At 43.9% G+C, this 57,671-nt stretch carries 43 protein-coding genes and 1 pseudogene (1 of these 44 running past the window's edge); 30 read left to right on the top strand and 14 right to left on the bottom strand.

All coding sequences use genetic code 11. The features are described 5' to 3' along the window. From QZ135_RS04335 to QZ135_RS04290, 10 genes are all read right to left on the bottom strand, one after another. Positions 1-1,928: the 5' portion of a TonB-dependent receptor gene (locus QZ135_RS04335; RefSeq protein ID WP_294606211.1), read on the bottom strand. Its footprint begins 1,291 nt before the window's first position; 1,928 of the gene's 3,219 nt are visible here — the first part of the coding sequence; it begins with the start codon at positions 1,926-1,928; the stop codon falls past the left edge of the window. 389 nt (positions 1,929-2,317) lie between these two features. Further along, positions 2,318-3,322: a metallophosphoesterase family protein gene (locus QZ135_RS04330; protein WP_294606209.1), complete on the bottom strand. Its 1,005-nt coding sequence runs from the start codon at positions 3,320-3,322 to the stop codon at positions 2,318-2,320. A 2-nt stretch (positions 3,323-3,324) separates the two neighbouring features. After that, positions 3,325-4,446 carry a formylglycine-generating enzyme family protein gene (locus tag QZ135_RS04325; protein ID WP_294606207.1) on the bottom strand — a complete coding sequence of 374 codons (1,122 nt, stop codon included), beginning with the start codon at positions 4,444-4,446 and terminating at the stop codon, positions 3,325-3,327. 19 nt (positions 4,447-4,465) lie between these two features. Next, positions 4,466-5,449: a nuclear transport factor 2 family protein gene (locus tag QZ135_RS04320; RefSeq protein ID WP_294606206.1), complete on the bottom strand. Its 984-nt coding sequence runs from the start codon at positions 5,447-5,449 to the stop codon at positions 4,466-4,468. Positions 5,450-5,508: 59 nt separating this feature from the next. After that, positions 5,509-6,258, bottom strand: a complete 750-nt coding sequence (locus tag QZ135_RS04315) for a hypothetical protein (protein WP_294606204.1) — start codon at positions 6,256-6,258, stop codon at positions 5,509-5,511. Positions 6,259-6,262: 4 nt separating this feature from the next. Then, on the bottom strand, positions 6,263-7,390 hold the full coding sequence (locus tag QZ135_RS04310) for a hypothetical protein (RefSeq protein WP_294606202.1): 1,128 nt from the start codon (positions 7,388-7,390) through the stop codon (positions 6,263-6,265). A 15-nt stretch (positions 7,391-7,405) separates the two neighbouring features. Next, entirely contained in the window at positions 7,406-8,266 is an 861-nt protein-coding gene (locus QZ135_RS04305; protein ID WP_294606201.1) for an Ig-like domain-containing protein, read from the bottom strand. 16 nt (positions 8,267-8,282) lie between these two features. Further along, positions 8,283-11,357: a tubulin-like doman-containing protein gene (locus QZ135_RS04300; RefSeq protein ID WP_294606199.1), complete on the bottom strand. Its 3,075-nt coding sequence runs from the start codon at positions 11,355-11,357 to the stop codon at positions 8,283-8,285. 28 nt (positions 11,358-11,385) lie between these two features. After that, the gene (locus tag QZ135_RS04295; protein ID WP_294606198.1) at positions 11,386-11,937 is read right to left on the bottom strand and encodes a hypothetical protein; all 552 of its coding nucleotides are present in this window, start codon (positions 11,935-11,937) and stop codon (positions 11,386-11,388) included. 198 nt (positions 11,938-12,135) lie between these two features. Next, a complete protein-coding gene (locus QZ135_RS04290; protein ID WP_308757955.1) occupies positions 12,136-14,361 on the bottom strand; it encodes a DUF5686 family protein in 2,226 nt (741 codons plus the stop codon). 445 nt (positions 14,362-14,806) lie between these two features. Here QZ135_RS04290 and QZ135_RS04285 point away from each other — a divergent pair, with 445 nt between their 5' ends. The 3 genes from QZ135_RS04285 (at position 14,807) to QZ135_RS04275 (ending at position 20,498) form a co-directional block, all read left to right on the top strand. Then, positions 14,807-16,996: a glutamine synthetase III gene (locus QZ135_RS04285; protein ID WP_294606196.1), complete on the top strand. Its 2,190-nt coding sequence runs from the start codon at positions 14,807-14,809 to the stop codon at positions 16,994-16,996. A gap of 267 nt (positions 16,997-17,263) precedes the next feature. Further along, a complete protein-coding gene (locus QZ135_RS04280; protein WP_044137529.1) occupies positions 17,264-17,965 on the top strand; it encodes a Crp/Fnr family transcriptional regulator in 702 nt (233 codons plus the stop codon). Between the two features lie 88 nt (positions 17,966-18,053). Continuing rightward, positions 18,054-20,498 (top strand): glycoside hydrolase family 20 protein, encoded by a 2,445-nt coding sequence (locus QZ135_RS04275; protein ID WP_294606193.1) that lies wholly within the window; start codon positions 18,054-18,056, stop codon positions 20,496-20,498. A gap of 63 nt (positions 20,499-20,561) precedes the next feature. Here the strand turns inward: QZ135_RS04275 and trxB are convergent, their stop codons facing one another. The 4 genes from trxB to QZ135_RS04255 all read right to left on the bottom strand — a co-directional run bounded on the left by trxB (position 20,562) and on the right by QZ135_RS04255 (position 26,611). Further along, on the bottom strand, positions 20,562-21,509 hold the full coding sequence (gene trxB / locus QZ135_RS04270) for a thioredoxin-disulfide reductase (RefSeq protein WP_294606192.1): 948 nt from the start codon (positions 21,507-21,509) through the stop codon (positions 20,562-20,564). Between the two features lie 66 nt (positions 21,510-21,575). Then, positions 21,576-22,220, bottom strand: coding sequence for a LolA-like putative outer membrane lipoprotein chaperone (locus QZ135_RS04265; RefSeq protein WP_294606190.1), 645 nt, complete (start codon positions 22,218-22,220; stop codon positions 21,576-21,578). A 14-nt stretch (positions 22,221-22,234) separates the two neighbouring features. Then, positions 22,235-24,730 carry a DNA translocase FtsK gene (locus QZ135_RS04260; RefSeq protein ID WP_294606188.1) on the bottom strand — a complete coding sequence of 832 codons (2,496 nt, stop codon included), beginning with the start codon at positions 24,728-24,730 and terminating at the stop codon, positions 22,235-22,237. A gap of 132 nt (positions 24,731-24,862) precedes the next feature. After that, positions 24,863-26,611 (bottom strand): glycoside hydrolase domain-containing protein, encoded by a 1,749-nt coding sequence (locus QZ135_RS04255; RefSeq protein ID WP_294606187.1) that lies wholly within the window; start codon positions 26,609-26,611, stop codon positions 24,863-24,865. 492 nt (positions 26,612-27,103) lie between these two features. Between QZ135_RS04255 and QZ135_RS04250 the strand changes: the two genes are divergently transcribed. From QZ135_RS04250 to QZ135_RS04120, 27 genes and pseudogenes are all read left to right on the top strand, one after another. Beyond that, complete coding sequence (locus QZ135_RS04250; protein WP_294606185.1) at positions 27,104-29,071, top strand: helix-turn-helix domain-containing protein; 1,968 nt, start codon at positions 27,104-27,106, stop codon at positions 29,069-29,071. A gap of 332 nt (positions 29,072-29,403) precedes the next feature. Then, positions 29,404-30,687 carry a DUF3575 domain-containing protein gene (locus QZ135_RS04245; RefSeq protein ID WP_294606184.1) on the top strand — a complete coding sequence of 428 codons (1,284 nt, stop codon included), beginning with the start codon at positions 29,404-29,406 and terminating at the stop codon, positions 30,685-30,687. A gap of 16 nt (positions 30,688-30,703) precedes the next feature. Beyond that, positions 30,704-31,660, top strand: coding sequence for a FimB/Mfa2 family fimbrial subunit (locus tag QZ135_RS04240; protein ID WP_294606182.1), 957 nt, complete (start codon positions 30,704-30,706; stop codon positions 31,658-31,660). A gap of 44 nt (positions 31,661-31,704) precedes the next feature. After that, positions 31,705-32,646, top strand: a complete 942-nt coding sequence (locus QZ135_RS04235) for a fimbrillin family protein (protein ID WP_294606180.1) — start codon at positions 31,705-31,707, stop codon at positions 32,644-32,646. A 12-nt stretch (positions 32,647-32,658) separates the two neighbouring features. Next, positions 32,659-33,600, top strand: a complete 942-nt coding sequence (locus QZ135_RS04230) for a fimbrillin family protein (RefSeq protein WP_294606179.1) — start codon at positions 32,659-32,661, stop codon at positions 33,598-33,600. A 45-nt stretch (positions 33,601-33,645) separates the two neighbouring features. Then, the gene (locus QZ135_RS04225) at positions 33,646-34,626 is read left to right on the top strand and encodes a fimbrillin family protein (protein ID WP_294606177.1); all 981 of its coding nucleotides are present in this window, start codon (positions 33,646-33,648) and stop codon (positions 34,624-34,626) included. Between the two features lie 223 nt (positions 34,627-34,849). After that, positions 34,850-35,311, top strand: a complete 462-nt coding sequence (locus tag QZ135_RS04220) for an HU family DNA-binding protein (RefSeq protein ID WP_294606175.1) — start codon at positions 34,850-34,852, stop codon at positions 35,309-35,311. Between the two features lie 79 nt (positions 35,312-35,390). Further along, complete coding sequence (locus QZ135_RS04215) at positions 35,391-37,826, top strand: hypothetical protein (protein WP_294606174.1); 2,436 nt, start codon at positions 35,391-35,393, stop codon at positions 37,824-37,826. A gap of 30 nt (positions 37,827-37,856) precedes the next feature. Further along, positions 37,857-39,062: a hypothetical protein gene (locus tag QZ135_RS04210; RefSeq protein ID WP_294606172.1), complete on the top strand. Its 1,206-nt coding sequence runs from the start codon at positions 37,857-37,859 to the stop codon at positions 39,060-39,062. Positions 39,063-39,241: 179 nt separating this feature from the next. Next, entirely contained in the window at positions 39,242-39,796 is a 555-nt protein-coding gene (locus tag QZ135_RS04205; RefSeq protein ID WP_294606171.1) for a protease inhibitor I42 family protein, read from the top strand. Positions 39,797-39,928: 132 nt separating this feature from the next. Then, positions 39,929-40,795, top strand: coding sequence for a fimbrillin family protein (locus tag QZ135_RS04200; protein WP_294606169.1), 867 nt, complete (start codon positions 39,929-39,931; stop codon positions 40,793-40,795). A 12-nt stretch (positions 40,796-40,807) separates the two neighbouring features. Continuing rightward, complete coding sequence (locus tag QZ135_RS04195) at positions 40,808-42,133, top strand: fimbrillin family protein (RefSeq protein WP_294606167.1); 1,326 nt, start codon at positions 40,808-40,810, stop codon at positions 42,131-42,133. A gap of 22 nt (positions 42,134-42,155) precedes the next feature. Beyond that, positions 42,156-42,773, top strand: a complete 618-nt coding sequence (locus QZ135_RS04190) for a hypothetical protein (protein WP_294606165.1) — start codon at positions 42,156-42,158, stop codon at positions 42,771-42,773. A 43-nt stretch (positions 42,774-42,816) separates the two neighbouring features. Then, complete coding sequence (locus QZ135_RS04185) at positions 42,817-43,269, top strand: DUF2589 domain-containing protein (RefSeq protein WP_294606163.1); 453 nt, start codon at positions 42,817-42,819, stop codon at positions 43,267-43,269. A gap of 21 nt (positions 43,270-43,290) precedes the next feature. After that, entirely contained in the window at positions 43,291-43,803 is a 513-nt protein-coding gene (locus QZ135_RS04180; RefSeq protein ID WP_294606161.1) for a DUF2589 domain-containing protein, read from the top strand. Between the two features lie 43 nt (positions 43,804-43,846). Beyond that, the gene (locus tag QZ135_RS04175; protein ID WP_294606159.1) at positions 43,847-44,419 is read left to right on the top strand and encodes a DUF2589 domain-containing protein; all 573 of its coding nucleotides are present in this window, start codon (positions 43,847-43,849) and stop codon (positions 44,417-44,419) included. 184 nt (positions 44,420-44,603) lie between these two features. Then, complete coding sequence (locus QZ135_RS04170; RefSeq protein ID WP_294606156.1) at positions 44,604-45,086, top strand: D-Ala-D-Ala carboxypeptidase family metallohydrolase; 483 nt, start codon at positions 44,604-44,606, stop codon at positions 45,084-45,086. A 16-nt stretch (positions 45,087-45,102) separates the two neighbouring features. Continuing rightward, a complete protein-coding gene (locus tag QZ135_RS04165) occupies positions 45,103-46,632 on the top strand; it encodes a hypothetical protein (RefSeq protein ID WP_294606154.1) in 1,530 nt (509 codons plus the stop codon). Between the two features lie 256 nt (positions 46,633-46,888). After that, positions 46,889-47,557, top strand: coding sequence for a hypothetical protein (locus QZ135_RS04160; RefSeq protein WP_294606153.1), 669 nt, complete (start codon positions 46,889-46,891; stop codon positions 47,555-47,557). Between the two features lie 96 nt (positions 47,558-47,653). Beyond that, a complete protein-coding gene (locus QZ135_RS04155; RefSeq protein ID WP_294606152.1) occupies positions 47,654-47,872 on the top strand; it encodes a hypothetical protein in 219 nt (72 codons plus the stop codon). Between the two features lie 246 nt (positions 47,873-48,118). Next, complete coding sequence (locus tag QZ135_RS04150) at positions 48,119-51,202, top strand: hypothetical protein (RefSeq protein WP_294606151.1); 3,084 nt, start codon at positions 48,119-48,121, stop codon at positions 51,200-51,202. A 202-nt stretch (positions 51,203-51,404) separates the two neighbouring features. Then, the gene (locus QZ135_RS04145) at positions 51,405-53,006 is read left to right on the top strand and encodes a hypothetical protein (protein ID WP_294606150.1); all 1,602 of its coding nucleotides are present in this window, start codon (positions 51,405-51,407) and stop codon (positions 53,004-53,006) included. Positions 53,007-53,066: 60 nt separating this feature from the next. Next, a complete protein-coding gene (locus QZ135_RS04140; protein ID WP_294606149.1) occupies positions 53,067-54,233 on the top strand; it encodes a porin family protein in 1,167 nt (388 codons plus the stop codon). A gap of 379 nt (positions 54,234-54,612) precedes the next feature. Beyond that, a pseudogene (locus tag QZ135_RS04135) lies at positions 54,613-54,972 on the top strand (VapE domain-containing protein); the annotation flags it as partial. 64 nt (positions 54,973-55,036) lie between these two features. Further along, positions 55,037-55,624 (top strand): DUF5063 domain-containing protein, encoded by a 588-nt coding sequence (locus QZ135_RS04130; RefSeq protein WP_294606148.1) that lies wholly within the window; start codon positions 55,037-55,039, stop codon positions 55,622-55,624. Positions 55,625-55,635: 11 nt separating this feature from the next. After that, positions 55,636-56,283 (top strand): 3'-5' exonuclease, encoded by a 648-nt coding sequence (locus QZ135_RS04125; protein ID WP_294606145.1) that lies wholly within the window; start codon positions 55,636-55,638, stop codon positions 56,281-56,283. Positions 56,284-56,301: 18 nt separating this feature from the next. Then, positions 56,302-57,483, top strand: coding sequence for a class I SAM-dependent rRNA methyltransferase (locus QZ135_RS04120; protein WP_294606143.1), 1,182 nt, complete (start codon positions 56,302-56,304; stop codon positions 57,481-57,483). Positions 57,484-57,671 lie beyond the last annotated feature (188 nt).

Here is a 57,671-nt window from a genome sequence, read left to right as displayed (position 1 = left end):
AAACGGCTGGAACCATCACGACGTATCGTAGCTTGAAACATATAACGTTCATCGTAGTTATAACTCAAACGCGCAAACATAGACGACATTGTGTGTTCGATACGAGGAGCACCCGATACGCCATACTGAACAGTAGCACCTGTTATTTCATCTTTGTCATTTTTAGTATATTCAATGTTTCCTGTAGAATAGTCAATAGAAGGTTTATTAGGGTTTACCAGATTCCAGCGATTGCCTTTCAAATAATCACCTTTGTATTTCAAGGCAGACTGTCCCAATACCACACCGAAGGTGTGCTTACCAATAGTTTTATCATAAGTCAAGGTGTTTTCTAACTGCCATGTAACATTCTGTTCCTTATTGGCTTCCACACTGGTATGTGAAGCATTATTATTACCAGAAAGATAGAAACGGGAAGTTGTGGCCTTATCATATCCCCAGAAACCCATATCAGCACTGTAACTAAAATGATATTTTAGATTATCCCACAATTGCAAATCAATAGAAAACTTGGGAACAAACTTATGCGACCAATTCTTTTGAGGACTCAAAGTCATCATAGCCAATGGATTGTTCATTTCCTGGTAAGCACCACCATAACCGGGTACAGTATAAGGATTTCCGTTTTCATCACGAGGCAAATCATAAGCCTTGTAATAGGCTATCATTTCAGCTGCTGCATCACCGGTCAATGTAGATGTCAAGATAGGAGACAAATAAAGAGCAGAGCCTAAAGCAGAACCGAATTCCGAGTTGGTATTGATGCCAGTGGCATGTGTGCGCATATAAGCAATATTTACACCCAAATCCAGTTTATTCAAGAAACTGCGTTCCTTGGAGGCATCAATCACGTTATACTGTGTGTTAGAGCGAATTGTCAGACGGTCATAATTAGATTGTCCGTAGTTACCACCAACAATACCATCTTGTGTATAATATCCCAATGAAAGATAGTAGTTTATCTTTTCTGATGCTCCACTGATAGTTACATCATGATTCATCACCGGCGCATTGTCATTGAACAACAGTTTTTGCCAATCTGTACCGAAGCCCTTAATGGCTTGTCCATTGGCATCTATCAAGTTGTAAGGGTCTGCATAAATCGGAGCCTGACCACCGTTCACACGGCTCTCATTCTGCAAGATGGCATAGTCCGTAGCACTTGTCACATCACGTTGCTTCCATGCACTCTGCCAACCATAAGAAAAGTTGTAATTAATCTGAGCCTTCCCCATCTTACCTTTCTTTGTGGTTACAAGGATAACACCATTGGCAGCACGTGCACCATAGATAGCTCCGGATGCAGCATCTTTCAAGACCTCAATGGATTCGATATCATTCGGATTCACAAAGTCAAGACCACCTCCGATAGGCATACCGTCCACAATGTAAAGCGGATCACTATTATTAATAGTACCGATACCACGTACACGCACACGAGGAGAATCACCCGGTTGTCCTGAAGCAGAAGTAACATCTACACCGGCAGCCAGCCCCTTCAGTGCATTATCCATGCGGACAGGAGCTTTTGCAGCAATATCTTCGCTACTAACCTTGGCAATAGAAGCAGTAACTACACTCTTCTTTTGCACACCATAACCTACTACTACCACTTCGTCCAGAGCTTCTGAATCCTCTTGTAACACAATTTTCAGTTCACGCTTACCATTTACCGAAATTTCTTGTGATTTGAATCCTATATAAGAAATGGAAAGGATTGCGTCGGAGGGAACCGACAAGGCAAATTCACCGTCCAAACCGGTGATTGTTCCTGTAGTGGCATTACCTTTCACCACCACATTTACTCCAGGTAAGGGGTCGTTATCCGCACCGCTTACCACCGTACCTTTTACCTGTATATTCTGTGCATATACAGAAGCTAATAAGGTAAAGCTTAGTAAAAATAAAACTGATAATAACTTTTTCATAAGTTTCACTAAATTAAGATTAACAATTCTCGGTTTCGTTCTCATTTGAACACCGCAAACATATGATAAATAACTACGAAAGAAACCAGAAACATCCATTCTTAAATACGTCAATTCAAAATTCAGAATACGCTACCAATACGTCAAAAAGGAATAAAACACTAAAAATCAAAATTTTATCAATACTTTTGTTCAATACGTCACCGCATGTTATAGAGCATAAAACACTATTTTTGCATACCGTAATAACATATAAACAAGCAAAATATAAAGGAAGTTAATAACAGAAGAGCATATTTATTATAATAGCCAAAGACATACTAATAAAAAAAGTTCTCTCATATCATCAGTAGATAGAGAGAACTTCTTATCATTATTAATATAAGTAACTATTTAGTTTTCTTCTTCTTTCCTTTTTGAAAACTATCTGGAAATGTTATCTGATTAATCACCTCTCCACCACGCAGCCGAATCCAGGTATCAAAAGTCTTTTGATTTTCTTTCAGCACAATCACGCGTGCACCATTCGGCCTCAGATGATTATAGATGGTATTTCCGCCGGAAAAGCGACCATAAGCCAGCAATATCTCCTTGTACATCACTGCAAAGTCATTGTCATGGTCATGACCACAGAAAGCAGCTATCACATCTCCTTGCTCCTTTATGGCAGTAAACATACCGGAATTAAGTCTCGGACAGCTCACCTCCTCGCCTTTCGAGCCTAGCAACGGACTCTTCCCGTCAGCCTCAGCCAAAGCATATTCAGGCAAAGGAATATGGAAGAAAGCAAGAGATGGAAGAGGAGTTCCTCCATTATTCTCAGTAAAACTCTTGCTCTGCTCACGATACCAATTAATTTGTTCAAAACGGAACCAATCATATCCACCGATTCCTTCTAGTTTGGGACGAGCATGAGAGTCCATACAGTAAAAGACCGCTGCTGTTCGCGTTCCATCACTGGACATTACCGGTAAAGCATAATCGGGACTAAAGGCAGCATTACGATCGGGTTGTATATTATAAGGCATAGCACTAATGATATCATAGATTTCACTCAATGTACAATCAAACTGCTCATCGTGGTTGCCAAAAACAACAGCAAACGGAATCTGGCGTTCCGAAATACAAGCAAATAATACCGGTAATATTTTTGCTACTGAAGCAGAATAAACCAAATCTCCTGTCACCATTACAAAGTCCGGTTTTTCGGCATCCAGCACTTCCTCCATGCATTCTATAGCCTTATTGGAGGCCTTTTTTCCCCACTTATAGTGAAGGTCTGTAAACTGCACAATTTTAAACTCTCCATCGGAAGAAAAATGAAGAGTAGTTTTTTGCGCATGGCCAACAAAAGCCATGCACAGAAATATGATACAAATAGTAATATGTTTCATTGTTACATATTAAGATCCAGCACCAATCGTAACCCTAAGCCTCTTTCACGTGTATCCTGCTCCACTCTACGACGGAAAGCCACGCGAAGGTTATCAGCCGATTCACTGTCCCAGGCACCACCACGACGCACACGGTTTTTGTCCTGTTTAGAACCGATAGGATCTGAAACTTCTCCCTTGGGATAATCATTTTTATAATCCATACAGAATTCCCATACATTACCGCTCATATCATAAAATCCAAGTTCATTGGGTTTCTTCGTTTTCACAGCATGTGTCGTATTTTGGCTATTAGCATAATACCAGCCCACTTCATCCACATTAGCACTTCCACTATATTGTGTTAGTTGGGTTTTATTTCCACCTCGCGCTACATATTCCCATTCCGCCTCTGTCGGTAAACGGAAATGTACTCCTGTCAATTCATTCAGTTTCTTAATGAAAACCTGACATTCGTCCCAACTTACCATCTCTACAGGCTTATTAGGATCTTGGAAAGTAGAAGGGTTATTATCCATAACATACTCCCACAACGCTTGTGTCACTTCCGTTTCACCCATATAGAAGTCTTTCGTGATCTTTACCCAATGAACCGGTTGTTCATCTTTGTCTGCATTCTGTTGTTCGGGAGTAGCTCCCATTTTGAACATCCCCCCCTTCACGAGAAGCAAATCAAAACTCACTGGCTTCTTAGTTTGTACTCCAATGATATTCGCCTGTGGCTTCAGTTCCACGGTAATTCTTGGCTTAAGGGGAGTAGGCCCCCCCGGTTTAGTGACTGTCATGATATAGGTAGATTTTGACTTCACACTCTCAAAATCACAACGCAAAGGGGTAAATTCCGCAGTTTTAACAGTAAGCCAGTTAGACCCCGCAGGCAAGTATACCCAATATTCTCCATCCTTATACTCAAATTTAACAACATCTCCTTCAAATTTAGCATCCGGAACAGCCAGCCCTACTTTAATCAAGGCGCAAGGGTCTCCGTTCAAGTCAGGAACCTGATGTACCTGAGCTGCTAAATCAGACGGATCAACATGAAAATCGCTCATAGTCAACTCTTGTGCATAGAGCGAACATAATGAAAAACACAGCAGAATTGCTGCTAAAAAAATCTTCTTCATATAAATTATTTTTTTATTATTATGGTAGTTTTACATCTGAAAATCCAAAAACATTTTCTCCCATAGGTTGCCAAGTTCTCACCTGTATTTTAGGCTGTTCCTCATTTGTAAAGTCCCAAATTAAGACTACCATGCCTTCATCATGATAGGTAGATGAGTACCAGTTCTGCCGCAATGTCACTGCGTAATACTGAGGTTTTGCGCCATTACGCTTAATCTCATAATCATCGAACTCTACATTGATATAGCCTTTATACTTTTCACGGTCAAAGACACGGCGCAGACTTGCCAAATACTGTTGTTTATTCTTCTGGACATATTCCACTTTTGTTGCATCTGCCAATCCTACTTCACTCTTCTGTCTTTGCATTACCACTTTACCTGTAATAATCAAAGCATCATCACTGAAAATATCTTCCATAAATCTCAGATTCTTGTCATTATAAGCTTTTTTGAACTGTTCGCACCAGTGAATAATTTGCAGACGACGATCTACATCATTCAACCGAACCCCTTCTTTCAACAATTGCTGATATTGCCGGGTTTCCATAGCAAAATTAAAGTCAATAATTCGTCCAGAGGTATTAAAGTCAATACAAATTTCCTGATACTTAGATTTTTGAGTATCAAAAGCAGCATCCAGAGGTCTCATCTCCACACCAATATTTCTTACCTGAAAACCACGCAAACTTCCATTGCTACGCTCCAAACGAACACAATGCTCTACAATATCACTATCCATTGTACGGAAATGAACATTGTTCCAAGTCATCCCGATACTCTGTGAAGCCAGATTGTCTATGTCAATACCACTATAATTGATGTCTGAATTGCTGGATTCGGCAATATTAATAGCAGTCAGCAAGCCCATCACCTGCTGTTCTATCTTTGTTTTTAAAGCACCATCCGGAATACCATCAGAAAACTCAAAAAGTACTTCGTTTTGTGCCTGCAAAAGCATGCAACACCCCAACATCCAGAAAGTGAATACTAATTTTCTCATATTTCTATAACATTACTATTTATACATATTCAAGCAGTACAATCCCTCAAATCTGAATCTTACTTGGAAAATTCAAACCACACTGCACCTTTTCCCTTACCAAAATAATTATCCAATGAATCGTATTGATGGGTTCTGAAATTAATTCGCTCACTAGTACCAGGCCCCAGAATAGTCACCAGACTTTTATCTGCATCATTTTCAAGGATAATCCAAAAGCATTCTGCTATATTCTTACACTCATTATATGTACCAAAACGCTTCACTTTATAATCTACTTTCATACGATTAAGAGCATTGATTGCTTCCTGCAAATTAGTTTTTTTCAGCAGATCATCCAAAGCTTCCTGTTGCCACTCCACAAGAAGAGGCATAGAAACATCCGAAGAAGAGACCTCCGGTGTTGCTAATTCAGATTCTGCAAGTTCAGGAACGACTATCGGCTCTACTTTCGATTCAAATGTCTCACCTGATTCAAATGGAACATAATCAGCCTTATTTACGTATGCAAAAACTCGCATATTAGTACCACGCTTTCCTTTTATATATTGTACCTTCGTCAAGCTATGTTCCGTTACTTTGTTTTCAGGAGGTAAATTATTGTCATTGATATAATCATTAATATAGTTAGCCAACATCAAAGTGGCAGCCTCACGTGCCTCCTCTTCAGTTTCCATAGTAGATTCAGCGTAGAAGTATTTTCCATTACGCTTAATGTCGTTTATTTGCTTTGTAATACCCGAACTTTGTGCTAAAGCCCCCACGACCGAGAGGCAGCCCAACAATAACATCAGAATTCGTTGTTTCATACCTTTAATTTTCATCTTCCTTAAACAAATTTTTAATTTTAGAAGTGGGGATATAACTAGTCAGACGGGCCGTTATATTTCCCTTTTTATCTAATACCTGCTCTACATCACAGGTTACTTTCATCGCATGGCAATATCCTTCATTAGCATTGCGCATTAATAATTCACAAACAGCGAGGGTTCCCTCAAAACTAATTACTCCAAAATAAGGAGTACACCCTTGCCTCAGAAAATAACTGATAAACTGTAACAAAGGCACTTCAAAGTTCTCATCGGGAGCATCATACTTTTTCAGACGGACATTTATCCTGAAATCATTTTTCAGATTAACGGTGGTCAGCAAGTTTGCCAAGCTCTCCAAAGGATGCTTTCGGTTGAACAGCAACTGGTATTTTCCATCTCCTGATTTCTCATAATAGCGGGTTGTATTCAGCTCAGCTGTGTAACAAGTATCCCCAGGAAGAACAAAGTAATTCGGTTGCCAAGTCATAACCAAGGACTTAGGATTAATCTTTGTAGTATCTGCCGGCAACGATGCAGCACGTTTTATTGCCTCCACTATACGCCGCTCATTTTCTACCATCTCGGTACCATGAAGCAAATCATAACTAATAGGGAAATCAACCGAACAAGTAAGTTTATCCCCCCGATACCAACTAACCTTATAGCGCCTGTCAGACAGATTGTCAATAGTCAGGTTTAAAGTGGTATCACCAACCTGTTTACGCAGATCAGACATTTCTCCAACTGTAAAATTGATATTATCTTCTGCTATTTGTTTCTCTACAGACTTCTCACGTTTCAACGGTAGATCAATGCTCAGCACATATCGCTCTAAGAAATTGCATACAGCAGGAATATGTAACAGTTGACGTTGTTCCTCAGAAAACAAAAGATAACCAATATGGCTTACCCTTCCGCCATCTACAGTTACACTCAACGGACGTTTTTTATAAAAAAGTTCTGCATTATAACGACCATCTTTCAAAGTACTCAACTGATCTGCCAACTTTAATGAAGTTGCCATATCAGCCAATAAATCAGTCTGATAACTATTCTGAGCTATCAACGACATGGTATTCACCCCCGAGAGAGCAAATACCATGAATAATGAGTAGAAGATGGCCTTCATAACATTCAATATTTATCAACCACCGATCTGAATTGTCTTACGCGTTCCATCCTTACGTTGAAGTTCGCCTTGCTGTAAGTTACCATCTTTAAACTTAGCGTTCATAATTTTGTCGCCCGACTTCAAGTCCAAAGTTTCTTTATCTCTATTTTTCAAGTCGAGTGAATACCCTTTCGTAACATAAGCAATACCAATGCCATTAGGTTTACCACTTCCATTCGTTGGTCCTTCAAAATAACCATAAGGCAGATTTATACGTGCAGGAGCATCTTTTTTCACAGTAACATCAACACTGGCAGACTTTGCACCTTCCGATGTAGAAACCTTAACCGTTGCTTTACCAGCTTTTACAGCTGTAACCAAGCCCGACTCAGAAACTGTAGCAACAGCATCATCAGAAGATGCCCAAGAAAGCTTATCATTTGCACCTTCCGGTGACAGCTCCACAGTCAATTGCGCTTCATCTCCTGCTGCCAGTTGTAGGTCTTTTTCAGTTTCTTTAATCACAATAGCTTCAACTGCAACCACAGACGGTTCTGCTTCCTGTTTTACTACTTCTTCTCCTTCTGCAGAACCATCAGAAGGTGTTACGGGATCCGTTTGCTCCGTTTCTACAAGTTTAGCAGTAGTGTCTCCTCCTGACAAGCCCAAATATAGACCAATACCGCCTAGCACCACAACTGCTGCTACTCCGATAATAACCATTTTGCTTTTTGTCCCCGGATCACCCACTACTTCAGACAGTGCTCCTCCACATTCGGGGCATACAAAATCTTCTCCCAGAGGGATTTCAATTATTTCTTTCGCATTTGCTTTTGAGCAGTTTTCAATGTTATTACACCGCCCATATTTTACATTCGGATTTTTTTTAGCCATAACTTTTAGCTTTTACTTATTTAAAATTAGCAATTAATTCCAGTGCAGTCAATGCAGCAGTACGGAACTCCAAAAACTTCTCACTACCGGTATTTCCTCCACATTCAGGTAAGATTACCTCTTTTATTAAAGTCTGTACTTCCGTCTTCAGTTCCTGACGTTTATTGACGTGCAGATAGTCGCCACGCATAGCCTTATCAAATTTAGTCTTCAGTTCTTCACCGAAATCTTCGGTAAATTCAGTAGAATAACTTACGCCCGTAAAGCTATCTGCCATTGGTTTCAACACTTCCATATCCAACGCATCTTTTTCTATCGTACCATAAGCGTCGAGTCCGGTACCGTCATTCTTCGGTGCTTTTTTTACGAGCCCTAAAGCATAACCCAATATCAGATAGGGAGTATATATTTTACGCACTTCCGATGGCAGTTTTTCTGCAGTCATAAACAAAGTCGGGAATTGTTCACCTGTACCTTCAGTGTGAAGCACCGTACGGTTTTCCTTACTGTTTGTAGGACTATTAGCCAATTGATTGTAGCGTTCCTTGAAGAATTTCAAATCATTAACAATACGAAGTGGGAAGCAATAAGTGATGCTGCTTACAGTCATCTCGTTCTTACGGGCTCCATTCATATCTACATATACCTGAATATCAGAATTTACAGCCGCAATCATAGCAGCTTTCAATTTGTTGGCAAACTTCTGCACTTGTTCACTTCCTTCCACTTCCGGCAAGTTCACCAGCACAATGCGGCGATAAATATTCTGTCCTTTCTGTGGAATAGGGTTGTTGTTTACAGCCAAACTGATTTGAGTAGCATCAAAAGTGGTATATACACCACTATTTTCTATCACATCCGAAGCAAATTGTTTTAAAGCCTCCGGTGTATTATACTTCTCACTCAACTGTTCCAGAATATTCCGGTTAATCAGCTTCTCACTATTTTCCAGCAACACTTCATCATGAATGATAATCGCCTTACGCATCACTACCGTATCGAGCAGTTTAGATATTTCTTCACTGGAAATACTGGCATTTGCGCGTGCAAATGTACGTTCTGTTCCTATTATTTTCAGTAATTCTCCACGAAACTCATCACAGATACCTTTCTGACGGGTTTTATCTTTGATAACCGTTTCGGTAAAATTAAGTACTCCCTGCTGATTGTAGAAGCGTACAATATCCTCTTGCAAACTAACGGTTCCATTGTCACTACAACGTGTACCTATCTGCTGTTCTGCAAAATTCAAAGCATCATTTATTATATCTACAAACTTCTCCACACGTCCGCGCAAAGCATTCATCTTAACAATAAGCACTCCCATCATGGAAACAGCAAATTGAGTACCTTGCAATTCGGTACGCTTCATGCAAAGCATATTCATGATAGAAGCATAGCCCTGTATCAGGTTGTTCTTACGAATCAGTCCGCCCAGCAAGCCCAAATTTTGCCATTCAGCTTCTACCCGTGCTTTCTCTTTCTCTTGGGCATCAATAACTTGATTGATTTTTGTAATCCGTTCTTCCATCTCTCTGCGACGAGCATCCATCATCATCAGCAAACAGTCACACAATTCGCAAAGATTATACAGAGAGTAATCTCCGGTACTCCATTTGTCGAACATGTATTTTTCTATCAAGCTGCAGATTTCCAGAGCATGTTGTTCGCGGGCAGCATTTTTTCCTTCAAAGAAACTGTTGACTCCCACTCTGCGGAAAAACTGGTCATATCCTTGCGCACATAATCTAGCCAACTCCGCTAAAGGTAATCTGGCACTACGAGCCTGCTCAGTCCATACAGGAATAACGGCTCCCCAATACTCGGAGAAAGGAGGGAATCTTCCTCTGTCTGACTCTAAAATCGGTTTATCCAAAACAAGATGTTTGTCAGTCATGCGCCATGCTTCCCATTGCTGTGCTTCCTTTACGAAGGAGTGGAAATCAATATTGGCAGGAGTATCACGGAATCCCAAATCATCGTTCCAGTTATTGAAACGAAGTTGGAGCAATGCCTGCATACCAAACTGGTAAGCAAAATATTCTTTTATCTCTTGTTCAGGAATAACTATACGTTTGATACCGAAAGAACTGAAACGTTTAGAACGAACAATGTCAGCAGGTTCGGTTTTTGATTTTTCATAACGTTCCTTATCCCAATCATTGATATTTTCCAAACTATAAGTACGATTATACTCTTCTGTATTATCGTTCTGCTCCAAAAATATACGGTTGAATGCAAAGTCGGAAACCATTTTGGGCAAATGCTTCAATGAATCAACAATCTTTCCGTGCTCATTGATGTTAGAATAAACAAAACAGGAATCAGCCACTTTATCTACAGCATCCAAATTTAAGCGTTCATATTGCCCCGACACATCCAAAGGCTGATAGCTCTTTATCTGCAAAGCGTTCAACTCTGTCAGTGCAGCAAAACCATTAGCATGGTAACGTCCGGCATCACATGTTCCCGGAGGAGTTATTTCGGGCAACATAGCAAACGCAGTAATACCCGTACCGGTTTTTCCGTCAGGACTTAAACCGGCTTGAAATTCCGGCATCATACGTGTTTGTGCAATCACATCTATAATAGCTCCGGATCCCGTTCCACCCGCCAGACCGGTAAAGATATGAATATTGGTACGAGCCGCTCCACTACGTGAATTTGCTATTCTATATTGAGCCCTCAAAGCTTGTTTGTAAGAATCGATATTAGAGCCAAACAGGATTCTACCGGCACGACGCTTCTGTGCAGCAGCAGCACCCACTTCACCTAATGTTCTCTTCATTACTTCAGGATCACCAATGAAGCCTTTTAATCCAGGAAATCCACTTGGATTGCTGAACACTGTATTCAAATCAATTCCTTTAACAAAAAGAAATTCATTCTGATTGAACTGCGCATCTTCGCCCAATACTTTCCAGGTGATATCACCCGCCTGCATCATTTCAGTGCTTGAATCGACATATAAAAAGGAAATCGGGAGATTTGCTCTTTCTTCCGGAGTGAATTCCTGAAACAGTCTTTTGCGAAAAGCTTTCAGAACCTTTCCACCTGTTCCTCCTAAGCCAATAAGAATGTGATTTTCCATAATTTTTTAAGTTATATATTATTTATTATTAGTAGTATGTTTCCATATCTGTTGGACTAGAGAATCTCATCCGTGGTCTCATCCATGCCAACAGTATTCCACCTCCTATTATAAATCCGATTATCCAAAGTATCCGCCTCAGAATATAATAGTTTATTGTTTTTTTCATAACTTGAGCTATTCCGACAGCATAACCGGTACTACCGTCTGCAATAGATTTTACATCAATCTTTTCTACATAAGATGATACGATAGGAAACTCTTCCTGAATAGCCAGTTTCACTTGTTCCACCTGTTCAGCAGATGAAAGTTGAGTAAATGTTCCATTAGCCTGATTGGCAACACTACTCACCAATTCCTGAACATCGTCCACATACCCTTTGGCATACATCGCCCCAACCATCATAGTGCTCTGAGCAAAAAAAAGTATCCATAACACAAGCATCAACAGGATATTCCACAGAGTAAATCTATAAGAAAAATAGAGGCCCCGCATCAGTAGGTACAAAAGCACGATAATTACTATGGAGAGAATTCCTCCCCACAGCAGTGTAGATATAAGATTAAAAATAAAACTCATCACACTTTCAGATAAATATAAAAAGTATTTTCCTGTTATAAGCCTTTAATTCCATGGAATAAAGGATGTGCAAATATAAACATTATATTAAATAATCAGCAGAAACAATAAAAAACTTTTTTATTATTGATAAAATTCCTATCTTTTTCTTATATAATTCCTATTGCCCTTCTATCCTATCCTGTTTGTTTATTCCAATTACCGATTGAATAATTCGAACGTAAACTTCACTCCCACCTCTTTATATTTCCAATTTTCAAAGGCTGCAAAGAAACCAAAATCAAAGATGTGAGTACCTATGCCATACCCCAACTCGATATAAGGTTTCAGCCTGGGAACAAACAACGCCCCGAAGTACAGACGCTCATTCAGCACATACTGGCTGACTTTATTTAAATGAGGAATAATCAAAAAGGGAGCTTCATAAGTGATATGTCCTCTAAAGTATTTGCGCGAAGAGTTATACCAATATCTGTCGAGCAACTGAAAAACACCACCAAAATCGTCATTCCAGCCCGTCGGAAGATTAGTGCGCCGGAAATTCGCAAAGTCAATAAAATAGATTCCATCCTGTTCGGTAAAAACACCCCAACCCAACCGATAATAGAAATCACGCATCAATCCCAAAGAAATAGTATGTTGAAAGTCTACTTCAAAACGCTCATATTTATTGGAGTTGGGCAACACTCCCGTAATACCCCGCTCCCAATCCAGAGATATTGTAGGATACTTGGAAGGAAGGTTTACCTTCCGGTTACCACTCATATAGTAATACTGCCCCGGAGTCCATGCCAAACGTATTCCCGGAGCAAAACTATTATAAACATGGGGTAACTTATCCAGCACATCCGTATCGACTTCAGGCGATGGAGAAGGCGCTCCGGATTCAGGGGAAGAAGACGTACCGGAATCAATCACCGTAAACTTTCCTTTCGCTGTATCCGTACGGCGGTGCATGGAGAGGTTGAGGTCCAACGTCAAACCGTTCACGATTTCCCAACGATGGCGCATGGTAAGAAAAAGATCCTTGTAATAGTTCAGCCGAAGCTTGCTTACATCGAAAATACTATCCGGAATATCTTTCAGTTCATCCAGTATGGCGCTATTATAAACGCGATTACCATTACCAAACTCCAGAGACAAAGAGGCGCCTTTGCGAGGATAGTAATCAAAGCTTGACCTCACCTGCCAGTAAAATTCCTTCTGTTTAAAGTTATAACCTGCTCCCGGAGCAATCTGCAAACGGCGATCACCCGAAAACAGTCGGTTATACCTCAACTGCTGACGATAAGAGAGCCCATTCAATGCACTATAGCCAAACATGAAAGGATTGATAAGCGGAGAACAACGCAATCTCCCGTAATTATTCAAGTCCACTGTGTAGTAGTCTATCAGCGCATCTCCAAACTGTCCCCAAATCGCCTTACGTTTTTTAATAGGTACAGAATCACGAAGTTGGGAATAATTACGGTAGAGTTCCTGTTCGTGAGGAGTCAAAGGAATGGGACGCAAACGGTTAAAATAAGCCGTGTCATATCGATATGCATCAGGAACTGCACTCATCTTGTAAATTCCCGACAAATCATATTTAGATCCTGTCCGTGGTACCATATGTGCCGGTTTTCGCTGGCGGATGTCCCGATAATTGAGCGTAGCCACATAACTTCCGTCTATCACATTTCCCAGAAAACGGAAATTGCCCGTCACGTCATATTCTACGGGTAAAAATTCATCCGGGTCTCCCACTTCTCCCATCCTTAACAGATTAGTGAACCGGAACGTTTCCGAACGTCCTGAGAAACGTATCTCACGTATGCTCCACACGTCGGCACTGACAATCATATATCCACCAACCAACTGATAGCTCCTGTTCTTAGGCATGAATCGAATCTTATACTGGCGGTTATGAGAATCTCCTATGATGGAATCCACAAAATAAGTGTAGTACTTTCTGGCATCTGAAGCCAGAGGAGAAAGCAACTTATCATATAACAATGTAGAAGAATAAAGATTAATATGGAAATGCTCCATCAAGCGTCCGTCAGCTTCCCAAAAGCCCTTGGTGGTGCCCATGCTCGCCTTGACTTCCTGCTCATAACGATTGGGGGCATTGAAATGAAGTTCACTGTAGGTCTCCATCATATATTCATGCATACCTTTCTTGGTGCGGAACATGGTGGGCAAATAATGGATAATAAAATTTTTCTTCTTAACGTTTACCTTCCCTTTGATGTAAAGCTCTGCATTATAGCTTTCTATAATACTTTCATAGAAAGGAGCAAAGAAAAAGACGCGTTCCATTATGGAGTCCGCCGAATGCTGCAACTGTTTATCCCGTGAATAGTGCACATTCTCTGCACCGGCCTCTTGAAGAACGGAAAATAACAACCCGAACCCTATACATATATATATTAAATGCTTCAATCGTAATTCCTCTAATAAGTTGGGACAAATATAGAAAAAAAGGTTGTAAAACGGAGGTATAGTAGTTTTTTTAAAGATACTTTTCTCAATATGGCCTTTTATGTATTCAAATCCCTTTCCTGTGTCTGCACCATACTTTCTCCTTACCTACTCCTTACCTACTCCTTACTTACTCCCTACCTACTCCTTATATACTCCTTCTTATACATAAGGAGAAGGTCCGGAGTAGATAAAGTTCTATATAGAAGTGGATATAAAGTGGACAGGTGGTTGCAGTGGCAGGCAAACAAATCAAAAAAGCATCTTTTTCCTGATATAGATATGCTTTTTCAGGGGTTATTCACAGAAAAACGATTGTTTTTCAAAGATTACCCCCTAAAAAATAGGGGTACTTTCAGAAAAAACATATAATTTTGCGCCAACAATCAACAAAAGGAAGACTGATATGTCAAAAATGAGATTCTATGCCTTGCAAGAGCTTGCCAACCGGCGCCCTCTTGAAGTGACTCCCCCTTCGAACAAATTATCCGATTACTACGGAAGCCATGTGTTCGACCGTAAAAAAATGCAGGAATATCTGCCCAGAGAAGCCTATAAAGCAGTGACAGACGCCATTGAAAAAGGTACCCCCATCAGCCGCGAAATAGCAGACCTGATTGCAAACGGCATGAAAAGTTGGGCCAAATCCTTGAATGTTACTCATTACACCCACTGGTTTCAACCACTGACGGACGGTACGGCCGAAAAACATGATGGATTTATTGAGTTTGGAGAAAACTCAAACGTAATCGAACGTTTCTCCGGCAAACTGCTCATTCAGCAAGAGCCCGATGCATCTTCTTTCCCCAACGGTGGTATCCGTAATACTTTTGAAGCACGCGGATATACAGCATGGGATGTTTCATCCCCCGCTTTCGTGGTAGATAGTACATTATGCATCCCTACAATTTTCATTTCCTACACCGGTGAGGCACTGGACTACAAAACACCACTGCTGAAAGCACTTGCAGCCGTAGATAAAGCCGCCACTGAAATATGTCAGCTATTCGATAAAAATATAACCCGCGTATACACTAATCTGGGTTGGGAACAGGAATATTTCCTGGTAGACTCTGCCTTGTACAACGCCCGTCCCGACCTTTGCTTAACCGGACGTACGCTCATGGGGCATTCATCCGCAAAAGACCAGCAACTGGAAGACCATTATTTCGGCTCTATTCCTCCACGGGTGACAGCCTTCATGAAGGAATTGGAAATAGAATGCCACAAACTGGGAATTCCGGCAAAAACGCGCCACAATGAGGTAGCTCCCAATCAATTTGAATTAGCTCCCATCTTTGAAAACGCCAACCTTGCCAACGACCACAACCAGTTGGTTATGGACCTAATGAAACGCATCGCCCGCAAGCACAACTTTGCCGTATTGCTACACGAGAAGCCTTACAGTGGTGTCAATGGTTCGGGAAAACATAACAATTGGTCGCTCTGCACTGACACAGGTATCAACCTTTTCGCACCCGGTAAGAACCCGAAAGGAAATATGCTTTTCCTCACTTTCCTGGTAAACGCACTGATGATGGTTTATAAGAATCAAAACCTGTTGCGAGCCTCTATCATGAGCGCAGGCAATAGCCACCGTCTGGGTGCCAATGAAGCACCACCCGCCATTTTATCTATATTCCTGGGCAGACAATTATCCGCTACTCTGGATGATATAGTACGTCAGGTAGGCGATGATAAGATGACGGCAGAAGAAAAAACGACTCTTAAATTAGGAATCGGACGTATTCCAGAAATTCTTCTCGATACAACCGACCGCAACCGCACTTCTCCGTTTGCCTTCACAGGCAACCGCTTTGAATTCCGTGCTGCCGGCTCTTCTTCCAACTGCGCCGCCGCCATGATTGCCATCAATGCTGCTATGGCAAATCAATTGAATGAATTCAAAGCATCCGTCGACAAACTGATGGAAGAAGGAATCGGTAAAGACGAAGCCATCTTCCGCATTTTGAAAGAGACCATCATCGCTTCCGAAGATATCCGCTTCGAGGGTGACGGTTATTCTGACCAATGGAAAGAGGAAGCCGCCCGCCGTGGACTGACCAATATCTGCCATGTACCCGAAGCCTTGATGCACTATATGGACAATCAATCCCGCTCCGTACTGATAGGCGAACGTATCTTCAACGAAACAGAACTTGCCTGCCGTCTGGAGGTGGAATTGGAGAAATACACCATGAAGGTGCAAATTGAGAGTCGCGTATTAGGTGATCTGGCTATCAATCACATCGTCCCCATTGCAGTCAGCTACCAAAACCGCCTGTTAGAAAATCTCCGCGGGCTCAAGGAAATCTTCTCTCCCGAAGAATACGAAGTCTTGAGCGCCGACCGCAAAGAACTGATACGCGAAATATCCAAGCGAGTAACTGCTATCAAAGTTCTGGTGCGGGAGATGACGGAAGCCCGCAAAGTGGCTAACCACATGGACAACTACAAAGACAGGGCTTTTGCCTATGAAGAAAATGTACGCCCATATCTGGATAGCATACGCGATCACATCGATCACCTCGAGATGGAAGTTGATGATGAGATATGGCCGTTGCCCAAATATAGGGAACTGCTGTTTACTAAATGATAATTTATCGCGTTTCGCGCGATAGGTGACGAGCTACAAGCTACGAGTGACAAGTGCCTTTCGGTGTGATAACCGGACGAATAATTATTCGCCCACGAGTACAGCGCAGCAACTCGTTACTTGTAGCTCGTAACTCGTAACTTAATTTAGCGCTCCGCGCTAAATTATCATTTTCCTTCCCCTATACTGCATCTTTTCCTCTCTTTTGTGCAATATTTAATTTTTTCTTTTTACATTTGTGCTGTATAACACAGTTTTGCAGCAGTTATGGTAAAAATGAATTTGTCAGACGTGAATGTTCCGGAGCTGATAGCCGATATGTGGGAGCCCCTGAATGAAGAACAGCGGGAATTTCTCGCTAACCATTTCACGCTCCAGAATTATAAGAAAAATGAAGTCATTCATTGCGAAGGTGAAACTCCGAAATACCTCATGTGTCTTCTAAACGGGAAGGTGAAAATTTACAAGGACGGTGTTGGCGGAAGAAGCCAGATTATCCGTATGATTAAACCTGTTGAATACTTTGGTTACCGTGCCTATTTCGCCAAAGAAGACTACGTTACTGCTGCTGCTGCTTTCGAACCTTCTCTCATTTGTCTCATACCAATGAGTGCCATCACTACATTGGTAGCACAAAACAATGATCTTGCTCTCTTCTTTATCAAGCAGTTATCCATCGATTTGGGTATTGCCGATGAGCGTACTGTCAACTTGACGCAGAAACATATCCGCGGCAGATTGGCCGAATCACTCCTTTTCCTTAAAGAAAGCTATGGACTGGAAGAAGATGGTTCTACCCTCAGTATTTATCTGTCACGCGAAGACTTGGCTAATTTGTCGAACATGACAACCTCCAATGCCATTCGTACTTTATCACAATTTTCCACAGAACGGTTAATTACCATCGACGGACGGAAAATAAAGATCATTGATGAAGAAAAGCTGAAGAAAATAAGTAAGATAGGTTAAAGAAGAGTGCTTGTCTCCCCCCCTGACGACAACCATCAGCTTCTTTCCTCTTTTTACCCGATTTATAAACTTAACACACATTAATGCCATGAAAAAAGGACTAAGCTCCTTGCTTTTAGCAAGTCTGCTGCTGACTTCCTCCGGTTGTCAGCAATCCCCCAAAGAGGTAGTGAACGAGTATAATGTCGTTCCAATGCCTAACCAAATGACCCCTCAGGAAGGGCGTTTCCAACTGAGCAATAAAGTTTTTGTCGTCACTGCCGGTTGCACTCCGGAAGTGCAAGCCATTGCGGATAGCCTGAGAGCCCGCATTCAGTTGATTTCTGGTATTTCTCTGCAAACCAGCGCACAGGAAAATCCGGAAGCGTCCAACATTCATTTTGTTACAACAGAAGGAATGCCCAAGGAAGGATATAAATTATCCATCTCTCCGAATGGAATCACTCTCTCAGCATCACACCCCAACGGCTTCTTCTATGGTGTGCAGACCATGTACCAGTTATTACCGCCTGCTATTTATGGAAAGGAAACTGTTAAAAACGCCAACTGGTCGCTACCTGCCGTAGAAATAGAGGATGCACCCCGTTTCCCCTATCGCGGACTGATGCTCGACGTCTGTCGTCACTTCTCTACAACCGATTATATTTATAAATTCATCGACATGCTCGCCATGCACAAGATGAACACCTTCCACTGGCATCTGACAGACGACCAGGGATGGCGGATAGAAATCAAAAAATATCCGAAACTACAAGAAATAGGCTCAAAGCGAAAAGAGACTTTGATAGACTATTACTACGTTAACTGGCCTCAAATTTTTGATGGCAAAGAACATGGAGGATATTACACACAAGAGGAAATCAAAGACATAGTAGCCTATGCAGCAAGTAAATATATCACCGTCATCCCTGAAATAGAAATGCCTGGACATGCCCTTGCTGCTTTAGCCTCTTATCCCGAATTATCCTGCAACCCTGATAAAACCTATGAAGTAACCGGCACATGGGGAGTATTTGAAGAAGTATTCTGCCCTAAAGAAGAAACTTTCCAATTCCTGGAAAATGTATTGGATGAAGTTATAGAGCTATTCCCCAGTTCATATATTCACATCGGTGGTGATGAATGTCCCAAAGATGCATGGATAAATTGTGCACACTGTCAGGCATTAATCAAAAAATTAGGTTTAAAAGCCGATACGACTCCGAACGCCGTGGATGGTAAGAAACATACGAAAGAGGAAAAACTACAAAGCTACTTCATAACCCGTATGGAAAAATACCTGAATAGCAAAGGACGGAATATCATCGGTTGGGATGAAATACTGGAAGGTGGACTTGCTCCAAATGCAACCGTCATGTCCTGGCGTGGCGTACAAGGCGGCATAAATGCAGCCAAAGCCGGGCACGATGCCATCATGACACCACACGGTTATGCTTATCTGGACCAATATCAGGAAGAACCGGAAATAGCGCCAACCACTATCGGTGGGTATCATACATTGAAGAAAACATACAGTTACAATCCTGTCCCTGACGACTCGGAAGAGTTGGTTAAAAAGCATATCATCGGTGTACAAGGCAATATATGGAATGAATATATGCAGAATGACGAGCGTCGTGATTATCAAGCATTCCCCCGCGCCATAGCTTTGGCAGAAACAGGCTGGACGCAGAACAACAGAAAGAACTGGGATTGCTTCCGGATCCGCATGGTGGAAGACTTTGAACGCATGGATGCTATGAATGTGAAAGCTTGCCGCAACTTCTTTGATGTGAATATCAACACTCACGTTTACGATGGCACATTGAAAGCTGTACTGGAAACATTCTATCCGGGTGCCGAAATCAGATATACAACGGATGGAAGCGCACCGACTGCCAAGTCTGAGCTTTACGCCGAACCATTTATCTGGGAAGGGAGCATTGACTTGCAAGCTGCAGCTTTCAAAGATGGCAAGATGCTGGGAAAAGTGAACAGTAAGAAGCTGTATGCAAACCTGATAGCCGGAAAACAATACACTACGAATCCACAATGTGGTTGGATGAACGGTGATATACTCGGAGAGAACGATGTGCTGGGTGCAGACACCACCACTTTAGGATTGACGAATGGAAAACGTGGAAATACTGCTTCCTACATACCATGGGTGACATTTGGCTTGAACGAGAAAAACAATAATGAACTTATATTCTCCGTTGATATGGAAAAACCGGCCACCGTCAGCAAAGTAACTTTCGGAACACTTTATAATCCGGCTTTCCGTGTACTCCCTGCAAGTGCAGCTCGCGTGGAAGTATCAACTGATGGGAAAGAATTTAAAGAAATAGGGCAAGCCTCCTATACCCGTGAATATCCGGAACATGGCAAGAAAATGTTCACTGATACACTGGAATGTACACCAACCGAGGGTCGCTATATCAAAGTAATTTTAAAGAGTGGCGGAACACTGCGCAATGGCATAGATTGCCGCAAGGATACGCCGGGAGACGTTATCCCTTCGGATTTATATGTAGATGAAATAGAGGTGTATTAATAGAAAAAGTCCCGGATAGCAATGTCAATCCGGGACTTCTTCATTAAATTAAATAAGGTATTCTTAAATAAGACATTTGGACGAGAGATATCTCTCCGCCTCAAGCGCCGCTTTACATCCACTGCCTGCTGCCGTAATAGCCTGACGGTAATGTGGGTCTGCAATATCACCTGCAGCAAATACGCCCGGCACCTTTGTACGAGGGCTATCACCTTCTGTAATGATATAACCTGTTTCGTCAGTCTCCAGATACTCCTTGAAGATTTCCGAGTTTGGCTGGTGACCAATAGCCAGGAAGAAACCGTCAATAGCCAGGTCGTAACGTTCTTCATCCGGTTCACCCATACGTTTCACCAGATGAACACCTTCCACGCCATTCTCTCCGAACAAGCCTACGGCATTATGCTCAAACAACACCTCTATTTTCTCATGCTTCATCACACGCTCCTGCATAATTTTAGAAGCACGCAAGAAAGGCTTACGTACAATCAGATAAACTTTGCTTGCCAGTCCGGCAAGGTAAACAGCCTCTTCACAAGCCGTATCACCACCACCGACAACAGCCACCACCTTCTTACGATAGAAGAAACCATCGCAAGTGGCACAAGCACTGACGCCCATACCGGCATATTTCTTTTCGTCTTCCAATCCCAGATATTTGGCTGTAGCACCTGTAGCTATTATCAACGTATCAGTTTCAATCACCTTCTCTCCGTCAATGGTCACTTTATAGGGGGCTGCACTCAAATCGGAAGCTGTTGCAATTCCAAAACGCATATCAGCACCGAAACGTTCAGCCTGCTTACGCAAATCATCCATCAATTGCTGGCCGCCTATACCTTCCGGATAACCGGGGAAATTTTCCACATCTGTAGTAGTTGTCAACTGACCGCCGGGTTGCAATCCTTCATAAAGCACCGGGCAAAGGTTGGCACGTCCCGCATAAATCGCAGCTGTATAGCCGGCAGGACCAGAACCTATAATCAGACATTTTACTTTTTCTGTTTCCATAATCATTCTATTATTTAGTATTTCAACACTTATATCATAAACTTGAATTTCAGCCGACAAGGCTCCTCATCTCAAATCAATCACTTCCGCCGTCGGATATGCCTTTTTATCAAAAACAAAGAAGCTGTCGTTGTAAGACTGTCCCGTTTTATAGGATGTTATGCGGATAGCCACACTACCTCCCCCCTTCTGGGTCATACTGATACACAAAGGCTGGAACTTATCTTTTGAAACATAAAGGATGACACATTGCAAATCCTGCTTTTTGCTGGAAGCCGTCAACACCACCTCATAGGCGGGTTTTCCACTATATGTACTGGCTTTACCCAACTTCATATGATATCCTTGTTTGTATATCGACAATAAAGCATAAGGATTGATACTCTGCAACTCTTCCGGAGTAGGTTCAGAAACATTCACCTCATCACTACCGACAAGATAGCTCCACTGTGTACGACCATCAAACCAGGTTTTCACCCCGTCGGCATCCAGCAAGAACTTCTCTCCTTGCAGACGGATAAGTCCGGTGGAAGTACTTTCCAACGCACCTTTTGAATAAGTCTGAACAGTAAAATCCGCCTGTATACCTCCCGACTGACGGAAAGCATCGGTGGTACGGTCCAATATCTCTCGCGCATCCAATTGCTGCGCCGAAGCGGGCAACAACAAACCAAACAAACAGATATAAACTAAGAGAATATTCTTCATCATTTATTTAACAGCAATTACAGTAAATTGTTCAGGCGCATTTGCAGGTCATTTTCATCCACGCAGAGCACTTCACGTGCTTTGCTACCTTGTGTCGGTCCCACGATGCCAGCTTTTTCCAATTGATCCATGATACGTCCCGCACGGTTATAGCCGATAGCGAACTTACGCTGGATAAGCGAAGTGGAACCTTGTTGATGAATGACAATCAAACGGGCTGCATCTTCAAACAAAGGATCAAGGCGCCCCATATCCACATCCCCCAAATCACTTCCACCGTCTTCACCTACATATTCAGGCAGATAGAATGCTGTGGGATATCCTTGCTGCTTGGCAATGAATTTAGTAATATCCGCCACTTCCGGCGTATCGATAAAGGCACATTGCACACGCACCGGGTCAGCCCCCTGCAAGAACAACATATCACCGCGACCAATCAACTGGTTAGCGCCCGGACGGTCGAGGATGGTGCGCGAGTCTATCATGGCAGATACACGGAAAGCAACACGGGCAGGGAAGTTCGCCTTAATCGTACCTGTAATGATATTCGTAGTCGGACGTTGTGTGGCAATAATCATGTGGATACCTACCGCACGCGCCAACTGGGCGATACGGGCAATAGGCAACTCAACCTCCTTACCTGCTGTCATAATCAAATCACCAAACTCATCAATCACCACCACGATATACGGCATGAATTTATGCCCCTTTTCGGGGTTCAAGTGACGATTGATAAACTTCTCATTATATTCCTTGATATTGCGCACATGTGCAGCTTTCAGCAAATCATAACGGGTATCCATTTCCACACAGATGGAGTTCAGCGTCTGCACCACCTTGGTTACATCCGTAATGATAGCATCTTCCCCATCGGGCAATTTAGCAAGAAAATGGTGTTCGATTACCGAATAAATGCTGAACTCTACTTTCTTCGGGTCTACCAACACAAACTTCAATTCTGCCGGATGCTTCTTATAAAGCAAGGAGGTGATGATAGCATTCAGTCCGACAGATTTACCCTGACCGGTAGCACCGGCAACCAGCATATGCGGCATCTTGCACAAGTCTACCATGAACACCTCGTTGGTAATCGTCTTACCCAGGGCAACCGGCAAATCATAAGTAGACTCCTGGAACTTCTTGCTACCGATGATGCTCTGTCCCGAAACAATCTTCGGATTAGAGTTCGGCACTTCGATACCGATGGTTCCCTTTCCGGGGATAGGTGCAATGATACGAATGCCCAATGCTGAAAGGCTAAGGGCAATATCATCTTCCAGACCACGGATTTTGGAGATACGCACGCCTTGCTCCGGAGTAATCTCATACAGCGTTACCGTAGGACCTACGGTTGCTTTTATCGTACTGATTTCAATGCCGAAACTGCGCAACGTATTTATAATCTTATCTTTATTGGCATTCTGTTCCGCCATATCGATAGTCGGCTCGGCATTTTCATAATGCTTCATCAGGTCGATAGATGGAAAACGATAGTTCTCCAGGTCAAGGCGGGGATTATACGGTTCCTTCTCCGGACCTTTATACTCCTCCTCTTCCACAGTTTCCACTTCAAAAGTAGGTTCGTCAACCACGGGTTTATCCGAAAGGGAAGACGCAGGCTCCGGAGCAGGAGTCTCTATAATCATGGATACTTCTTCATGCGATGGTTTAGCAGGCTCTTTTTCAGTAATACCGCCCAAATCCAACGTTATTTCATTCTCCGGTTCTTCTTCAGGTTCAGGAGTTGTGACGAAAACATCCTCTTCAGTATCAGGTTCCACCACCTCAGAAACAGGTTTCTTCTTTCCCTTTGCCGTCCATGAATCCGTAAATTCTTCCGGTGCTTTACCTGCTTCCTCTCCTTCCTCCGCTTTCTGCTTCCGTTTCAGGAAACTGAGGCTGAACAACCGGCGCAGCCAGATAACGGTACGCGCGCTAAGGTAGATGAGGAAGCAGATGGCAGTCACCAGCAGAATCATCCAAACACCCGGCACGCCAACTTGTGATGTCAACCAGTTGCTGATGTTATATCCATGCATACCTCCCAGATACAGGAAAGAATCCTGATACTGTTCCACGAATGCGAAACCGAAGAAAACGGAGAACCAAATCAACAGCAACGAGCAACCGATAAACCACTTCCAAAGGCGAACTGTACGAACACGCATCAACTTCAAACCCGCCACAGCAAGGAACACCAGAATAAAGAAAGACGAAATGCCGAAGCAGTCATTTATCAGATAACTTGCCAACTGCGCACCGCGTGAACCGGCATAGTTCTTCACACCGTTATTGACGGAAGCCAATTCCTGAGTATTGCCGGAGTCGATAATACTCTGGTCCGCCGCTCCTGTAAAGAAGAAAGATGAAAAAGCGAGCAGCAGGTAGACTGAGAAAATCACCAGTACCAGTCCGACAACAAAGTGAATGGTTTCGTTTTTGAAGATTGCCCTCATTTTACCAAACAGGGAAAGGGATTGTTCCGTATCTTTTGTTGAATTTTTCTTTGCCATAAATAAAGTCTCTTATGTAGAATGATAGATTGGTGCAAAAGTAATAAAAATATTGCTCTCCCCCCAACCTTGTCTTCTAATTATTCTTCAAATAGAAAGGAGACATCAACAACCCTTTCCGCCGAATACTTCTCAGTATCTGTTGATTATTTCTTTTGCCTTGGTTACAACAGTAGCAGCCGACATTTCTATAAGATTCCGTTCATCAAACATTTGCAATACTTTATCAATATTCTTAACGGCACTCTTATCCCCCTTCTTCCTGAATTCCTTCTTCAGAATACGCACTTTTTCAAAAGCCTGTACGCCCTCGGTCAAACGCTCCATGCGGATAGACGAACGGGCGTCGGGATAAATCAAATAAGTGTCACCTGCCGCCCACGCCGTAAAGCGGCTATCCTGCAACGGATTCTTCACCCAGCTATTCAACGCCCAACGGAGATAACCGTCCAGATTCTCACGTGCACTATGCCATGCCAACCATTCGGCTTCGGCGGGTGGACTGAAAGTAAAGGTATTAGGACGGGGTTCCGTGCAACAGGTGTAATAGGTGGTCACTTTTCCGGCTTCACGGCGTGCGTTGATTGTCTCAACCGGAAATCTTTCGGCAATCGTAATGCAATAGTCATCCAGCTCATCCACCAGTTCAGCATGATAAGTTCCGGCTAATGAAACCTTAAAATCTTTATCAGCTTTGCGGATTACCTTCAATGTTTCCTGCATGTCTTTCATGGGACGTTCATCCATAGCGATATGGGTAATCCCGAACCACCCCTTCGTCCGCAGATGTTGGGCAAACGATTTCAGCATAGTTATCCAGAATTCCTCATAAGCAGCTTCGCCCGGCTTGGCGTTGAGATACTTGAACGAGTTGCTCGCCTGGTCGAAGTACTGAAAGGAAAGACGCCAAGGCACCATGGAGAAACAACTGATTTGCTTACTGACACCTACGCTCATCATAAACTCCACCCACCTGTCGAACACAGTGTAATCAAAATACCAGCTACCGTCAGCTTTCTTCAACCAAGTCACCATACTTTCGAATGCGTCATAAGTCTGCCCATTCCAAGGCTTGTGCATGATGGAAGCGGTAATCACTTTTCCGCCTGCATCGGCATACAGCTTCATCAGCGGACGCATCAGGTCGAAATGTTCTTCGCTGAACGGCTCTACCTTATAATAGCGCGCCACAGCATAAGGATTCTGCCACAAATCAAGATGGAAAGCCCATTCGGAAGGAACAGGAAGGGTGCGATTTTTCACATTGATAGTCAATTTCAATTCGGACAGGGCTGCATCACCATTTTTCACTGTGACCGTTCCCGTATATCTTCCGGCTTTGGCTTGTTGCGGCACACGGATGCTAATCCAACCTCCCTGGGCAGAGTTGGCAGGAATCATCAGGGAGGGGGCAAGATGGTCGAGTACATCCGCCACCAGGGTGGAGTCGAAGTCTGCACTGTTGCGGTAGCCGCATGCACCTAAACCGTCTTTATTCAATTCATCGGTCATGACGTAGCGCACAAAGCTGGTTTGGATATCGTCTTTGCTGATGCTTTCACGTCCGGCAGTCAGGTCACTGACCTTAAAAGTCAGATTGTTCAGCGTTTCGGGAGTCCATACTACCAGTTGGACAGATACTTTCTCACCTTTCCAGGCCGTTAGACTAATTGTTTTCTTTATTCTGCGAATGGCGGCGGGTTCTTCTTTCTTATACCGCATATCCGTACTTCCCCAACTGACTTGCGGGGTTTTCACTTCTGACCATAAAGCCGGATTGGTGGCTACAGGGTTGGAGGCTTCCTGATAATGCCCGGATGTTTGAGCATTCAGATACACGGTTGAGAACAGAAGAGTTCCCAGAAATAAGAGTTTTGTCATAGATTACAATAATTAGTTTGAAAAACAAAGGTTCAATTGTTATTATAGGATTATATTTACTGTTTACTTACACTTGCTCTTTTCACTGGCAAATGTACATAATTAATTCAAGTAAGCGTTATATTCTGATACTTTTCCCTGTAGTTTATCCATCTTTTCTTGATGGTGCGCCTCTCTATATCAGGGAAGTGAATACCCTGTCGACAAGGAGTTAAGAGTTTGTCAACAAGGAGTTAACTTCCTGTTGACAAACTCTTAATTCCTTGTAAAGCACTAATAATCAGCATACCTTTTCAACAGAAATGAAGATAGCACTGCTTACACGTCCCGGCAGATATGTTATCCGCCTCAATTATAATAAGCAGACTTACTTCATTAGCGGATTAAAGCAGAATAAAATTAAATTTACCGCGTATTTATTTTTCCCGTAAATTATTTTATCTTATTTTTGCCAAACGGCGTGTTGCATGACACGGCACAAAAACAGAAATCATGAATAAAATTTATCACCATATCCTCTGTTTTGCCTGCTTCATACTGGCAGGCAGCCTGCCTACCGGCATGATAGCTGCGGAAAGAGGAACCGAAAAAACGGGAGTATTGCCCGACAGCCTGATAACCGACGACTACGTTTACGAATACACTTTCTCGGACTTCGGCAAAGCGGAACGCATCATGCAGGAACTGCGGAAGCGGAAAAGCCTGCCGGACTTTAAGCTGGACGTCACCGAAGGCGACCTCTACTTCAACACGGGACATTATTACCGGGCATTGAAATTCTACAAACGCGTGTTGGAGCATGATTCCGTGCGGCTAGACGACCACCGGCAGATGGAGCAGATACACCGCCTGATTTCCTGCTACGACTGCCTGCACAATGAAACCAAGAAAGCGCAGTACGTGGACATGCTGATGAAGAAGGCGGAGCAATGCGGCAACAAGGAGATGCAGTCCGTAGCCATGTTCAACATGGGGAAGATGCTTTATTATCAGGGAAACAAGGAGAAGGGATATGACTATATGCAGCGTGCCGCCGACCTGATGGAACAGACGGATTATAAATACAAGTACGATAACCTGCGCTATAATTATAACACCCTGCTGACCTTTCAGGAACTGGACAGACGGAGCGAGGATGCCCTCCGCACGCTCGAAGCCCTGCAAAAGGTGGTGACCGGGGAAACCGGCAGCGAAACCCCGATGGAAGGGTTGGGCGAAAAGGAGAAGAAGGCGATGTTCGCCCATTATGCGGTAGTCCTTTTCCGGCTCGGACGTGTGGTAGAAGCGGAGGAATATTACAAGCAGTTCCTCTCCACCGCCCGGGAGTATGACCGGGACAACTATCTTATCATGCCCTACCTGTTCGACCGCCGGATGTATGACCGGGTGATAGGCATGAACTCCGCCCGTGAAAAGATACTCGCGGCACAGGGGGACACGGTGACCTACCACATGACCACCATCAAGAAATCCCTGGGACGCGCCTACGAGGAAAAGGGTGATTACCGCACAGCCGCACGCTATTTCCGCGAACTGGCCGTGTTGCGCGACAGCATCAAGAACCGGGAGCAGAAGAGTTCGGCTCTGGAACTCGCCACCCTGTATGAAACACACGAGAAGGACATGATTATCCAAAAGCAGGAGTCCGATGCCCATATCCGCAACCTGTGGTTGGGACTGGCGGCAAGCACCACCGTCCTGCTGGGGATCATCCTCTGCTTCGGCATCCGCTACTACCGGAAAATACGGTTCAAGAACAATGCCTTGGTGAAGAATATCAATGAACTGTTGCACTACAAGGAGGAACTTTATCAGGCGAAAGACGCCAATTTTGCATTGCAGGAGAAAGTCCGCGCATTGAATGACACCTTGGAATCCCTGCAAGCCCGGCAGGAAGCGTCGCCTCTTGACAGTGCAGAAGTCAAGGCAGGTACAGACGCAGATGTTGCGGTAGAGCCTAAAACGGAAAAAACGATAGCGGATATGCCGGATGCCCATGAAACCGCAAAAGCGGAAGAATCGGAAACGGCAGAAGATGAGAATACGGAAACGGAGGAAGCCGAGGATGCGGAATCAAATATAGAAGCCTGTGATGAGCATTACGGCAAAGAACTGTATGAACAGATGGAACATCTTATCATCAGCGGACAGCTCTACCTCGACCCGGCATTCAGCGTTGACAAGGCACGGAAACTTGTCGGGATTCCCCGGAACCGGTTCGCACCGTTCATGGTGCGCTATGCGGGAGAGCGTTTTCCTAAATACCTGAATAAGCTCCGGCTGTATCATGCCGCCCGTCTTTTGCAGGAAAACCCGAATTACGGTGTGGAAATCGTGGCGCGTGAAAGCGGCATTCCCGCCCTCCGTTCCTTCCACCGGCTCTTTTTGGAAGAGTTCGGTGTTACTCCGATGGAGTATCGCAAGAAGAGCAATAACATTGATAATAAGACCATTACATAAGCGGTGCAGTATTGGCACAACAAGGTGCAGTATTGGCACAAAGGATTTTTTGCGTTACCATTTCATTTACCTACTTTTGGAGCATACGAACAATTAAAACTTGTGTGTTCCGATGAAAAGAAACTGTATAGACATATTTAACGATTATTGTTTGGAGGTTAGAAATAATTTCCTAACACACACACACACACACACACACACAATGCAGACGTCCCTATAATAAAAAAATACAGAATAAACAAGTCCTCCGACTTTTTATTTCCTCTATATTATCTCCCTTTTTTCTATTTATTTTCACCTGTATCCCAGCACCAGTCTGTGCAGGGAAAATCATGAGATCCGACTTTGGTTATAAAGTTGGCGGTATCTTCCCGATGCTGCCTTTCCGGCTTGCCACATCCCAGAAATTTATTAAGATAATTGAGAATATGTTGAAACGATTTATGTTTATTTCCCTTTTCGTATTGCTTGCCCTGCCACTTGTGGCACAGGAAAAAAGGGGTAGTACATACATATTCCGGTTCGTGCCGGGAAAAGATATGTTTTTTATCCCTTACCTGCAAAACGCGAGCCAATGGAAAGAGCTGTGTGATACCTTGAATGTATGTATGCAGCAGATAAAGGACGGAGAGATGTATATTAATGTCAGCAGCTATGCCGCTACTTCCGGAACCAGACCTGCCAGCCGTGTGGCCTACATGCGCAACAACCGTGTGAAGGCGGAACTTATCACCCGCCTGGGACTGAAGGAAAAGATGTTCGTCACCGACCGGATTATCCCTGTCGGCTATGGAGCCAACAATCTGCATGATGTGGTAGTGGTCACCTTTCCGGCCAACGTAAGTAAAGTGGCACGAGTAGCCGGTGAAGAAGCTGCTATGCGTGTACGGGCGTATAACAGGGAAATGATTGCCAGCTCCGAAGCCGAGCGGCAGATGACGGAGCAGGAGCGGCAGGAAGAGGAGCAAAAGCGCCTGGCGGCAGAACGTGCCGAACGGGAACGCCTTGTTACGGAAGCCACCACCCGCAGCCTATCCCTCTCTTCCCCGGAGGCACAAGGGGAAGCGGTTCCCAACTCTGTCTCCTTAGACGACAGTAGCACAACTTCTGATGCCGCCGGACATACAGCAACGTCCACCTTTTCCCTGCGCGCCAACCTGCTACGCTGGGCCACGCTTACCCCTGACCTCGGCGTGGAATGGCGCATCGGCCGCCGTTGGAGCGTACTGCTGAACGGCTCGTGGACTTCGTGGTCATGGAGCGACAAAGACAGAAGATATGCGTTGTGGAAGGTATCGCCGGAAGTGCGCTATTATATGGGTAAGGAGAAGCGGGGTTATCTCGGTGCGATGTACCACACGGGAGAGTTCAACTACAAGCTCGGCGAAACGGGCAAGCAGGGGGATTATCAGGGCGGCGGCATCACGGGCGGCTATATGCTGCCACTGAACCGGGCGTTGTCGCTGGATTTTCATGCAGCTTTGGGCTATACCCATGCCGATTATGACAAATACAAGGTAACAGACGGGATCAGGGTACGCCAGGGCAGCGACAGCAAGAACTATTGGGGCGTCAACCAGCTCGGCGTTACGCTGATATGGAAGTTTAATCAATGATAAAAATACCGTTCGCATGGATAAAATGGACAACCGCACGGACAAACGTGCCATTCAGATAATAAAATTGACCGGCCTCTGTAAGCTGTTGATATTTGCACTCGCGCTGCTGCAACTGACAGGCTGCGTGAAGGATGACCTGTATAACACCCCGCATCCCGACAAGGGTGCGGTGGAAGTAACCACCGACTGGTCGGGAGCGTCCTCGGATGCCGTGCTGCCGCAGAACTATGTGCTGCGCATCGGCACACAGGAACAGACCGTGAGCGGTGCAAGCAACGCTTTCCGCGCACTGTTTGAACCGGGACGGCAAGACCTGCTGGTTTACCACCCGGCGGAAGGCATCACCATCGACGGGGATATCGCCACCGTGAACACACTGGCCGACGGCACGCTGGAACCGATGCCCGGCTTCCTGTTTTCGGGAGCGTCAGAACCGGTAATCGTAAAGGACGATACCCTGGAAGTGACCGTGAAGATGGAGCAGCACATCCGCACGCTGACGCTGGCGTTGAAACTGAACCCCGGCGATGAAGAGCGCATCACCGCGACTTCCGCTACCCTGACGGGCATCGCTTCCGGCATCGACTTGCGGGACGGGGCCATCGCTGCCACGGGAGGAATGACCGCCGTCCCCGTCTTTGCCCTCGGGACGAACGGGCCGGAAAGCCGCGCCGCCGTGCCGCATGGGCAAGGGATGCGCTCCGCCGGAGAACCGGCACTGGTTGCCACCTTGCGGCTGATGGGCATCGTGACGGAAGAACGGCAGATGCTGACGCTCGTCATCACGCTGACGGACGGAAGCGTGCAGACCATCCGTACAGACCTGACTGAAATGCTGAAAAACTTCGGCGGAACGGACATGGAACCCCTGACGCTGGACGCCACGCTGGAACTTCCCGCCGAAGGCAGTTTCACCGCCTCCATCAGCGACTGGGCGGTGGTGGACAACGGGCAGATAGAGATACATTGAAGATACTAAAAAATAGAAATTAAAAATTAAAAGAGCAAGACAATATGAATGAAAGACTGAGGCAAGGAATCTCCTTATGGGGAATGGCAGCCGCCCTTATACTGACGGCAGGCTGCACCAACGACAATGAAGGGACGGACGCACCGGCAGACGGACGCGTAGCCCTGCAAGTGACAGGCGGCATCCATGTGCAGACCCGTGCCCACGACACGGAGTGGGACAAAAACGACCGGATAGGCATCTATATGCTGAAAACAGGAGCAGAAACAGAAACCGTTCTGGAAGGAGTGGAAAACATCCCCTACCAGACAGAAGCGGGAGACGGAAAGTTCGCCCCGTTCGGCACCGTCATCTACTTCCCCATAGACGGCAGCAATGTGGACTTCCGTGCATGGTACCCTTATGAGGACGTGGCGGAGAAGTGGACAGCCGACCTGACCGACCAAAGCTCGCAAGCCGCCCTCGACCTGATGACCGCCCATGCAAAGAGCAACACGGAGCCGGGCGGAACAACCTATAACAAGAACCAGCCGGTAGTCAAACTGAACTTCAGCCACCGACTGACTAAACTGGTGCTGAATATCATCGGCGGCAATGGCGTCGGCACTGACGAGCTGGCAGGCCTGAAAGTGGAAATCACCAAGCAGTGGAAAACTGCCCTCTATGACCCCGACATTGACGGGATCGGCTTCGATGAAGCATCTGCCACCATCACCCTGCTGACCAAGGCGGACGGCAAGTTTGCCGAAGCCATCCTCTTCCCGGACGACCTGACGCACAAAAGCCTCACAACGGGACGGCAACTTATGTTCACCCTCTCCACCGGTGAGATGTTCTATTGGGACATCCCCAACGAGAAGAGCTTCAATGCCGGAGAGAAGAACATCTATAACATCACCATCAACCGCACCGGTCTTGACGTAACTGCCAGCATCAGCGACTGGAACCAAGGCAACGGCGGAGGCGAGCCCGGCAGTGCCGAATAAAAATGAATAAAGATGAAGAATAACAACAACTATAAGTCAATGAAGAATTATATGATTCCTGCAATCGCGGCACTTGCACTTGCCGCTTGCAGTGAGAACGAATATGAGCCTGCTGACAGGGCGGACGGACAGCCCGTGCCCGTAGAGTTCCGTGCCTCCGTGGGAGTGACGGAAACCCGTGCCATCGACCAGGCCTGGTCGGCAACGGATGCCATTGGCATCTTTATGGTGAAAGCCGGACAATCGTTAGTGCCGGAGCAAATCAGCGAAGGAGCGGAAAACATCCGCTACGTGGTGGATGCAACCGCTGCCGGAACTTTCAAACCCGGCGGCATCACCATCTACTATCCAATGGATAACAGTGAGGTGGATTTCTGTGCCTACTCTCCGCAGGGGAACCTTATAAAAGAGGAAACGACAACGCATTACCTCTACGTCGTCAACTTAGCCACACAGACCAACCAGGAAGCCCTCGACCTGCTGTACTCCAATGACGTAAAAGGGAAAAAGAAGACGGACAAGGCCATCACCCTCGGTTTCAAGCACCAGCTGTGTAAGGTAATACTGACCGTAGAGCCAGGTGCAGGAGTCAGTGCTGATGAGATGAACAGACTGACAGTAAAGGTGAATGCACAGAACACCACCGCCACCTTCGACCTCACCGCAGGCGCACTGAAAGCTGATGCCGCAAACACTGCCGACATCACCCTCTTTAAGCAAGCTGACGCATACGTTTACGAAGCCATCTTGCTGCCCGATGTCGCTACCGACCGCACCTTTGAATTCGACTTGAACAATGGTCGCGATGTTCCCTTCATCTGGAACATGGGCAAGGCACTCACAGCCGGAAGCAAATATACCTACACCGTAAAGCTGAACCGCACGGGCGTGGAAGTAACCGGACAGATAGACCCTTGGAATGCAGAAAATGGCGGACAAGTGGACGCCAACTAAGCAAAGAACGAACCCATTTAATGACAAATAAAAAAATAGACCATAATGAAATCAAAGTATTTACTAATTGCAACCGCCGCCACACTATTGGCAGCTTGCAGCAACGATGAGAACGAAGTGAACAATGGCCCGGTGGAAGCACGGATTACGGCAGGAATTGACGGTCCCGTGACCCGTGCCGTTGACGACTCCTGGTCAGCGGGAAACACCATTGGAGTGATGGTGACGAATGCACCCACCAGCACGATGGCAACCCTTTACAAGAATGTAAAATACACAGTAGAAAGTGGTGGAACAACCGGAATTTTTACGGCGGCATCGGGAGGCATCTTCTTTCAGGACGCCAGTGAGACTGTGACTTTCGCCGCCTACAGCCCGTACCAGTCATCTGATGATGCCGCCACATTGCCCGGAACAGACGGAACCGTTACCGGAGGCGATACGAAAGACCAATCCACCGTTGAGAAGCAGGAAGCATTCGATTACCTCTTTGCCAGTGGTGCAACGGCTTCAAGAAGCAGTGCCACGGTCGAGTTCAAAAAAGTGGATGTTACCCACGACTATCAGTTCAAGCACAAAATGTCACGTCTGATACTTGTGTTGAATACTTCGGCTACGGACGGATTTACTGCCGATCAAGTGTTTAACGCAGTTTATAAACTGGGCGGATTGAAGCATGAGGGTACATTCAAGGTTACGGATGGAACAGCCGCAGTTTCAACAACGGCAATGGCAGAAAGTAACTGGACGATTACCGACAATGTCAAAAAGGACGATAACACAGGTAAGACCCGTACTTACACCATGATTCTCTATCCGCAAAGCTTATCGAGTCCATTGACATTCAGTGCCACTATCGGTGGGCAGACCTATGTCAATAAAAATGATATCCAGCCAGCACTTGCTGCCGGAACTTCTTATACCTATACCATTACCATGAAGAAGACCGGCCTGACAGTGAGCGGATGCAAAATTGAGGGATGGACAAACGTTTCCGGTGGTAACGGCAATGCTGAAATGGAATAATAATATCAGACAAAGATGAGAAAATCAATCATTTCCCCAGACAAGCCGCTGCCTTGACCTTGTAAAGGTAGTACTTTGACCTCCTCGAAGTAGTACATTGACACGCTCGATGTACTACCTTGACCTCCTCAAAGTAGCACCTCCTCTACAGCTATCTGTAACACCTCTTTGAGGAAACGAGCAATAAGAAGTAAAATAATTAACAAAATTAGAACGATTGCTTATGCCATTCTGGAAAAAATCATTCAACAAGAAGAATGCGGTTTATTACCCCCAAGCACTTGTGCAGGGCAAGCCCATAGAAACGGAGACCATCGCCAAAGATTTGTCGAAAATCTCCACAGTAAGTAACTCCGACGTTCAAGCCGTGCTGGGCGACATCGCAGGCGTGATGCACACTCGCATGGCGCAGGGCAAGAGCGTCCATATCAGGGGACTCGGTTACTTCCGCTACGTGCTCAGCACTCATGGCGTGAAGGACCTCAAGGATTTCGACTTTGACAAACAGGTGGAAGCCGTGCGTGTGGAGTTCATCCCCGAACGTACCCGACTGAGCAACGGCACCTACACCCGTGCCCTCGTTGACAGCGACGAGCTGGAATGGATAGAGCTTTCGCCCGACACTGAGGACTCTTTGCCGGAAGGCGGCTCCGATGAGGACCAGGAGGAGAATCCGCTGGGATAATCCCGTTCATCCCATATATGATAAAGAATAAAGTGGTTTTGTGACAAACAATTGCCTTTGGCAAATAAAAAGATAAATTATGTTGAACAACTTGATTTTACTTAGAGATGAACTGAAGGATACGGGAGGAAGTTTATACCCGCAATCCTATTTCTGGTCTCCGGATGTCATCGTACATGACCACATGGAAGACCCCATCGGTTTTTTAAGCTGGTCGTACCTGCATGATGTTTCCCAGCCACTACCACCGCAAGGAGGCAATGTGTTGGTTTATGTGCGGACGAAAAACATTTCCACATCAGAGCAGACTGCCTACATCCATCTGTATGCAATCACACCGGATTGGTTTACAAAACCGAAGCAATGGTCTGCACACAAGCTGAAAACAGAAAGCAATGCTGATAGTGTTTGCCTGTCCGAGGTAAGCCCCGGTGATTATGGCATTACGGAAACGCCATTCCTTTTTCCCACGGAGAAGTCGGACAGCCGTATGCTTCTTGCCATAGCCTCTGATAGTGCCGGTGACCCGGTGACCGGATTGCCGGACTTTACAGACCATGCAGACTTCGCCTACTGGGTGCGTGAGAATCCATGCGTCTGCATGAGGATACCCGAAACCAGAAGTATGGAGTTCATGTTGGGAAATAAGACAGTATGGAATTTCCGCTTCTTCCAGCCGGAACAGGCACGCAAGTACACTTTTCGTATTGATGTCAGCAATGCCTTTCCTGTAGGTACTTCATTTGTCTGTACCAGCCCGTTCTTCGATAAGAAGGTTTTCAACATGGAGAAAGGCGGCATATCAAAGGAGTTTGAAGGGATAGAAGTCACACCGGGCAAAAACGGGGTAATCAAAGTTGAATCTTCTGTAACCGGCGAGATACAGGGAGAGGCTATAATCCGTTTCACGACCGGCATTAAAATCGGTGCGGATTTCTACCCCGTGGGCTGTTCGTCCGTGAAATGCCTGAAAGGCAAGAGCGGGGGCAGCAGCAACAGCATCCTCCGCCCGCTGAACTTGTGCAACGAGGACGACCGTTACCTGTTGCAGCAGAAATTCGTCACGATGGAGGATTTGGGAAAATATCCGACATTGCAGAAGCATTGGACCGACACGTTGAAGGCTGCCGCCAATGGTGTGGTGACGGAACTCCCCATCGGCAAGGATTTCACGGCGGAAAACAAAATGTTCAGCTTCACGAAAGAGGCAGACGGAGTGGTTTCGTATGTTTCCCGGATAGACCTCAAGGAAACTCCGGTTTGTAGTGTCGTGAATATGGAAGCCATAGACACTTCCACCGGAAAGCAAGTAGGTGCAAATGTGGTGATGTTTAAAAATCTCCGCTGCATGGAAGCTGCCGTGGATATTCCCACAAGCCATAATCCTGCCAAGGTGGCACTTTACACCACGCTAATTTCAGTCAACAAAGACAAACAGATACAAGCAGTTGTCGCAGGCGAATTGCTGGAGGGAAACAGTGTGATAGAGAAATACGACATCCAAGACCCTTCCCGCAAGTCCAAAGAAAAACACGATTGTATAAACGTTTCCATTGAAAACAACAGTTCTTGCTGGCAAGGGCAAGGCAAGTCCGACTATACTTATAACATCAAGACGCACTATAATGCCCATCAGTCTGCCAACCAGTCCATGGTGCCTTTCTTCCTGCCCATGAAAGGTAATATCACCTTCAAGGAAACAAGCAGCCTTTATCCTACTGTCCCTGAAGTAACCCTCACGGTGAAAGGGAGAGATGCAAAATGCGAGATACAGGCATCCTACATGGATATGGCACATGACAAGTGCAAATGGACGTTTGAGGGGAACAAGGTCTCTTGGGAATTTCTTGAAGATTGGGGTTCCTATATTCCCATGGACTCTATCGGATGTACCAATTACCTGACGATGGAAGCCGTTTTTGATTTCAAGACATCGACCGGGGATAAGCGGGTGACCATCGCCAGCGGAGATACTTCCGGACTGGTGGGAAACTTCATCACGATAGAATACATTGACTGGTGTTGGGGATGCCTTGCCGAAGGCACGTTTGTACGCATGGCGGACGGCTCTAAAATGGCTATCGAGGCCATCCGTCCGGGTGATATGCTGCGGGGCCAGTCCGTGCCTTTTGTCCGCGTCATGGACATCTTCACCAGCCAAGTGGATATGCTTGTAGTCATCAGGACGGAAAGCGGCAAGGAGCTTTACCTTACTCCGTCGCATCCGGTGGAAACGAAACGGGGACAGGTCCGGGTAGAAGAATTGAATGCCGCCGACCTCATCCGCATGGAGGACGGAAGTCTGGAATACATCGACTGGCTGTTGATGGAAAATGCAGAGAGAAGAGTGTTTAACCTGCTATTGGAAACACCAGACCGCATCTTCGCCAACGGCATCGTTACCGGCGACAAGTGCGAAGAGAAGAAATCCGAACCGGCAAATGCAGACCTTGAAGCATCGGTTGCCGTGGAAGAGATGAGAAAGCTGATGCAAGCCTTGTCAAAAAAACAATAAATAGCAATTACCAATTAAAAACAAATTGACATGAGAACATTATCCATCATAAAATGCGGCATTCTGCTTATCCTGCTGGCATTGCTTCCGGCAGTCCATGCGGATGCCCAAAAACGGGAACTGAAAGCCTGCCTGTATCCGTATATACCCGATGCGGATATGTATTACAAAAAAATAGAGAGCTTGTTCGAGAAGCAATATCCTGATATAGACCTGCAAATTGAAATAGAAGATGGAAGGAGTGGAACGATAGAATATTATCATGGAGGATTGTATGCAACCCAGGCGGATGTACTCGAAATAGACTGTATCTTTCTGGATTCGTTAATCCGCAAGAACAGCGTCATGGCTTATCCCGACCAGAATTTTCTGAAAGCAAGAACGGATACTATGAACTACGATGGCATAGCATACCATGACGGGACACTCTATGTGCTTCCCCACTGGATATGCGGCAATTTTCTGTTCTATCACAAGGAGGATGCGGCCATCAGGAACGCCACTTATCTGAACGAACTGGAAAAGGCGTTGGGAATAGACAGCAAGGCTCTGACAACGGACTTGTCCGGTGGCCTGACCGGCGGCGAAATGTATGCGGACGGCTTGTATGACGACAAGGGCAACAAGGCGGATGTTGGCATCGCCTTGCAACAGGAAAAACCGGATGTAACAACAGTGAACAACATGAGGCGTCTGTTGCATCTCACAGACACTGTTTATTCTTTGTCCAGCGACAGTTCGACCGCCAGAATAGAAGGTTTTGTCAAAGGGAAGTTCAGGGTGCATGTAGGTTATGCCGAATCGTCCAACGAAATCCTCAAAGCCATAAACAAGCTGACCGGTGTCCGCTTGAAACCGACAGATATTGCCATACGCGACTGGCCTTTGTCGGACAAGGGTTCTCATCCGTTAGGATGGGTGGATGCGCTCGGTATTAAAGCCGGGCTGAGTGGACAGAAACTGACGGATGCTCAGGATTTCATCAACTTCCTGCTTTCGGACACTGGATATTTGAACGCACTTATACCCGACGCCAACCAAGTGCCGCGTTATTTGCTGCCGGCATACAAAAGATACTATCAGAATCAGGCTGTATTGGAAAAGGCTCCCCTCTACAGGTATTTCCTTCCTTTGGCGGAGGATATGAAGCCGTTGAAACTGCCAAAGATGAATAATGAAAAATTGAGGAAGACCGGTGGCGAAGTAATGGAAGAGATAAGAAAACCGGAAAAATAATTTGTATTCTGATATAAAATTATGAACCGGGAAATATCAGCACTGGTAAAGAACAGACATATCATGAACAGTTCCGGTTTCCGTAGGAGCAATCCCGTGGAGACCCTCTCTCAAACAAGGCTGGAGGCAGACATCCGGCTCTTAGAACCAAATTTCAGTTTAATATCTAAAAAAACAAGATGATGAAAGTAGGTGAAATTTACACAATCGAGCGTATCGTTATGGGCGGTACGGGTTATCGTTACGCACCGGTCCGCTTGACCGGCGAAGTGGCACTGTTGGACAGCGAAATCCTTCCGATAGAAACCGGAAAATACGGCGCTCCCGAAGTTCAGCGCTTCACCTTCCAGTTCCTGCGCCCCGGCAAGGCAGAAATCCAGTTGGCACGCTTCCGCAGCTTCGACCTCGACGATGCGATTTATGAAGAAGTACTGCCTTTCCATGTGGAATCGGCAGGCGACCTTGACGCAGTGTCCTGTGGCGGCTGGTCTCCTTTCCAGAAATTGACGCCCGAAGACCAGAGCATTTTTGAGGAAGCAATGAAGGGACTCGTTGGCGTGAGCTACACCCCCGAAAGAGTTTCCAAACAGATTGTAAAGGGCGTGAACTACCGTTTCTTCTGCTATGGCAGACCTGCCACGCAGGGCGACCATTCATTCCCGGCCATTGTGAAAATCTATGCGGCTCCCGGAGCACAGGCGCAGCTCGTCGGCATCCAGCGGGTAGTGCTTTAAAGAATGCAATGGTAACAGCCACCGCCGAACACCGATGCGTAAGTCCGAAGCGAGCCACCCTATAAGGTAGCAACTGAGTGCGTCGCTGCACTCGGTGGCACAAAAAGAAGAACAGATATAAAAGACAACGATATGAAACAATTAAAAATACTACAAACCGCCTGCGCACTGGCATCTCTCCTGATGTTTGCCGCCTGTACGCAGGACGAACTGACGGATGGCAAATATCCGCTTGCTTTTACAGCCTCTGTAAAAACGAATATGCCGACAACCAGAGTCAGTGAAGATACAAATGGAGAGAGTAAATGGGACGGCACTGAAACAGTGAAAGTAAAGATTGGCGACGAAACCAAAGATTACAAGATGAGCCAGGATGGTAAGCTGACTTCAACGCAGCCTTTTTATTGGAACTCTACCGCCGAAACCAAGCAGGTGACGGCATGGTATCCCACCGCTTTCACTTTCAACGACCAGTTGAAAGACCAAAGTACCGGTGAAAAATATATGGTTTGCGATGTACTGAAAACGGATCAAACCTCAATTTCTTATACGAGCCAGTCAAAAGAGCTTACGTTCAAACACCAAATGGCAAAGGTCATCATCCATCTGCTGCAAAACGATGGAACAACCCCTATGACCGATGCCACAAGCTTAGGAATCCTATGTAGCAACAACTTTACATATAGCGAAGGGAACTTCACAAGTAGCAGTAATACGTTTGATTATGTCTCACCATTTAGGCAAACGAACAACAGCGACTACAAGGCTATGATTGTTCCGAAAGATATGGCGAACCAAAAATTCATCAAGGTGGTTTACGATGGGAATACCTATTATTGGACACCCGGAAGCGGTGACGCCAATCTGACTGTCGGCAGTGTTCATACGTATAAAATCACTGTGATGTCCAAGTATCTGGATGTGGAAGTAATTCAAACAAATTCCGACATCAGTTGGGGAGAACAGGAAGACTCAACAGAATCAGGAACGGTAAACTAATCTCATGGAAGTATGAAAAAATTAAAATACACCTTGTTATTATTGGTCGCGGCATTGACCGGATTGTCATCTTGCAGCAAGGAAGACGATTTATTAAGCAGTCAGAATATATCGGCTGAACCCGTCATAAAGGTATCTACAACCGGATATGAATCGGCCAACCCCACAACCCGCGCAACGGACAATGAAGATGAGTTCAAAACAACGTTGGCCGAGAATGACCAGATTGGCATTTATGCCGTGAAGGATGGCAAAGTCATCAGTAAGAACGTATGTTATAGATATAATAATAGTTCAAAAACTTGGGAAAAAGTCGGAACTGAAGCCGTTTCTGCCATTTCCGGCAGCAATGTTTCTTTTTTTGCATACTATCCCTACCGTCAAGCGATGGACGGTAAAACGATTGCGAGCATTGCTGATATTATCAGCAACTTTGAAGTCGCTGCAGACCAAAGCACCCATGAGCTTTATACCAACAATGATCTGATGACTGCCACCGGTACGTTGTCGGCAGATAAAAAGACCTTATCGTTTACACTGCAACATTCATTAGCCTTGATTGTGTTGGACTTGAAAGGTCAGCGGACTCCGTACTCTGGTGGATATGCAGCTTATGGTGCTGTATCTTCCATAGCTGAAAAGAAAATAGGAAATGTCACTACTCCTTATACGGATTCAAAAGGATGTTTCAGGGCATTGGTAAAGCCGGGAAGTGTGACACCGGCTATTTCTTATTCTGCCGGAGGGAAAACGGTTACATACAGCAGTGTCATAACTGCCGTAGCCGGAAAATATAACAAGAAACTGATATATGCAGGTAATACGACGGATATTGAGAAATCTATTGCCAGAGGGGATTATTTTTATGCCGACGGCAATATATCATCCACTTATACCAATGACAGCAGCAATCCTTGCATTGGGATAGTTCTCACTACATCGGAACAATTGGCGGCTGCCCCGTATAATCATGGGTTGGTGGTCGCTTTAAAAGATGCTGCAAGAAAATTTAGCCATGGAGGCCAAAACATTCCTACAGATAACCTTCCCCAAGTACCGAATACCTGCCAGAAATGGTTTGGACCTACCATTGACCAACTGAAGTTGATGATTTGGGGAAATACAACATCGCAGAGCACAGATGGAAAAACTTTTTTGGAGGATAAAATGAACGGGGTGGCAAACAGCGAGAAATTCAACGCAAGAAGTTTGGAGAATGTCTTTTATTCCTCAACAGAGTTTAATAATAATTATTGGACTATAGTTGTTTCTAATGGAAAACAACAAGAGTGGTTTTATGGAACAGATGCTAATGGGCGTGCCATTTTTGCTTTTTAAGAAACATATAAAAAGTATCAATATGGATGAGAATTATTTTTATAATAATTATGGACAGATAATAGCGGAAATACAATCAAAAAATAACCGCATAGGCCAATGGCCATATATAATACCTGACAGTACGCAAAATATTCCAATAGATGACGATAATATACGGAATAAATTTAGAAGTAATAGTATCGTGTATTCATTCGGAGGTCCAGTTGGTGTTATTTATAAAGAAGGCTTTATCACATTTGGGATTATAACTCAATATATGGATGCTATAAGTTATGAATTCTCAGGATGTTATATGGCTAAATTTTTTTTTAGAGGCAATTGGTATGTTTGTCACATAAGTTGTAAAGATGGAGCGTTATCAGATTGCAAGGATGTATGGACTGAATTTACGTATAGGTATCAGAAAGAGATTAAGCATTTATTTCTATTTAATCCCATTGATTACGATATCGTTCGACAAATAACAATAAAATGCAATGGAGGCCTTAATACATCTAATAGGTTTCAAGTTTGCGGATTAATAACATCGTGCAATAGAATGTACTCATTATGTTTCGATACATTAACAGGGATGTGTGAGCGAACTATTGTTGAACATCAAAATAAACGATATAGTAGTATTCCTCATTTTATCTAAAAGATAGGCCAACTCTATAGTAATTGAAAATAATATAAATGTCATGGGCATATTCAGTAAAAGAACAACATTTGCCTTCTCTGAAATACTGAAGGGTTTGCAACAAGCTGTCGGCAGCACCGTCAGTATGCTTCAAGCTCAGCAGATGGATAACCTTTCCCATTTTTGGACGAAGGAAGGTAAACCTGTCACCCGAAAAGTACAGATTGGAGATCGTGACCTTGAAGTGCCTCTGATGGCATTAGTTTCACATAATAACTTGGTGATGGATGATGTGGAGATAAAGTTCAAGGCCAAGATTGGCGACATATCATCCCATTCCATGCCCAATATCTTAGAAGCGAACAATGTCATATCACATGCGGAACTTGAAATGAATATGGAAGGCATCAAAGCCGATGCAGAGAATGTGATGGAAATCACCGTTCACTTTAAAGTTAAAGATGATGCTGAAGGTGTAAATCGTCTGTTGTACGAATGTAATAAATTGATTTAGTAACTTTTAAAATGAAGAATTATGGCATATTGGAATAATGAAAAAAATGCTCCTCAAACCTTATCTGATTTGGTAAGAGGGTTACAACATTCAGTCAATACGGCAATGGAGATGATTGAAACACGTAATGTGGAGTTATTGGGCCGCTATTTTTCTCCGAAAGGTGATCCGATAACCAAGCGGCTTAATATCAATGAACAGACAGCCGTAGATGTCCCCCTGATTTCGATAGTCAATCCATCGACTATCAACGTAAAAGAAGTGGAAATGGATTTTTCGGTGCAGATTGTTTCTTCTGAATTGCGGCGTAAGCAACCGCAGGAAGGTTTTCAGGCTGGTGAAGACGCTGCACATTTCAATAATCGACTGAAACGCTCAAACCTTGAAATCAGTTTCGACGGCAAGAAAGATAACTCAAGAATGCAGGTACATATCAAATTCGAGTCAAAACCGATACCCGAAGGATTGTCGCGTATCATTGACGAATACGATAAGACCATTACGCCTTTTTCACTGCAAGACAGCAATGATTAGGTCAAAAATAACACTTTTATTAACATTTAAATTTTAATTGATTATGGCAGACAATGTAAGTAACAATTTCAAGGGACTTCCCATTGCGGAACTTATCGCGGCTCCGCTCACTGCTGCATGTGATTCACAAAAGAAGCTGGCAAAGTCCGCATTCGAGTTTATGACTGAAATCGGGTTCCAAGATGATGGTAAAACTCCGAGATTGTTGAATTTCAATCTTCAAAGACCGGTTGAAGGAAGCACCCAACCTATGGACATTCAAGTTCAAGCTCCATTCCTTGGGCTTGTTCCACTCCCCTCACTGCTTGTTGATGATGTACAGATTGATTTCCAAATGGAAGTTACGACAACCGAAAAATCAACAGAAACGACTAATACTGAAAATTCTGTGAGTGCCAGTTCGAATTTCAAGTTCGGATGCTTTGCCAGCGGTTCGGTCAGCGTGAACGGCAAAGTTTCCTCTTCGCGCGAGAATACTCGTTCTACCAACCAGACAGCCAAGTATCAGGTACATGTATCAGCCCGTCAGCAGCAACCAACTGAAGGTCTGAGCAAACTGATGGATATAATGGCATCGTGTGTTGAACCTTTGAAATTGGACAACTCCAGTAAATAGAAACTGATAAGAGACCGATAAAGATGGAGGAACGTGTATTTGCGTTCTTCCGCCTTTATCCGGTTTGCGTCTTACATTCGGCATTTTTGATTGTGCAGAGAATTGAAACAATTGGCGATGACCTTTGAAAATACGGATGAGAAGAGATAAACTTTGTAATGACAACAATTTTAAGTAAACAAATATGAAATATTTTAGCATTTCAGAATGTACGCGCTCCGAAACAGCAAAGGCTAAGGGTATAGACAATACGCCGGGAGCCGAGCATTTAGCACATATCGTGGAGAGTATAGAAACTTTACTGGACCCATTACGTGAAGCATGGGCTGAATGTTGTCTTGATGCAGGGCTTGGTACACCCGGTATTCGCATCTCGTCCGGTTATCGTGGTCCGGCACTTAATGCTGTCGTTGGCGGTTCAACAACATCGGCACATTGTCATGGTTATGCTTTCGACTTGATTCCACTCAACGGGAAAATGACCGAATTTAAAAGTTTCTGCCGAAGGTTTCTGGCTAACCGTCCGTTCGACCAGTTGATTTCTGAAGGCGAGAATGAAGAAGGCCTTCCAAGCTGGATGCATATCGGGTACAAAAGTCCACGTGGCGAACAACGCAGGCAGTTTCTTTCCATGAGAGACGGGAAATATTATCCAATGACGACATAATCAAAATTTGGTACAGATGAAGAATAAATTACTATCTTTTTGTTTCATATTATCGTTCCTATGTGTATTCAGCATCGTAACGGCTTATGCTCAACCTGATTCCGTTAAGGTGAGCGAATACTTTGCAACTATATGCAAGGACGAAAACCGTCTGCGACAATTTTTTGCCGAAATGCCGAAAGGCGGCGACTTGCATAATCACCTGACCGGAGCAGTCTATGCTGAGAACTATTTTAAATTCGCAGCGGAGGACGGTTTATGGGTGGATATGGCTACCGGTAAACTTTACCAACCCAAAGACAGCACAAAAGGCAAGGAGATGTTACGGCTTTCGCCGGATATGCCGAATTTGCACAATACCCGTATGGCATTGATTGATAAATGGTCTATCCGCAATTTTAATCCGGGAAAGTTTCCGCTGGGGGCAGACGAATATTTCTTTGGTGCATTCGGACTGTTCAATGCCGTGGCAGGAAAGCATACGGTAGAGCTGATGCAGGAACTGCGCAAACGGGCGGCGCGTGAAAATGTGCAGTATCTGGAGATAATGCTTTCCTCGCCCGGTATCAATGCAGCGAAGATTGATGCTCTTTGCGGAAATGACTTCTATGCACGTTATAATGACCGATTGCAAAAAGCCATTCTTGAAGACACGGAGCGGACAAAGGGACGAGAAGGAACAGACGAGGTGCTGGACGATATTTTCAAAGAATGGGAAAAGATACCGGCAATGAGTGAGTGGGTTGACAAGTATGTTGCCTACATCGACAGCATAGACATTCATAGTACCCTTTCATCGGGATATGACCGTGCTCCGGTCTGCTTCTATCAAGGGTATGCCAGCCGCAACGCAGCTCCGCTTGTAGTCTATGCCCAACTTTACATCGCATTTAAAAGTTGTTTACGTGAAAGGAGTAAATTAGTGGGTGTAAATATAGTATCTGCTGAGAACAGTGAAATAGCGATGACCGATTACACAGCTCACATGAAAATGTTCCGCTATCTGGATAAGGCTACGGGTAATCGTGTAAAAGCCTCTCTCCATGCAGGGGAATTGACATTGGGGCTGGTTGAGCCGGAAGAAATGTGCAGCCACATCCGTGAAGCGGTATTTGTTGCCGGAGCTGACCGTATCGGGCATGGTGTTGATGTTGCATTTGAAGAAGGAAGTATTTCGTTACTGGATGCCATGCGAAAGCGACAGATACCGGTTGAAACTAATCTGACAAGCAACGAGTTTATTCTTGGTGTCAAGGATGATGCACATCCGTTTATGCTTTATCGACAGGCGGGTGTACCTACTGTTCTTTCTACAGATGATCCGGGTATTTTGCGCACGAACTTAACACAACAATATGTGTTGGCCACCTTGCGCTATGGTCTTGGCTATTACGAAATCAAACAACTTGTGCGCAATAGTATTTACTTCGGGTTCATGTCTGAAAATAAGAAACAGGAGTTGTTACACCGAGTTGAAAAAGAATTTGCTGCTTTTGAAAGAATATGGTGGCAGAATATTGGAACCATTAAAAAATGGGATGAGTAATATCTGGAATTATTTAGCTATAAGAAAATACTCTATCGGAGATTATCGACGGACTGCTCAGAGCATTCTATAACAACTGTGAGATGCAATAACAAACAATATCAGATTAATTGTTGAGTGTCTCACAAATGCAGAAAGTGATAAGGTGATAGAAATACAGTATAATTTTGATATAATAAGTTGGAGATATAAGGACTGATTGTTTAACCTAAATAGAATGAAATTAGAGCATTCTATTTAATATTTCTATTTAAACATGGGATTATTATTGAATTATTTCAAAAGTCTTAAGTCTGGCGACATCATAGATGATGTTATTCTCATGAAAGAACGCCAGGATGTTGGGAATTCAAATATTAGAAATATCATAAATGATAATTGGACTGAAGAAGGTTTCTTTATAAGGAAGTATTATTCATGGTTTATACCATATAAAGAGAATAAAATAAACTTTCATAGAGTTCTTGATGGACAGGATGCTATAAGCTGTGATTTTTCGGGATGTGCTATGGCTTATTTTTATGATCCGAAGATGTCTGAAAAATACGTTGCTCATATCTGTTTACTTGGAGAAAACAAGCAAGGAGACTGTAGAAAACTTTGGATAAATTATTGTAAAAGAAATCCTTCGCACTATAATACGAAAATTTTTATTCCAAAAGCAATAAGGTGCTGTATACCTATTAATAAAAGCGATGATCTAGATTTTTCTCCTCATTGGTATAATTGTCATTTTAGAAAATGGGGATTAATTAGCCATACAAGAAAATTTTATGATATTATAGTTGAAATAAATTCTAACACAATTTATTTTCGTCAAATGAGAGAATCTAACCCTTTACTTAAGGGTTATTTACCAGTATCAGAATGGGATTATTATAATATAGATTGGATTTCAAAGTTATCTATTAGAAAGTTTCCTTAGTTTTGACACATGAGACCTTGATAAAATGAATGTGCACAAAGCGAAAACCAAGTAGTGTGGGTTGAGGTTAAAAAGGTAAGCAAATAGAACAAAAAGATGATACAAGTAAAAATTAAACTTGAAATCATGGCAGGATATCTCATACTGGTATTCTGCCTTACATTTATTGTCTGGCTCATACATGAAGAACAGGGGAAGAAAAGCACAATGGAACGACAAGAACAGTACTGGCAAGGAAAACGACAACTGACGAACCGGGCATCCCGTCCCAGCGGATATATTATCATAGGTGATCAAAAGACTTTATCTAATTAATAATCAATATATTAGCCACATATATTAGATAAAATATTTCGACCAGCTATGATTTCAAATCCGATTGAACAGAAGAAATCTCCGCCGCTCTTGAATGGTTTAGCTTCCTTTCCACCTCATCGGGTATGTTATCATAAGAGCTTGGAAAGGAATGTTTTCGCTTCCTCTCTTTGTTTTCTGACATTTTTTCCATAACTTGCCACTGTTTATCAGTCAAGTCAGTAAATATACATTTGTGAAAGTGCTATGAAAACACCACTTAAGGCGAAATCTTATCTATTTCTACTCATTTTGCTGCTATGTAGCTGCACTGAACCAACGGTATCATTTCCTGAATTGAAGCATGACAGTTGGACATTCGGCACCACACTATCATCCATAAACACCACTGCTACAGGCGATACGCTATTGCTGGGTAGTGCAGACAACGGAAGCATCTATTTCTTTATTCCCGACTCCCTGATTCGTGCGGTTAAAGTGGCCGAAGGCGGTGATAAAATATATAAAATCGAATCACTCGGCTATACCGACAGACAAAAAATGCATTTGTTGGTCAGTGTGCGCAATAAAGGTATCAGACTTGTAGAGATAAGAACAGACCTATTGGAAGCCCAGGTTATAAAAACCTTCCTGTGCGACACCACAAATATTTCACCTAAAAAACTCAATCGTTATTCTGCTTACGACTGGATTTATTCTCCAAAAGATAAAGCCCGCTATATTGCTACCAGCAACGGGCTCTGGAAAATAACAGAGGAAATGCTCTCCGACAAAAGTCCGGGAGATGTAGCAATGGAATTGTCGTCCGACAGGGATGCCATACAGGGCATGCCGGAATACCCGATACGCTCTATCACATTAAATCCCGATTGCGATGGTTCACTTTATTATACCGCACGCGACGGCTTTTATCATTTGGATATAAACCAAAACAACCATACGCGCCTATATAAAGGAAACTATTTTTATTCCACCATCGACAACCATGATACGCTGTATGTACTAGGCAAAAACTCCATGCTGAAAGGAAAAGCCGATAATCACAGCGCAATGCAATTATCCGATAATGAAGGCATGGCAAAACTTCTTTTTTGGAGTGAAGACCCCTGTTATGAATATCGCATCTTTGAAAAATCAAAAGCAATAGTAGCCGGCGAACGCTGTATCATACCAGCCAGCTTGCAAGACAAAAATTCTTTCCTGAAAACCCGGACCGGATACTATTTCGTCAGCTACGACAAGCTGATTAAAGTCTATCCGCACCAGAATATCTCTTCAACCCGAAAAACAATTATGGCAGCCTGCCGCAAAAATGACAACGAAATTTTCATTCTCGACAATCAGTACAACCTTTACATGCTGGGTATGAACGACAGGATTGCCCATAGGCTGGGACAACTTTCCCGTCATCAGAGGGTACGCATGATGGCTTATGCCCATGAGCAATTGTATTTCCTGACCGAAAGTGGCTTACAGGTTTGTTCTCCTCCTAAAAAAACAATCTTCCTCGTCAACTCCACCATCCAACTGACCGACTGGAAGCATAAAGCCATATTAGACGATGATGAAGTCACCGCAATGAAAGTCTTCAAGACAGACTCTTTACTGTTGGGAACACGAAATCATTTGTGGTACATATCCCGCACACAAGAACCGGAAGAGATAAAACTAAGATGGAACGGGCAGTTACTGGACGACATCAATGAGACCGGATATATATCAACCATCGATGCAAGTGCACAGGGCTACAAGGTAGGGGTGTTGAATTTTGGTCTGTTTGAAGGAAGAAATTCAATTAAAAGTGAAATATCAAACCGGCCCGACGTAGAAAGCCCGACAAATATACTGTCAGTCTCCGCCTGCAACAACACCTGGGCGATTTCTTCCGGCGACCATGTTTATATTTACAACTACCGTTCCAACACCGTTGAGCGGAAATATTCAATTCCCGCTTATGCCCAAAAGCTGGCTGTTCTGGAAAACGACGGGGGTTGCAACCTGTATCTACTGCCCCCGAAAGGAATAGCATGGTATACGCTTAAAGCCAATTCGTACCAACCGCACCTACCCTATTTTTCCGACATTCCTTTCCACCCCCATTCCTCCTTCAAGATGAACAATAATTTCTATGTCTGTTCCTCCGACATAGGCGTTTGTCTGATAGAGAATGGAGTCCCTCCCGTATGGGTCACGAATTATGATGAAGGAACGGTATTAAGCGCCACAGAATGGCTCTCTGTCGCCGGTGCATTTGCTCTTTTCGTCATCTTCATTGTTTTAGCAATAAGATATAAAAGGCAGATTGAAAAGACACATAAGCAGAAGGACGAGATTACTGTGAGGTTAAAAAAACAGATTGATGACTTGAACAAAAAAAGAGAAGAAAAAGAGAAGGAATTGAATGAGCAGAAAAAGAAAGCGGAAGAAAGTCAAAGAATTATTGAAGAGAAAAAAAAAGAAGAAGAGGCCGAGAAGCGGAAAAAATACGAAATAGAAGTAGCCAGAAAGCAGGAAAAGGCCAGTTATATAAAATCGCTGGAGTCCCGTCTTACTGTGTATCATTATCTGAAATTCGATAAATTCAAAGAGATTCCCGAAGACGAAGAAACCAAATATACTTTCTTAAACGAACACGAGCAGGAAATAGACGAAAGCATTCGAGCCGGAATTACAGCACTCAACACGCAAAGGATGTGGATGAGAAAAGCTGTCGAAGGCTGGTGTCATATTATTGAAGCGCACCAACTGAACTGTGACACAAGCAATCTGCAAGAATTACGGGAGAAAACAGATCGGTATTTTTCATCTGATATAGATGAAGAACGGTTTAAAACAGATGTTGCCGGATATGAAAATGAAAAAAATGAAGTATATGCTATTTTCAAGGAAGTAAGAAAAAACGTTTATGACAGGTTAGCGGAAAAAGTGGCTAATTCATTAAGGCCTGATTATCTTCAAGAAGTGAACACCCTGCGGCAAATCATTATAGATATTCACGATAAAGTATTCTTCAATGAAGTGATACAGACTGAATGCCCCAATAACAAGATATATGAGAAAGTTGCCTTTGTTTGTATGTCAGGAGCCAGTCCGAAGTTAACCCCTCAGCAGATATTGATATTATCCTACTATCCCGAAGAAGATTCTAAAGAAAGAAAACTCGTCAATAATGCCAATGTTTCCGACTATAAAGATAGAGGCAAGAATAAAAGACTCCCGAGAATTCTTTCGGGAGAAAACAGACATCCGGTTAAAAAAGAGATTTTAGCACTGTGGAAAGAGTTGTTCAGTACATCCGAACAGTCCGGCTTTACTCTTTTATTTACATAAATATCAGGTAAAATTCATTTTCCTGATATACCTTATCATCCTCAATTACTCTCCTTTCTTTGTTTTAAGCAGCGCAGAGACAGGTAAAAAAAGTAATTTGATTATACCTTGATTACCTTTCTTTTTTAGGGAAAAAACCTTTCATCTTTGCACTATACCGAGAGAGCAAAAATGAAAAGTTAAACCCTAAAATCGAACAGTTATGCAAAGAAACACTTTCACCTTTCCTGCTATATTTCTGGGATTTATAGCAAACATTTATCTAAATGAAACCGAACCGGACTTCTACGTCTATCTATTATCAATAAGCTATTTCTTATTGATTGTATTCAGTGCACTTGATAATCCAGTCTGGTATGTACTCTATTCCACTGCCCTCGCATCCTTTCAAATTATGGCGCAGTTGAACATCCAAACCGGCAGGGGCGGCATCTTCTATCTATGCGTTATGATATTACTTTATATCATATTAGCATTAAACATCTTGATTGCCACTCTCCTGCTTCATTACCACCGTAAAGCAATACAAATAGCACGTTCCAAAATCAGGGGACGATGGGCTATCCTTCCTTCCGATAGTGAAAGAAAACATGTAAGCCCACATACCGCCATCACCTTCAACGATGACTATACGGGCAACTGCATCGACTTCTATGGTATGGAAAATTTCACCTACCGGATAAATCCTAAGATAGGTTCAGATACCTGGCCCTATATTGAATTCACTGACCGGAAAAACAAGATATGTATAACGTTAGATTATCAGTTTCCAAATCAGTATAATTCGAAACTGCAATTAGGAGAAGAGTACGCCTTTGAGGATGATTTCAGGGGATATACTGATGATAACGGGCAGTTGACCCTAATCATAGAGCCTGTATACGATTTTAAAAGAATTCTTTTTCTAATCACAATGGTTTTGTTCTGCCAGCATAGCTTTGGGCAGGCTGACAACAATATCATTGCCATAACCATCCCTGCACAGACAGAACTGGATGGACATCAAAAGCAAAATCTGGAAAGTATTGTAACGGACATCATGACCCATTCCGGCCATATGTCGGCATACAAAGTATCCGGGCTTGTCATGGTTCCCTTGTTCATTATTGAAGAAGAAAACGTGCTGCAAAGCGGAGTGGACAAACTATATATGATCAATGCAAAACTATCTCTGAATCTAAGGAATGTGGAAAGCGGCCATATCTTCACCTCTGTCTCCAAACGATACCGGGGTACAGGCAAGAACAGGCGTGCAGCTATCAGTAATGCATTGGTTGCCATCTCCACTTCTGATAAAGATTACAATGACTTTCTGAAAAATGGGCAACATATCATTCAAACCTATTATGAAAACAATTCACAGCATATCTTCCAAAAGGCAGCGCTCATGGCACAAAGAAATAACTATGAACCGGCAATCGCTCTCCTGATGTCCATACCAGAACAGACATCTTGCTATGAAGAAGCCATCAAACAATCGGAAGTATATTATCAACTGTATTTGTCTTCCAATTGCAAGGAAGCTATCCGACAGGCTCGAATCTTAGATGCAGGGCAAAACTATCAGGAAGCTCTGGAGTTCCTCGCTTACTCGGAAATCAGGACAACGCAATGTGCACAAGAAGCCAATGCACTGATAGACCGGCTTGAAAGAAAAATATCAGATAAAAAAAGAAAAGATGACAGTGACCAAAAGGAAGATGCGCAAATGCGGATGAAACTTGAAATGCACCGGATAAATGCTATGATGAAACTTGCCGATAAATACTATAAAGAGGAAATTGTGCCCATCTGTATAGAATAACGGTCAGCAATAAAATAACTGAGAAACTATATATGAATTAACAATCAAAAAAAGAATGCCATGAAAAAATTAAATTTATTATTCGTTCTGTTGTTTGTGTCTGCTATGTCTTTACAGGCAGAAGATCTGGTGGCTGTAATTAGTCCTACAACACCTCTTGGAAGTAACTTTAAACTTTCTCCTCAGGACCAAGTGCGCGTAAGAGAAGAAATCAGTTTTATTTTAGGTGACAATGAAGAATATACTCTTTTGGCTTGGGAACAAATTGATATGATTATTTCTACTATAATCGCTACCCACGGGCCGGGCTTTAAGAAGGAGGCCTGCCTGGAGGCCGGACAGTTATTGGGCGTCCAGAAACTGATTCTTACCGAAGTTGTGCACCATGCAGACGGCTTTTATCGAATTTATTGCAAGCAAATCAATGCAACCACTGCCAGAATAGAGAAACAAGGGCAGGGACAAATCAAATGCATGACTTACCTCAACCTTGCGGCGCGCGAAGCAGCAGCTATATTTTCAAAGGATCCGCAGGCTGTTAGAAAGGAAGTCAAAGGGCAGAAGAAAGATGTGGGTTGCCCCGATGTGGAGGGACGCATTATTACAAATCCTTTTCGGATAAAGATGAATCATACCAATTGGGGCATTTCCTTTGAGTATTTGCAACAAGAATGGGAGTGGAAATATCTAAGTACAGGAATAACAGAAAAGCGTGGCTATTTGGGAGAAGGACCGATTTCCGGTGCTCAGCTTGGATTCCGTTATGACAAATATTTTGCCCCAAGATTCTTTGGATTGGGTATTCATACCGGATTATCCGTAGGGTATTACGCGCAAAAGGGTAAACCAGATTCGGAAACAGAGCGGAAACTGTCTTTTGACCAAGTCACTCTCTCAATTCCCTTACAAGGGATATACAGACTGGACTTTTCAAAACATATCGGATGTTATGTCACTTGTGGTCTTTCGGCTGACATAGGTTTGTATTCACGGGTCAAAGTAACTGAAAACCAACAGAGTGAAACATTCACTAATATATATGATGACGATGAGTGGGGTAATATGAAAAGATTCAATTACAGCCTGACTTATGGTGCAGGTGTTCAGATTGACCGTTTCATGTTAAGTGTTTCCCTATCTAAAGGGCTGTTGAATCAATCGGATGATGCTTCTTGCAAAATCTACCAAAACAAAAAGATACAGGCCACTTTTACTTTCATGTTCTAACAAAAGTTTGAAGATTAGGTCAATTGTATGATAGTTTATAATAGTTACCTGAACAGCCGCCTTGTTCTCTTTAAGATTATATGCAAACCTGACAAGGCGGCTTTCTGGGATTGATAAGTGTAGCTGCATCTCTGCCTTTCCGAATATTTAAAATTTAATTTTCAACACTGGTCTGTCTTTTTTTTCGTAACTTGCGCCGTTTTTTAAAATAACAACTAAAATAATCACGATGAAACTAACCCTTATACGCACCGACCGTGAAACCGGTAAAGAATCGTTCAGCATCCTTGAAACTGATGCACTAATGGAAAAGATAAAGAAAGAGAACAAAGCAGCACATATCTCGGCTCTGCGCTTTCTCATCCCAGTGCTGCAAGGAGGAACCGCCATTCAAGAAATACGCCGCTACGCCTCCTTCATAGGTACCAGTAATCAGAAAGATTTACTAACCGACCCATCGGGAAGTCGCCGTTTCATCTGCATAGAAGTGACCGGACCTATCCGCACAAATGTCTCCATAAACTACCGGCAACTCTATGCCCAGGCCATGAGTGCCATCTCAAAAGGAGAACGCTACTGGCTGGATGATAGCGACGAAGCCATAAAGACGAAAGACCGACTATCCATCAACAAAGTAGCCCACTTCGGACGTGCACTCCACAAGCTCGGAATCAACAGCCGGAGAAGAAACAGGGGAAATGAATATCATGTGATAATAAATGAGACAGCATCTCAGTAAAATGCAAATAAATTTGCTTCTGCATTCGGTTTGCACTATCTTTGCGTTTCAAATTAAGTAGATTATGAAAAAAGAAAGCCAAGTGATATTCGACCGTAATGTAGTGGAATTTGTCACCGTAGCCGCAGAGTTTTGCAAGTTTTTGGAACAGGCGGAGACAATGAAACGCGACACATTCGTCGATACTTCATTAAAAATACTTCCGCTACTCTACCTTAAGGCAGCCATGTTGCCCGAAGCAGAAATGATAGGTGATGAAGAACCTGAAACCTATGTAACAGAGGAGATATATGAAGTGCTCCGCATCAACCTTGCCGGTATTCTTACCGAGAAAGATGACTACCTGGATGTATTCATACAAGACATGGTCTACAGCGACCAGCCTATCAAGAAGAATATTTCCGAAGACCTGGCGGATATTTACCAGGCTATCAAAGATTTCATTTTCGTCTTCCAACTGGGATTGAATGAAACAATGAACGACTCGCTGGCCATTTGCCAGGAACAATTCAAGGAATATTGGGGGCAAAGATTGGTGAACACCCTTCGCGCCTTGCACGACGTGAAATACTGCCAATCTGACGAAGAAGAGGAAGATGAATGCAATTGCGACGATGATGATTGCCACTGTCACGGACATCATCATGAATAAAGATTTTAATTATGGTTATCAAGAAAACTATCAATAAAGAAATTATCAAAGACATGCCGAAAGTACTCTTTCCGGGGCGGATACACGTTGTCCAGACCCCCTGGGAAGCTGAAAAGGCTGTCGCCTACCTCAAACAATATTCCTTACTGGGAATTGACAGCGAAACGCGCCCGTCATTCACCAAAGGGCAATCGCATAAGGTAGCCCTGCTGCAAGTATCCTCAGAAGAGGATTGCTTTCTGTTCCGCCTGAACCAGACAGGACTGACACTGCCTATCATTTCATTATTGGAAAGTCCGTCAGTTACCAAAATCGGCCTTTCGTTACGGGATGATTTTATGATGCTGCACAAACGTGCTCCTTTTGAACAACGTGCTTGCATCGAACTGCAAGAGTATGTCCGCATGTTCGGCATACAGGACAAGAGTTTGCAGAAGATTTATGGTATCCTGTTCGGAGAAAAGATTTCCAAGTCACAACGCCTTTCCAACTGGGAGGCTGAAAACCTGACTGAGCCTCAAAAGCAATACGCAGCCACAGATGCATGGGCATGTCTCAACATCTACAACAAATTACAGGAATTAAAAACAACCGGTGATTATGAACTGGCACCGGACGAACCGCTCACCAACCACGAATCATTAATCACTAATCCATAATTGCTAATCACTAATCGCATGTACAAAGTATATCTCAAATCAGGTAAAGAAGAGTCATTAAAGCGTTTTCATCCTTGGGTATTTTCCGGTGCCATCGCCCACTTCGACGGTGAACCCGAAGAAGGTGAGGTAGTTGAAATCTACACTTCCAAGAAAGAATTCATCGCCAAAGGACACTTCCAGATTGGCAGCATAGCCGTACGCGTATTGTCTTTCCATCAAGACGAAAACATCGACTCTGATTTCTGGAAACGCAAGCTCAGCATTGCCTACGAGATGCGCCGCAGCATCGGTATTGCCGAAAATCCGACCAACAATACTTACAGACTGATACATGGCGAAGGGGACAACCTACCCGGACTGATTATAGATGTTTATGCCCGCACCGCCGTGATGCAGGCACATTCCGCCGGCATGCACCTCGACCGCATGGATATAGCAGAAGCCCTTAGCGAAGTGATGGGGGATAAAATAGAGAACATTTACTATAAATCTGAAACGACCTTGCCTTTCAAAGCCGACCTCTACCCGGAGAATGGTTTTCTGAAAGGTGGCAGCACGGATAATGTAGCTATGGAGTATGGATTGAATTTTCATATCGACTGGCTGAAAGGCCAGAAGACAGGCTTTTTCGTAGATCAACGTGAAAACCGCTCTCTACTGGAACGCTACGCCAACGGCCGTTCTGTATTGAACATGTTCTGCTACACAGGAGGCTTCTCCGTTTATGCCATGCGTGGCAATGCCAAACTGGTACATTCGGTAGACAGTTCTGCCAAGGCAATTGACCTTACCAACAAGAATATAGAGCTGAATTTCCCTGGCGACAGTCGTCACGCTGCTTTTGCCGAGGATGCCTTTAAATATCTGGACCGCATGGGCGACCAGTATGACTTGATTGTCCTCGACCCACCCGCCTTTGCTAAACACCGGGATGCTTTGCGCAATGCTCTGCAAGGCTATCGCAAACTGAATGTAAAGGCTTTTGAGAAAATCAAACCGGGCGGCATCCTATTCACTTTTTCTTGTTCACAAGCCGTCAGCAAGGAAAACTTCCGCACGGCTGTCTTCACGGCTGCTGCCATGGCTGGACGCAGCGTACGCATCCTGCATCAATTGACGCAACCCGCCGACCATCCGGTGAACATTTATCATCCCGAAGGAGAATACCTGAAAGGATTAGTGCTGTATGTTGAATAACTAAATCGTAATAAACTCATACTTTATCCCCCAAAAATGGGGGTAAAGCCCTTTAAAATCTAAAATACGTTAAACAAAAGCAGAAAGTTTGCAAAATACTATGTTGTATAACATAAAACATCTACATTTGCACTGTGTTTTTCATGGTATTAGATTTAAGGTTAATAAAGATTGGCTGTCTGGGATAG

The organism is uncultured Bacteroides sp., from assembly GCF_905207245.1.
Classification (GTDB): Bacteria; Bacteroidota; Bacteroidia; order Bacteroidales; family Bacteroidaceae; genus Bacteroides.
Note: the sequence above shows the minus strand (reverse complement) of the source record. Positions and strands in the feature narration are given on the sequence as shown.

Excerpts from the sequence above, each read along its gene's own strand:
- QZ135_RS04330 (WP_294606209.1), bottom strand. The coding sequence starts at position 3,322 with ATGAAACATATTACTATTTGTATCATATTTCTGTGCATGGCTTTTGTT.
- QZ135_RS04325 (WP_294606207.1), bottom strand. The coding sequence starts at position 4,446 with ATGAAGAAGATTTTTTTAGCAGCAATTCTGCTGTGTTTTTCATTATGT.
- QZ135_RS04320 (WP_294606206.1), bottom strand. The coding sequence starts at position 5,449 with ATGAGAAAATTAGTATTCACTTTCTGGATGTTGGGGTGTTGCATGCTT.
- QZ135_RS04315 (WP_294606204.1), bottom strand. The coding sequence starts at position 6,258 with ATGAAACAACGAATTCTGATGTTATTGTTGGGCTGCCTCTCGGTCGTG.
- QZ135_RS04310 (WP_294606202.1), bottom strand. The coding sequence starts at position 7,390 with ATGAAGGCCATCTTCTACTCATTATTCATGGTATTTGCTCTCTCGGGG.
- QZ135_RS04305 (WP_294606201.1), bottom strand. The coding sequence starts at position 8,266 with ATGGCTAAAAAAAATCCGAATGTAAAATATGGGCGGTGTAATAACATT.
- QZ135_RS04300 (WP_294606199.1), bottom strand. The coding sequence starts at position 11,357 with ATGGAAAATCACATTCTTATTGGCTTAGGAGGAACAGGTGGAAAGGTT.
- QZ135_RS04295 (WP_294606198.1), bottom strand. The coding sequence starts at position 11,937 with ATGAGTTTTATTTTTAATCTTATATCTACACTGCTGTGGGGAGGAATT.
- QZ135_RS04285 (WP_294606196.1), top strand. The coding sequence starts at position 14,807 with ATGTCAAAAATGAGATTCTATGCCTTGCAAGAGCTTGCCAACCGGCGC.
- QZ135_RS04280 (WP_044137529.1), top strand. The coding sequence starts at position 17,264 with ATGGTAAAAATGAATTTGTCAGACGTGAATGTTCCGGAGCTGATAGCC.
- QZ135_RS04275 (WP_294606193.1), top strand. The coding sequence starts at position 18,054 with ATGAAAAAAGGACTAAGCTCCTTGCTTTTAGCAAGTCTGCTGCTGACT.
- trxB (WP_294606192.1), bottom strand. The coding sequence starts at position 21,509 with ATGGAAACAGAAAAAGTAAAATGTCTGATTATAGGTTCTGGTCCTGCC.
- QZ135_RS04265 (WP_294606190.1), bottom strand. The coding sequence starts at position 22,220 with ATGATGAAGAATATTCTCTTAGTTTATATCTGTTTGTTTGGTTTGTTG.
- QZ135_RS04260 (WP_294606188.1), bottom strand. The coding sequence starts at position 24,730 with ATGGCAAAGAAAAATTCAACAAAAGATACGGAACAATCCCTTTCCCTG.
- QZ135_RS04255 (WP_294606187.1), bottom strand. The coding sequence starts at position 26,611 with ATGACAAAACTCTTATTTCTGGGAACTCTTCTGTTCTCAACCGTGTAT.
- QZ135_RS04250 (WP_294606185.1), top strand. The coding sequence starts at position 27,104 with ATGAATAAAATTTATCACCATATCCTCTGTTTTGCCTGCTTCATACTG.
- QZ135_RS04245 (WP_294606184.1), top strand. The coding sequence starts at position 29,404 with ATGAGATCCGACTTTGGTTATAAAGTTGGCGGTATCTTCCCGATGCTG.
- QZ135_RS04240 (WP_294606182.1), top strand. The coding sequence starts at position 30,704 with ATGGATAAAATGGACAACCGCACGGACAAACGTGCCATTCAGATAATA.
- QZ135_RS04235 (WP_294606180.1), top strand. The coding sequence starts at position 31,705 with ATGAATGAAAGACTGAGGCAAGGAATCTCCTTATGGGGAATGGCAGCC.
- QZ135_RS04230 (WP_294606179.1), top strand. The coding sequence starts at position 32,659 with ATGAAGAATAACAACAACTATAAGTCAATGAAGAATTATATGATTCCT.
- QZ135_RS04225 (WP_294606177.1), top strand. The coding sequence starts at position 33,646 with ATGAAATCAAAGTATTTACTAATTGCAACCGCCGCCACACTATTGGCA.
- QZ135_RS04220 (WP_294606175.1), top strand. The coding sequence starts at position 34,850 with ATGCCATTCTGGAAAAAATCATTCAACAAGAAGAATGCGGTTTATTAC.
- QZ135_RS04215 (WP_294606174.1), top strand. The coding sequence starts at position 35,391 with ATGTTGAACAACTTGATTTTACTTAGAGATGAACTGAAGGATACGGGA.
- QZ135_RS04210 (WP_294606172.1), top strand. The coding sequence starts at position 37,857 with ATGAGAACATTATCCATCATAAAATGCGGCATTCTGCTTATCCTGCTG.
- QZ135_RS04205 (WP_294606171.1), top strand. The coding sequence starts at position 39,242 with ATGATGAAAGTAGGTGAAATTTACACAATCGAGCGTATCGTTATGGGC.
- QZ135_RS04200 (WP_294606169.1), top strand. The coding sequence starts at position 39,929 with ATGAAACAATTAAAAATACTACAAACCGCCTGCGCACTGGCATCTCTC.
- QZ135_RS04195 (WP_294606167.1), top strand. The coding sequence starts at position 40,808 with ATGAAAAAATTAAAATACACCTTGTTATTATTGGTCGCGGCATTGACC.
- QZ135_RS04190 (WP_294606165.1), top strand. The coding sequence starts at position 42,156 with ATGGATGAGAATTATTTTTATAATAATTATGGACAGATAATAGCGGAA.
- QZ135_RS04185 (WP_294606163.1), top strand. The coding sequence starts at position 42,817 with ATGGGCATATTCAGTAAAAGAACAACATTTGCCTTCTCTGAAATACTG.
- QZ135_RS04180 (WP_294606161.1), top strand. The coding sequence starts at position 43,291 with ATGGCATATTGGAATAATGAAAAAAATGCTCCTCAAACCTTATCTGAT.
- QZ135_RS04175 (WP_294606159.1), top strand. The coding sequence starts at position 43,847 with ATGGCAGACAATGTAAGTAACAATTTCAAGGGACTTCCCATTGCGGAA.
- QZ135_RS04170 (WP_294606156.1), top strand. The coding sequence starts at position 44,604 with ATGAAATATTTTAGCATTTCAGAATGTACGCGCTCCGAAACAGCAAAG.
- QZ135_RS04165 (WP_294606154.1), top strand. The coding sequence starts at position 45,103 with ATGAAGAATAAATTACTATCTTTTTGTTTCATATTATCGTTCCTATGT.
- QZ135_RS04160 (WP_294606153.1), top strand. The coding sequence starts at position 46,889 with ATGGGATTATTATTGAATTATTTCAAAAGTCTTAAGTCTGGCGACATC.
- QZ135_RS04155 (WP_294606152.1), top strand. The coding sequence starts at position 47,654 with ATGATACAAGTAAAAATTAAACTTGAAATCATGGCAGGATATCTCATA.
- QZ135_RS04150 (WP_294606151.1), top strand. The coding sequence starts at position 48,119 with ATGAAAACACCACTTAAGGCGAAATCTTATCTATTTCTACTCATTTTG.
- QZ135_RS04145 (WP_294606150.1), top strand. The coding sequence starts at position 51,405 with ATGCAAAGAAACACTTTCACCTTTCCTGCTATATTTCTGGGATTTATA.
- QZ135_RS04140 (WP_294606149.1), top strand. The coding sequence starts at position 53,067 with ATGAAAAAATTAAATTTATTATTCGTTCTGTTGTTTGTGTCTGCTATG.
- QZ135_RS04130 (WP_294606148.1), top strand. The coding sequence starts at position 55,037 with ATGAAAAAAGAAAGCCAAGTGATATTCGACCGTAATGTAGTGGAATTT.
- QZ135_RS04125 (WP_294606145.1), top strand. The coding sequence starts at position 55,636 with ATGGTTATCAAGAAAACTATCAATAAAGAAATTATCAAAGACATGCCG.
- QZ135_RS04120 (WP_294606143.1), top strand. The coding sequence starts at position 56,302 with ATGTACAAAGTATATCTCAAATCAGGTAAAGAAGAGTCATTAAAGCGT.